This window comes from Caballeronia sp. NCF2, from assembly GCF_023631205.1.
GTDB classification, from domain to species: domain Bacteria; phylum Pseudomonadota; class Gammaproteobacteria; order Burkholderiales; family Burkholderiaceae; genus Caballeronia; species Caballeronia zhejiangensis.
In genome coordinates this window covers 1-55,881 of record NZ_JALQDN010000011.1, presented here as the reverse complement: position 1 = coordinate 55,881, position 55,881 = coordinate 1, and the positions used below count along the sequence as shown (strand labels likewise).

At 63.4% G+C, this 55,881-nt stretch carries 58 protein-coding genes and 1 tRNA gene; 33 read left to right on the top strand and 26 right to left on the bottom strand.

Annotated elements, in window-relative coordinates; genetic code table 11:
• The first annotated feature begins 9 nt into the window (after positions 1–9).
• Together NCS02_RS07085 and NCS02_RS07080 are read left to right on the top strand one after the other, a co-directional pair.
• Positions 10–1,227, top strand: a complete 1,218-nt coding sequence (locus NCS02_RS07085; protein ID WP_244808059.1) for a phospholipase A — start codon at positions 10–12, stop codon at positions 1,225–1,227.
• 72 nt (positions 1,228–1,299) lie between these two features.
• Positions 1,300–1,503 (top strand): DUF1289 domain-containing protein, encoded by a 204-nt coding sequence (locus NCS02_RS07080; protein ID WP_008349809.1) that lies wholly within the window; start codon positions 1,300–1,302, stop codon positions 1,501–1,503.
• 69 nt (positions 1,504–1,572) lie between these two features.
• Here NCS02_RS07080 and NCS02_RS07075 read toward each other — a convergent pair whose 3' ends face one another.
• From NCS02_RS07075 to NCS02_RS07060, 4 genes are all read right to left on the bottom strand, one after another.
• A complete protein-coding gene (locus NCS02_RS07075; RefSeq protein ID WP_008349811.1) occupies positions 1,573–3,165 on the bottom strand; it encodes an ABC-F family ATPase in 1,593 nt (530 codons plus the stop codon).
• Positions 3,166–3,344: 179 nt separating this feature from the next.
• The gene (gene thrC, locus NCS02_RS07070; protein WP_175980110.1) at positions 3,345–4,790 is read right to left on the bottom strand and encodes a threonine synthase; all 1,446 of its coding nucleotides are present in this window, start codon (positions 4,788–4,790) and stop codon (positions 3,345–3,347) included.
• A gap of 11 nt (positions 4,791–4,801) precedes the next feature.
• Complete coding sequence (locus NCS02_RS07065; protein ID WP_244808058.1) at positions 4,802–6,124, bottom strand: homoserine dehydrogenase; 1,323 nt, start codon at positions 6,122–6,124, stop codon at positions 4,802–4,804.
• A gap of 25 nt (positions 6,125–6,149) precedes the next feature.
• On the bottom strand, positions 6,150–7,388 hold the full coding sequence (locus tag NCS02_RS07060; protein WP_008349814.1) for a pyridoxal phosphate-dependent aminotransferase: 1,239 nt from the start codon (positions 7,386–7,388) through the stop codon (positions 6,150–6,152).
• Between the two features lie 419 nt (positions 7,389–7,807).
• Between NCS02_RS07060 and NCS02_RS07055 the strand changes: the two genes are divergently transcribed.
• The 12 genes from NCS02_RS07055 to NCS02_RS07000 all read left to right on the top strand — a co-directional run bounded on the left by NCS02_RS07055 (position 7,808) and on the right by NCS02_RS07000 (position 20,636).
• Positions 7,808–8,182, top strand: coding sequence for an Mth938-like domain-containing protein (locus NCS02_RS07055; RefSeq protein ID WP_008349815.1), 375 nt, complete (start codon positions 7,808–7,810; stop codon positions 8,180–8,182).
• Between the two features lie 312 nt (positions 8,183–8,494).
• On the top strand, positions 8,495–10,168 hold the full coding sequence (locus tag NCS02_RS07050; protein ID WP_244808118.1) for a glycosyltransferase family 39 protein: 1,674 nt from the start codon (positions 8,495–8,497) through the stop codon (positions 10,166–10,168).
• A gap of 97 nt (positions 10,169–10,265) precedes the next feature.
• Positions 10,266–10,637 (top strand): SMR family transporter, encoded by a 372-nt coding sequence (locus tag NCS02_RS07045; RefSeq protein ID WP_008349817.1) that lies wholly within the window; start codon positions 10,266–10,268, stop codon positions 10,635–10,637.
• A 52-nt stretch (positions 10,638–10,689) separates the two neighbouring features.
• A complete protein-coding gene (locus NCS02_RS07040; RefSeq protein WP_244808056.1) occupies positions 10,690–11,847 on the top strand; it encodes a DegT/DnrJ/EryC1/StrS family aminotransferase in 1,158 nt (385 codons plus the stop codon).
• A gap of 29 nt (positions 11,848–11,876) precedes the next feature.
• Positions 11,877–12,914, top strand: a complete 1,038-nt coding sequence (locus NCS02_RS07035; RefSeq protein ID WP_008349819.1) for a glycosyltransferase — start codon at positions 11,877–11,879, stop codon at positions 12,912–12,914.
• Complete coding sequence (locus tag NCS02_RS07030; RefSeq protein WP_008349821.1) at positions 12,911–13,897, top strand: formyltransferase; 987 nt, start codon at positions 12,911–12,913, stop codon at positions 13,895–13,897. The genes NCS02_RS07035 and NCS02_RS07030 overlap by 4 nt, the downstream gene beginning before the upstream one ends.
• On the top strand, positions 13,894–14,940 hold the full coding sequence (locus NCS02_RS07025) for a bifunctional UDP-4-keto-pentose/UDP-xylose synthase (protein ID WP_008349823.1): 1,047 nt from the start codon (positions 13,894–13,896) through the stop codon (positions 14,938–14,940). The genes NCS02_RS07030 and NCS02_RS07025 overlap by 4 nt, the downstream gene beginning before the upstream one ends.
• A 9-nt stretch (positions 14,941–14,949) precedes the next feature.
• Complete coding sequence (locus NCS02_RS07020; protein ID WP_244808055.1) at positions 14,950–15,846, top strand: polysaccharide deacetylase family protein; 897 nt, start codon at positions 14,950–14,952, stop codon at positions 15,844–15,846.
• A gap of 71 nt (positions 15,847–15,917) precedes the next feature.
• Positions 15,918–16,379 carry a peroxiredoxin gene (locus NCS02_RS07015; RefSeq protein ID WP_008349827.1) on the top strand — a complete coding sequence of 154 codons (462 nt, stop codon included), beginning with the start codon at positions 15,918–15,920 and terminating at the stop codon, positions 16,377–16,379.
• Between the two features lie 398 nt (positions 16,380–16,777).
• Positions 16,778–18,643: a PhoH family protein gene (locus NCS02_RS07010; RefSeq protein ID WP_244808054.1), complete on the top strand. Its 1,866-nt coding sequence runs from the start codon at positions 16,778–16,780 to the stop codon at positions 18,641–18,643.
• Positions 18,644–18,841: 198 nt separating this feature from the next.
• Positions 18,842–19,771 carry a C40 family peptidase gene (locus NCS02_RS07005; protein WP_033536115.1) on the top strand — a complete coding sequence of 310 codons (930 nt, stop codon included), beginning with the start codon at positions 18,842–18,844 and terminating at the stop codon, positions 19,769–19,771.
• Positions 19,772–19,829: 58 nt separating this feature from the next.
• Complete coding sequence (locus tag NCS02_RS07000) at positions 19,830–20,636, top strand: SDR family oxidoreductase (protein ID WP_175980104.1); 807 nt, start codon at positions 19,830–19,832, stop codon at positions 20,634–20,636.
• A gap of 39 nt (positions 20,637–20,675) precedes the next feature.
• On the opposite strand, the gene NCS02_RS06995 is transcribed toward NCS02_RS07000, so the two are convergent.
• The 8 genes from NCS02_RS06995 to NCS02_RS06960 all read right to left on the bottom strand — a co-directional run bounded on the left by NCS02_RS06995 (position 20,676) and on the right by NCS02_RS06960 (position 26,611).
• Complete coding sequence (locus tag NCS02_RS06995; protein ID WP_008349834.1) at positions 20,676–21,686, bottom strand: inorganic phosphate transporter; 1,011 nt, start codon at positions 21,684–21,686, stop codon at positions 20,676–20,678.
• A gap of 95 nt (positions 21,687–21,781) precedes the next feature.
• Positions 21,782–22,408, bottom strand: a complete 627-nt coding sequence (locus tag NCS02_RS06990) for a DUF47 domain-containing protein (protein ID WP_008349836.1) — start codon at positions 22,406–22,408, stop codon at positions 21,782–21,784.
• Positions 22,409–22,546: 138 nt separating this feature from the next.
• Complete coding sequence (locus NCS02_RS06985; protein WP_008349838.1) at positions 22,547–23,935, bottom strand: replicative DNA helicase; 1,389 nt, start codon at positions 23,933–23,935, stop codon at positions 22,547–22,549.
• Positions 23,936–24,058: 123 nt separating this feature from the next.
• Positions 24,059–24,514 carry a 50S ribosomal protein L9 gene (gene rplI / locus NCS02_RS06980; protein WP_008349840.1) on the bottom strand — a complete coding sequence of 152 codons (456 nt, stop codon included), beginning with the start codon at positions 24,512–24,514 and terminating at the stop codon, positions 24,059–24,061.
• 29 nt (positions 24,515–24,543) lie between these two features.
• Positions 24,544–24,819, bottom strand: coding sequence for a 30S ribosomal protein S18 (gene rpsR, locus NCS02_RS06975; RefSeq protein WP_007000150.1), 276 nt, complete (start codon positions 24,817–24,819; stop codon positions 24,544–24,546).
• A 2-nt stretch (positions 24,820–24,821) separates the two neighbouring features.
• The gene (gene priB / locus NCS02_RS06970; RefSeq protein ID WP_175980102.1) at positions 24,822–25,121 is read right to left on the bottom strand and encodes a primosomal replication protein N; all 300 of its coding nucleotides are present in this window, start codon (positions 25,119–25,121) and stop codon (positions 24,822–24,824) included.
• Between the two features lie 33 nt (positions 25,122–25,154).
• A complete protein-coding gene (rpsF, locus tag NCS02_RS06965) occupies positions 25,155–25,526 on the bottom strand; it encodes a 30S ribosomal protein S6 (RefSeq protein ID WP_008349848.1) in 372 nt (123 codons plus the stop codon).
• Between the two features lie 131 nt (positions 25,527–25,657).
• Positions 25,658–26,611: a LysR family transcriptional regulator gene (locus tag NCS02_RS06960; protein ID WP_008349850.1), complete on the bottom strand. Its 954-nt coding sequence runs from the start codon at positions 26,609–26,611 to the stop codon at positions 25,658–25,660.
• 168 nt (positions 26,612–26,779) lie between these two features.
• On the opposite strand from NCS02_RS06960, the gene gcl reads away from it, so the two are divergent.
• The 4 genes from gcl (at position 26,780) to lysM (ending at position 31,161) form a co-directional block, all read left to right on the top strand.
• Positions 26,780–28,555 (top strand): glyoxylate carboligase, encoded by a 1,776-nt coding sequence (gene gcl / locus NCS02_RS06955; RefSeq protein WP_175980101.1) that lies wholly within the window; start codon positions 26,780–26,782, stop codon positions 28,553–28,555.
• Positions 28,556–28,625: 70 nt separating this feature from the next.
• Entirely contained in the window at positions 28,626–29,426 is an 801-nt protein-coding gene (hyi, locus tag NCS02_RS06950) for a hydroxypyruvate isomerase (protein ID WP_034473676.1), read from the top strand.
• A 27-nt stretch (positions 29,427–29,453) separates the two neighbouring features.
• Entirely contained in the window at positions 29,454–30,362 is a 909-nt protein-coding gene (locus tag NCS02_RS06945; protein ID WP_244808053.1) for a 2-hydroxy-3-oxopropionate reductase, read from the top strand.
• Between the two features lie 304 nt (positions 30,363–30,666).
• Positions 30,667–31,161 (top strand): peptidoglycan-binding protein LysM, encoded by a 495-nt coding sequence (lysM, locus tag NCS02_RS06940; RefSeq protein WP_244808052.1) that lies wholly within the window; start codon positions 30,667–30,669, stop codon positions 31,159–31,161.
• Between the two features lie 767 nt (positions 31,162–31,928).
• On the opposite strand, the gene NCS02_RS06935 is transcribed toward lysM, so the two are convergent.
• The 6 genes from NCS02_RS06935 to NCS02_RS06910 form a co-directional block, all read right to left on the bottom strand.
• The gene (locus tag NCS02_RS06935) at positions 31,929–32,930 is read right to left on the bottom strand and encodes an asparaginase (protein ID WP_280519320.1); all 1,002 of its coding nucleotides are present in this window, start codon (positions 32,928–32,930) and stop codon (positions 31,929–31,931) included.
• A 21-nt stretch (positions 32,931–32,951) separates the two neighbouring features.
• Complete coding sequence (locus NCS02_RS06930) at positions 32,952–33,878, bottom strand: CysB family HTH-type transcriptional regulator (protein WP_008349894.1); 927 nt, start codon at positions 33,876–33,878, stop codon at positions 32,952–32,954.
• A gap of 25 nt (positions 33,879–33,903) precedes the next feature.
• On the bottom strand, positions 33,904–34,962 hold the full coding sequence (locus NCS02_RS06925) for a sulfate/molybdate ABC transporter ATP-binding protein (protein ID WP_250522957.1): 1,059 nt from the start codon (positions 34,960–34,962) through the stop codon (positions 33,904–33,906).
• Positions 34,963–34,978: 16 nt separating this feature from the next.
• The gene (cysW, locus tag NCS02_RS06920; protein WP_175980096.1) at positions 34,979–35,875 is read right to left on the bottom strand and encodes a sulfate ABC transporter permease subunit CysW; all 897 of its coding nucleotides are present in this window, start codon (positions 35,873–35,875) and stop codon (positions 34,979–34,981) included.
• Positions 35,872–36,756, bottom strand: coding sequence for a sulfate ABC transporter permease subunit CysT (cysT, locus tag NCS02_RS06915; RefSeq protein WP_008349900.1), 885 nt, complete (start codon positions 36,754–36,756; stop codon positions 35,872–35,874). Before cysT ends, cysW begins: the two co-directional genes overlap by 4 nt.
• 90 nt (positions 36,757–36,846) lie before the next feature.
• Positions 36,847–37,869 (bottom strand): sulfate ABC transporter substrate-binding protein, encoded by a 1,023-nt coding sequence (locus NCS02_RS06910; protein ID WP_280519315.1) that lies wholly within the window; start codon positions 37,867–37,869, stop codon positions 36,847–36,849.
• Between the two features lie 258 nt (positions 37,870–38,127).
• Here NCS02_RS06910 and lexA point away from each other — a divergent pair, with 258 nt between their 5' ends.
• The 3 genes from lexA to NCS02_RS06895 all read left to right on the top strand — a co-directional run bounded on the left by lexA (position 38,128) and on the right by NCS02_RS06895 (position 40,028).
• Positions 38,128–38,805: a transcriptional repressor LexA gene (gene lexA, locus NCS02_RS06905; RefSeq protein ID WP_008349903.1), complete on the top strand. Its 678-nt coding sequence runs from the start codon at positions 38,128–38,130 to the stop codon at positions 38,803–38,805.
• A gap of 197 nt (positions 38,806–39,002) precedes the next feature.
• Positions 39,003–39,329: a hypothetical protein gene (locus NCS02_RS06900; RefSeq protein ID WP_008349906.1), complete on the top strand. Its 327-nt coding sequence runs from the start codon at positions 39,003–39,005 to the stop codon at positions 39,327–39,329.
• Positions 39,330–39,428: 99 nt separating this feature from the next.
• Positions 39,429–40,028, top strand: a complete 600-nt coding sequence (locus NCS02_RS06895; protein ID WP_250519441.1) for a DUF2939 domain-containing protein — start codon at positions 39,429–39,431, stop codon at positions 40,026–40,028.
• Positions 40,029–40,063: 35 nt separating this feature from the next.
• Here the strand turns inward: NCS02_RS06895 and NCS02_RS06890 are convergent, their stop codons facing one another.
• The gene (locus tag NCS02_RS06890; RefSeq protein WP_033535751.1) at positions 40,064–40,573 is read right to left on the bottom strand and encodes a universal stress protein; all 510 of its coding nucleotides are present in this window, start codon (positions 40,571–40,573) and stop codon (positions 40,064–40,066) included.
• Between the two features lie 313 nt (positions 40,574–40,886).
• Here NCS02_RS06890 and nodI point away from each other — a divergent pair, with 313 nt between their 5' ends.
• Positions 40,887–41,849 (top strand): nodulation factor ABC transporter ATP-binding protein NodI, encoded by a 963-nt coding sequence (gene nodI, locus NCS02_RS06885; RefSeq protein ID WP_008349912.1) that lies wholly within the window; start codon positions 40,887–40,889, stop codon positions 41,847–41,849.
• 4 nt (positions 41,850–41,853) lie between these two features.
• On the top strand, positions 41,854–42,699 hold the full coding sequence (locus tag NCS02_RS06880; protein ID WP_175980093.1) for an ABC transporter permease: 846 nt from the start codon (positions 41,854–41,856) through the stop codon (positions 42,697–42,699).
• 61 nt (positions 42,700–42,760) lie between these two features.
• Here NCS02_RS06880 and gnd read toward each other — a convergent pair whose 3' ends face one another.
• The 3 genes from gnd to NCS02_RS06865 all read right to left on the bottom strand — a co-directional run bounded on the left by gnd (position 42,761) and on the right by NCS02_RS06865 (position 47,182).
• Positions 42,761–43,741 carry a phosphogluconate dehydrogenase (NAD(+)-dependent, decarboxylating) gene (gene gnd / locus NCS02_RS06875; RefSeq protein ID WP_244808049.1) on the bottom strand — a complete coding sequence of 327 codons (981 nt, stop codon included), beginning with the start codon at positions 43,739–43,741 and terminating at the stop codon, positions 42,761–42,763.
• A gap of 5 nt (positions 43,742–43,746) precedes the next feature.
• Positions 43,747–45,840, bottom strand: a complete 2,094-nt coding sequence (tkt, locus tag NCS02_RS06870) for a transketolase (RefSeq protein WP_008349918.1) — start codon at positions 45,838–45,840, stop codon at positions 43,747–43,749.
• A gap of 289 nt (positions 45,841–46,129) precedes the next feature.
• Positions 46,130–47,182, bottom strand: coding sequence for an NADP(H)-dependent aldo-keto reductase (locus NCS02_RS06865; protein WP_250519440.1), 1,053 nt, complete (start codon positions 47,180–47,182; stop codon positions 46,130–46,132).
• A gap of 177 nt (positions 47,183–47,359) precedes the next feature.
• Between NCS02_RS06865 and NCS02_RS06860 the strand changes: the two genes are divergently transcribed.
• The 5 genes from NCS02_RS06860 (at position 47,360) to NCS02_RS06840 (ending at position 50,425) form a co-directional block, all read left to right on the top strand.
• Positions 47,360–48,784, top strand: a complete 1,425-nt coding sequence (locus tag NCS02_RS06860; RefSeq protein ID WP_008349921.1) for an MFS transporter — start codon at positions 47,360–47,362, stop codon at positions 48,782–48,784.
• A gap of 54 nt (positions 48,785–48,838) precedes the next feature.
• On the top strand, positions 48,839–49,036 hold the full coding sequence (locus NCS02_RS06855) for a hypothetical protein (protein ID WP_008349923.1): 198 nt from the start codon (positions 48,839–48,841) through the stop codon (positions 49,034–49,036).
• Positions 49,037–49,212: 176 nt separating this feature from the next.
• On the top strand, positions 49,213–49,602 hold the full coding sequence (locus tag NCS02_RS06850) for a hypothetical protein (RefSeq protein WP_244808046.1): 390 nt from the start codon (positions 49,213–49,215) through the stop codon (positions 49,600–49,602).
• Between the two features lie 4 nt (positions 49,603–49,606).
• On the top strand, positions 49,607–49,945 hold the full coding sequence (locus NCS02_RS06845) for a hypothetical protein (protein WP_244808045.1): 339 nt from the start codon (positions 49,607–49,609) through the stop codon (positions 49,943–49,945).
• An 18-nt stretch (positions 49,946–49,963) separates the two neighbouring features.
• Positions 49,964–50,425, top strand: a complete 462-nt coding sequence (locus NCS02_RS06840) for a lytic transglycosylase domain-containing protein (protein WP_244808044.1) — start codon at positions 49,964–49,966, stop codon at positions 50,423–50,425.
• Positions 50,426–50,446: 21 nt separating this feature from the next.
• Here NCS02_RS06840 and NCS02_RS06835 read toward each other — a convergent pair whose 3' ends face one another.
• Positions 50,447–51,184 carry an SDR family oxidoreductase gene (locus tag NCS02_RS06835; RefSeq protein WP_244808043.1) on the bottom strand — a complete coding sequence of 246 codons (738 nt, stop codon included), beginning with the start codon at positions 51,182–51,184 and terminating at the stop codon, positions 50,447–50,449.
• A 199-nt stretch (positions 51,185–51,383) separates the two neighbouring features.
• Between NCS02_RS06835 and NCS02_RS06830 the strand changes: the two genes are divergently transcribed.
• Positions 51,384–52,409 (top strand): methyltransferase, encoded by a 1,026-nt coding sequence (locus NCS02_RS06830; RefSeq protein WP_008349933.1) that lies wholly within the window; start codon positions 51,384–51,386, stop codon positions 52,407–52,409.
• A gap of 25 nt (positions 52,410–52,434) precedes the next feature.
• Here NCS02_RS06830 and NCS02_RS06825 read toward each other — a convergent pair whose 3' ends face one another.
• The 3 genes from NCS02_RS06825 to NCS02_RS06815 all read right to left on the bottom strand — a co-directional run bounded on the left by NCS02_RS06825 (position 52,435) and on the right by NCS02_RS06815 (position 53,488).
• Positions 52,435–52,638 (bottom strand): hypothetical protein, encoded by a 204-nt coding sequence (locus tag NCS02_RS06825; protein WP_250519439.1) that lies wholly within the window; start codon positions 52,636–52,638, stop codon positions 52,435–52,437.
• Positions 52,639–52,749: 111 nt separating this feature from the next.
• On the bottom strand, positions 52,750–53,145 hold the full coding sequence (locus tag NCS02_RS06820) for a DUF5594 family protein (RefSeq protein WP_008349935.1): 396 nt from the start codon (positions 53,143–53,145) through the stop codon (positions 52,750–52,752).
• Positions 53,146–53,185: 40 nt separating this feature from the next.
• The gene (locus NCS02_RS06815; protein ID WP_008349936.1) at positions 53,186–53,488 is read right to left on the bottom strand and encodes a hypothetical protein; all 303 of its coding nucleotides are present in this window, start codon (positions 53,486–53,488) and stop codon (positions 53,186–53,188) included.
• 180 nt (positions 53,489–53,668) lie between these two features.
• Here NCS02_RS06815 and dusA point away from each other — a divergent pair, with 180 nt between their 5' ends.
• The 4 genes from dusA to NCS02_RS06795 all read left to right on the top strand — a co-directional run bounded on the left by dusA (position 53,669) and on the right by NCS02_RS06795 (position 55,770).
• Complete coding sequence (gene dusA, locus NCS02_RS06810) at positions 53,669–54,673, top strand: tRNA dihydrouridine(20/20a) synthase DusA (RefSeq protein ID WP_244808042.1); 1,005 nt, start codon at positions 53,669–53,671, stop codon at positions 54,671–54,673.
• Positions 54,674–54,791: 118 nt separating this feature from the next.
• Positions 54,792–54,867: transfer RNA gene (locus NCS02_RS06805), tRNA-His, on the top strand.
• 122 nt (positions 54,868–54,989) lie between these two features.
• Positions 54,990–55,235, top strand: coding sequence for a hypothetical protein (locus tag NCS02_RS06800; RefSeq protein ID WP_033535750.1), 246 nt, complete (start codon positions 54,990–54,992; stop codon positions 55,233–55,235).
• A gap of 109 nt (positions 55,236–55,344) precedes the next feature.
• Entirely contained in the window at positions 55,345–55,770 is a 426-nt protein-coding gene (locus tag NCS02_RS06795; RefSeq protein ID WP_008349938.1) for a hypothetical protein, read from the top strand.
• The last annotated feature ends 111 nt before the right edge of the window (positions 55,771–55,881 follow it).

The following is a 55,881-nucleotide window of genomic DNA, read 5'->3' as shown; positions in this document are numbered from 1 at the left end:
CGCGCACGCATGTTCGCGCTTCTTCTTGCCGGCCTTTGCACAAGCGGCGCTACGCGCGCGACCGTCGCCGTGCTGCAACCCGCGCGCGAAGCCGCCGCCTCGCAACCGCTCGAACTGACGCTCCTCTATACCGACGATGACGCGAAACCCCTGACCGTCGATGTCCCGAAGCAACTGACCATGAATCTGACCAATGGCGATTTGCCGCCGGCGCCGCTCACGCTCGAACGCGATCCGACAGTGCCGGACCGTCTGCGCCTTGCGCCCGGCCAGTATCGCCGCGTGCGTTTTTCGGCGCCGTGGCCCGATTCGGCGCGCGGGACGGTGAAGATCGATCCGGTCGGCTTCGATGCTTCGCCGATGCTCGTCACGCTCAATCGCAGCGATACGCAGACCGAGGTCGCCGCCGCGGAGAAGGCCGAGTCGCAAGCGACGACGCCCGGCCAACTCGCCGTCGCGACGGCCGCGGCGAATACCGCCGTCCAACCGGCGTCCAGCACGGACACGTTGCTCTCGGGCCGCTTCTCGACGTTCGAGCCGATCTATTTCGCGGATGGCAAAAACGGCGACAATCTCGCGAAATTCCAGTTCAGCTTCAAATATCGCCTGCATCTGCCTGACGATCCCCGCTCGCGCGGCTTCCTCGACAACCTCTATTTCGGCTACACGCAGACGGCCATTTGGAATCTCTCGGCCGAATCGGTGCCGTTTCGCGACATCAGCTTTCAGCCGCAACTGTTCTATTACGTGGAGGACACCGGCTGGAAAAGCGCGCTCTTCACGCGCATGGGCGTCGCGGCGGGCATCGGGCATGAATCGAACGGCAAGAGCGGCGACGAATCGCGCTCGATCAACATCGCGTTCGTGCGCCCGACATGGGATTTCGGCGATCTGAACGGCAATCACCTGACGCTCTCGCCGAAGTTCTATTACTACCTGTCGAAGGCGGGCAACGAGGACATCGCGGATTATCGCGGCTACGTCGATTTCCTCGTGAAATACGGCAGCCCGGACGGCTGGCAACTCGCGACGACATTACGCAAAGGCACGAAGCACTGGTACGGCAGCGTGGAATCGCAGTTGACCTATCCGCTCGCGAAGCTGATCGGCAGCGCGTGGGGCGGCTATCTGTTCGTGAGCTACTTCAACGGGTACGGCGAGGACATCCTCGATTACAACCAGCGGCATCACTGGATCGCGCGGATAGGCTACAGTATCGCGCGTTGAGTTTTTTTACGATTTTGAATGCCGCGTTGCCGCCCTTTTTGTTCGGCGCCGATGCGGTCACGAGCTAGCCCAATGTCTTCGAATCTTCACGATCTGCCTGATAGCCCCTGCATCGGCGTGTGCTCCACGCTCTTCGACGACGTCTGCAAAGGCTGCGGCCGCACGGCCGGCGAAGTGTCCAACTGGGTGTTTCTGAACGACGACGAAAAACGCGCGATCTGGGAGCGCATTACGCGCGAAGGAACGGCGATGCGGTTTCGCAACGACAGGCTTTGACCGGCATGTAAAAACGGCCCGCTCTTTCGAGGCGGGCCGCTTGTTTCAGCGCGAGCGCGAAGCCGGTGATTACTGAATCCCCTGGCTCGCCAGAAAATCTTCGTAATTCCCGCCGAAGTCGCGCAGCGTGCCATCCGTCTTCACTTCGATGATGCGATTCGCCAGCCCGCTCACGAACTCGCGGTCGTGCGACACGAAGATCAGCGTGCCTTCGAACTTCTCCAGCGCGATCTGCAGCGACTCGATCGACTCCATGTCCATGTGGTTGGTCGGCTCGTCCATCAGCAGAACGTTGTGGCGGCCGAGCATCAGCTTGCCCCAGATCATGCGGCCCTTTTCGCCGCCCGACAGCACCTTCACGTTCTTCTTGATATCGTCCGCGTTGAAGAGCAGACGGCCGAGCGTGCCGCGCATCATCTGCTCGTCGTCGCCCTCCTTGCGATACTGGTCGATCCACTCGGTCAGCGTCTCGTCCTTCGGAAACTCTTCGTACGTGTCCTGCGGCATATAGCCGACGTTGGCGTTTTCCGCCCACTTCACCGTGCCGTGATCGAGTTCGAGCGCGCCCTTGAGCGACTTGAGCAGCGTCGTCTTGCCCGCGCCGTTCTCGCCGATGATCGCGATACGCTCGCCCGGCTGCACCGAGAGCGAAAAGTTCTGGAAGATCGTGCGGTCGTACTTCTTCGTGATTTCTTCCGCGACCACCGCGATGTTGTGCAGCTTCTTCTCGTACTCGAAGCGGATGAACGGATTCTGACGCGACGACGGCTTGAATTCCTCGATCTTGATCTTGTCGATCATCTTCAGACGGCTGGTCGCCTGACGCGCCTTCGACTTGTTCGCCGAGAAGCGGCGCACGAAGTCCTGCAGGTCGGCCACGCGCTCCTTCGCCTTCTGGTTCGCGGCCTGCTGACGCTCGCGCGCCTGCGTCGACGCCAGCATGTAGTCGTCGTAATTGCCCGGCCAGACCTTCAGCGTGCCGTAGTCCATGTCCGCCATATGCGTGCAGACCTGGTTCAGAAAGTGACGATCGTGGGAGATGATGATCATCGTCGAGTTGTACTGGTTCAGCACGTCTTCCAGCCAACGGATCGAGTTGATGTCGAGGTTGTTGGTCGGCTCGTCGAGCAGCAGCACGTCGGGCTTCGAGAACAGCGCCTGCGCGAGCAGCACGCGCAGCTTCCAGCCCGGCGCGACGTTGCTCATCGGGCCATTGTGATCGTTGATGTTGATGCCGATGCCGAGCAGCAGTTCGCCCGCGCGCGCTTCGGCCGTGTAGCCGTCGTATTCGGCGAACTTGGCTTCGAGGTCGGCGGCGCGCATGTAGTCGTCGTCGGTGGCGTCGGGGTTGGCGTAGATCGCGTCGCGCTCGGTCATCGCGGCCCACATTTCGGTGTGACCCATCATGACGACGTCGAGTACGCGCATGTCTTCGTACGCGAACTGGTCCTGGCGCAATTTGCCGAGACGCACGTTCGGCTCCAGCATGACGTTGCCCGAGGACGGCTCGAGATCGCCGCCCAGGATCTTCATGAAGGTCGACTTGCCGCAGCCGTTGGCGCCGATCAAGCCATAGCGGTTGCCTTCGCCGAACTTGACCGAGATGTTCTCGAAGAGGGGCTTGGGCCCGAATTGCATGGTGATATTGGCGGTAGACAGCACGGCGCGTCCTTTTGAATGGGGTACGACGAAAAACCTGAGATTTTAACAGCTTTTGGCGGGCTTTTGCCCGCGAGCGGCGATTCTGCGAAGCTGGCTCGGGCGGCGGATTTCGTGCCGCATCATAAAAAAACGGGGCGCGGCCGTGCAGCCGCGCCCCGTTCATCCCGATGACGATCCTGTTACGTGCGCTCGGCGATGAACGCCTTCACGACGCCAGCATCGGCAGGAACGATATCGAACCTTTGTGGCAGTTTTTCAAGTCCGACGAACGCAGCCGGCCGCTCGGGCTCGCGATTGAGCGCCTCGCGGATCGTCTCGCCGAATTTGATCGGCTGCGCGGTTTCGAGGACGATCATCGGCACGCCGGGCTTCAGATTTTCGCGCGCGACCTTCACGCCGTCGGCGGTGTGCGTGTCGATCATCGTGTGATAGCGCTCGAATACGTCGCGGATCGTCTTCACGCGGTCGTCGTGGCCGCTCTTGCCCGACACAAATCCGAATTCCTTCACGCGCGCGAAATCGCCGCTCACCGCGAGGTCGAAGCCGCCCTTCTCTTCGACGTCGCGGAACAGTTGCAGCACGCGCGCCGGATCGCGTCCGAGCAGGTCGTACACGAAACGCTCGAAGTTCGACGCCTTCGAGATATCCATGCTCGGGCTCGTCGTGTGATACGTCTCCGCCGCGCCGCGCACGCGATACACGCCGGTCTTGAAGAACTCGTCGAGCACGTCGTTTTCGTTGGTCGCGACGACGAGTTGATCGATCGGCAGGCCCATCATGCGCGCGATGTGCCCCGCGCACACATTGCCGAAATTGCCCGAGGGCACCGTGAACGACACGCGTTCGTCGTTGCTCTTCGTCGCGGCGAAATAGCCTTTGAAGTAGTACACGACCTGCGCGACGACGCGCGCCCAGTTGATCGAATTGACCGTGCCGATCTTGTGCTTCGCCTTGTACGCGTGATCGTTCGACACGGCCTTGACGATGTCCTGGCAGTTATCGAAGTTGCCTTCGACCGCCAGATTGAAGATGTTCGGATCCTGCAGCGAGAACATCTGCGCGGTCTGGAACGCGCTCATCTTCTTGTGCGGCGAGAGCATGAACACGCGCACGCCGGTCTTGCCGCGCATCGCGTATTCGGCGGCGCTGCCGGTGTCGCCCGAGGTCGCACCGAGGATGTTCAATTCATCGCCGTGCTTGGCCAGTGCGTACTCGAACAGATTGCCGAGCAGTTGCATCGCCATGTCCTTGAAGGCGAGCGTCGGGCCGTTCGAGAGTTCCAGCAGCGACAGCGTCGTGCCGTTTTCCTCGCCGAGCGTCTTCAAAGGCGTGATCTGAACCGCGCTCTCTTCGTGGCGCACGTTGCTGTACACCTGCGCGGTGTACGTCTTGCGCGTAAGCGAGCGCAGGTCGTCGGCAGGAATGTCGTCGCTGAACTTCGACAGCACTTCGAATGCGAGATCCGCGTACGACAGCGTGCGCCAGCGCGCGAGTTCGTCGGCGCTGACTTTCGGATACTCCGCCGGCAGATACAGGCCGCCGTCTTTGGCGAGGCCGCCCAGCAGAATGTCGGAGAACGTGTGGCGCTCGTCGGTGCCGGCGCCGCGCGTCGAAATGTAGTTCATCGTGCTTGCCTTTAGTTGAGCGCTTCCATGCGCAGCTTCGTCACCTTGGAGACGACCGTGGACAGCGCCTCGATCTGCGCGATCGCCGCGTTCACGTTCATTTCGAGCGTCTCGTGCGTGATGAGGATGATGTCGGTCTCGCCCTTGTTCGCGCCGTCGACTTCTTCCGATTCCTTCTGCAGCAGCGCGTCGATGGAGATGCCCTTGTCCGCGAGAATGCGCGTGATGTTCGCGAGCACGCCCGTCACGTCCGCGACGCGCAGGCGCAAGTAGTAGCCGCTCGTCACTTCGTCGATCGGCAGGATTGGCGTGTTCGACAGGCTGTCCGGCTGGAACGCCAGATGCGGCACGCGATGCTCGGGATCGGCCGTATGCAGGCGCGTCACGTCGACGAGATCGGCGACCACGGCGGACGCCGTCGGCTCCGCGCCCGCGCCCTTGCCGTAGTAGAGCGTCGTGCCGACCGCGTCGCCGTGCACGACGACCGCGTTCATCGCGCCTTCCACATTGGCGAGCAGGCGCTTGGCCGGAACGAGCGTCGGATGCGTGCGCAGCTCGATGCCCTTCTCCGAGCGCCGCGCGATGCCGAGCAGCTTGATGCGATAGCCGAGATCTTCCGCGTAACGAATGTCGATCGCGGCCAGCTTGCTGATGCCTTCCACATACGCGCGATCGAACTGCACCGGCACGCCGAACGCGATTGCGCTCATGATCGTGACCTTGTGCGCGGCATCGACGCCTTCGATGTCGAAAGTCGGATCGGCTTCGGCGTAACCCAGTTCCTGCGCGGCCTTCAATGCGGTCGCGAAGTCGAGCCCGCGGTCACGCATTTCCGAAAGAATGTAGTTCGTCGTGCCGTTGATGATGCCCGCGATGTACTCGATGCGGTTCGCCGTCAGCCCTTCGCGCAGCGCCTTGATGATCGGAATGCCGCCCGCCACCGCGGCCTCGAACGCGACCATCACGCCCTTCGCGCGCGCGGCCTCGAAAATTTCCGTGCCGTGCACCGCGAGCAGCGCCTTGTTGGCCGTCACGACATGCTTGCCGTTCGCGATCGCGCGCAGCACCAGTTCGCGCGCGAAGCCCGTGCCGCCGATCATTTCGCACACGATGGCGATGGAAGGATCGTCGACGACCGCGTTGAAGTCGTCCGTCACCGCGATGCCTTCCTGCTTCGCCGCTTCGGCCTTCGCCGTCGTACGCACGGCGACACGCGAAATTTCGATGCCGCGTCCCGCGCGTCGTTTGATTTCTTCCTGGTTACGGCGCAGCACCGTGAAGGTGCCGCTGCCGACCGTGCCGAAGCCCAAGAGTCCTACTTTGATCGGTTCCATGCAGCGCGAGTCTTTAAAAGAGAGATTAAGCGGAATGTCGTTTGCGATAGCCGTCGAGGAAGCGCGCGATGCGGTTGATCGAATCCGCGAGATCGTCGACGTTCGGCAGGAAAACCACGCGGAAGTGATCCGGCGTCGGCCAGTTGAAGCCGGTGCCTTGCACGAGCAGCACGCGCTCCTCGAGCAGCAGATCCGTGATGAACTGCTGGTCGTCCTGGATCGGATACATCTTCGGATCGAGCTTCGGGAACATGTAGAGCGCGGCTTGCGGCTTCACGCACGTGACGCCCGGAATCGCCGTGAGCATGTCGTACGCGAGTTCGCGCTGCTTGAAGAGGCGCCCGCTCGGGACGATCAGGTCGTTGATGCTCTGATAGCCGCCGAGCGCCGTCTGGATCGCATACTGGCCGGGTACGTTCGGGCACAGGCGCATCGACGCGAGAATGCCGAGGCCTTCGAGATAATCCTTCGCGCGGCGGCGGTTCTCTTCGATCAGCCCGGAGATCGCCATCCAGCCCGCGCGATACCCGCACGAGCGGTAACTTTTCGAAAGGCTGTTGAACGTGACCGTGACGACGTCTTCGGAGAGCGCGGCCATCGACGTGTGCGTCTTGCCGTCGTAGACGATCTTGTCGTAGACCTCGTCCGCGAAAATGATGAGACCGTGCTCGCGCGCGATCGCGATCAGTTCACGCAGCAGTTCGTCGGAGTACAGCGCGCCTGTGGGGTTGTTCGGGTTGATGACGACGAGCGCCTTCGTGTTCGGCGTGATTTTCGCGCGGATGTCGTCGAGATCGGGCATCCAGCCGTTGCTCTCGTCGCACATGTAGTGGCGCGGCGTGCCCGACGACAGGCTCACCGCGGCCGTCCATAGCGGATAGTCCGGCGCCGGAAGGAGCACTTCGTCGCCGTCGTTGAGAAGCGCCTGCATCGCCATGACGATCAGTTCCGACGCGCCATTGCCGATGTAGATATCGTCCAGTTCGACGCCCGTCACACCCTTTTGCTGCGTGTAATGCATGATCGCCTTGCGCGCGGCGAACACGCCCTTCGAATCCGAATAGCCCGACGAACCCGGCAGATTGCGGATCATGTCCTGAATGATCTCGTCCGGCGCCTCGAAGCCGAACGGCGCCAGATTGCCGATATTCAGCTTGATGATGCGATGGCCTTCTTCTTCGAGGCGCTTCGCGTGTTCGAGCACGGGCCCGCGAATGTCGTAGCAGACGTTTTGCAGCTTGTTGGATTTGAGAATCGGTTTCACGGCTGGCGCTCTGGGTCTGATGTGAATGCGGACGGGTTCTGGTGATGTCGGTCGCGTGCGGCTCGGAATTCGGGGCAGCCAGCCTCGCGCGCGGCGGACGGGCGTTGCAATAAATACCGAGGTGAAAGCCGATGGCGGCTCGCCCGGACGGCCCGCTTTTCCCGAGCGCCGAACGATGCATTTTAGACGCCGCGCCAGGTAAGGCATGGGCGATGCGGACCGGATTGCGTGTCGAAGGCGGCTTGTGGCGGCACGCGAGCGCAACGGGTGGCGCACGAGCGAGCCCGGCAGCCAAAAAGTTATAATTTACTGATTATGGCCCAGTTCCGCAATGCACCAATCGAATGCGCCGGAACCGGCGCAAACGGCGCTGCGCGCGCCCGCCGGGCCTCTCTCCTTTTCCTTGCCGGATCATTGTTTTGAAACTGCACCAGGATTCCACCAGCGCGCTCAATACCATCACGAGCTACGGAGACGGTTTCGTGGCGATCAATCTCGAAAGGCACGAAGGCAGCGTGATCGTCATGCCGCAGACGCCCGTCGCGGCGTGGCCGGTGTCGTCGTTCGATGCGCTCAAGCCCGAGGATTTCGATGCGCTCGTCGAGGCCGCGCCGGAAGTCGTCATTTTCGGCAGCGGGTCGCGGCTGCGCTTTCCGCATCCGCGCCTCACCGCGCAACTGGCGAAACACCGCATCGGCGTCGAAACGATGGATTTCGGCGCGGCCTGCCGCACCTACAACATACTGATGTCCGAAGGCCGGCGCGTGGCCGCCGCACTGCTGATCGAAGCCTGAGGGGATCGCTAAGGCGGCGCTAAGGAAGCGTTGGCAGACTCCCGCCGCCCGTCCGATATCGGCAGCAGCCGTCGCTTGCCAGTCGTCAATTTTGACGGATGCCGGTCGGCCGTGCGCTACACTCCCGCCCGGCATCGTCGTTACGCCGGGCGTTTCGACGTCGGACAAGTGCGCAGCGCGCGCTCGAACGTGCGAACTCGCATCGACAATGCGTGCCTGAGCATGCACGAGTTGCATCCTCGCGCGGCGCGCATTCATCGCTCAATTCGTTTCATTAGCGCCGCGCATCGCGGCATCGGACAGGTCGACTTCATGAACGATACGCCTACCCGGCTACCGCTCACGCGTCTTTCGCTCATTCTTCTGGTACTCGCACTCGCGATCATCTGGTTCGCGCCGCTCGGGTATCGTCATCTCGTGCCCAGCGACGAAGGCCGTTACGCCGAAATGGCGCGCGAGATGTTCGTGACCGGCGACTGGATCACGCCGCGCTACAACGGCTACAAGTATTTCGAAAAGCCGCCCCTGCAAACGTGGGCGAATGCCCTTACCTTTGCGTGGTTCGGCATCGGCGAATGGCAGGCGCGCCTTTATACGGCGCTCACGGGCTTTCTGGGCGTGCTGCTCGTCGGCTATACCGGCACGCGCGTATTCAACGCGATGACGGGCTTCGCCGCCGCGGTCATCCTCGCGACGTGCCCGTACTGGAACCTGATGGGCCACTTCAACGCGCTCGACATGGGCCTGTCGTTCTGGATGGAGCTGACCCTCTGCGCGCTCCTGCTCGCCCAGCGCCCCGGACTGCCGACCCGCGAAGTGCGTCTCTGGATGTGGCTCTGCTGGGCCGGCATGGGCGCCGCGGTGCTGTCGAAGGGTCTCGTCGGCCTGATCCTGCCGGGCGCCGTGCTCGTTCTGTATTCACTCGTGTCGCGCGACTGGGCGCTCTGGAAGCGGCTCTATATCGGCAGTGGGCTGATCGTATTCCTGATCGTGACCGGCCCGTGGTTCGCGCTCGTGCAGATGAAGAACCCGGAGTTCTTCGACTTCTTCTTCATCGTCCAGCAGTTCAAGCGCTATCTGACGCCCGAGCAGAACCGCCCCGGCGCGTTCTATTACTTCGTGCCGGTTCTGATCGTGGGTTTTCTGCCGTGGCTGTCGATCGCCTTACAGAGCGTGCGCCACGGCTTGAAGACGCCACGCCAGCCCAACGGCTTCGCGCCGGTCACGATGCTGCTGATCTGGTCCGCGTTCATTTTCCTGTTCTTCAGCGCGTCGCATTCGAAGCTCATTTCGTACGTGCTGCCGATCGCGCCGGCGCTCGCGCTCGTCATCGGGCTGTATTTGCCCTCGCTGACGAAATCGCAGTACCGCATGCATCTGATCGGCTATGCGGTATTTCTGATCGCCGCGGCCTTCGGAGCGATTTTCCTCGGCCGCGCGGGCAGCGCCAACACGCCTAACGCGCTTTATCGCGAGTTCCAGATCTGGGTGTACGCGGGCCTCGCCGTCGCTTTCGTCGTGACGATATTCGCGCTCTGGCTGAACCGGCGCAGCGTGCTCGCGGGCGCGACGGGACTAGGCGCGGCCTGGCTGCTGCTGGGCACGATCGCGGGCTCCGGTCACGATGTCTTCGGCACGCAGAGTTCCGGCGTGCGGCTCGTGCCGGCCGTGAAGGCCGCGATGGCCAAGCTCCCGCCCGACACGCCGTTTTACTCGATCGCGAAGCTCGACCACACGATGCCCTTCTACCTCGGCCACACGATGATCATGGTCGGCGAAGCCGACGAGCTGACCTTCGGCGTACAGACCGAGCCGCAAAAATGGGTGCCGAGCGTCGACGAATGGGTCAGGCTGTGGGATTCGGAGCGCTACGCGTTCGCGCTGATGCCGCCCGCACGCTACGACGAGCTCATGGCACGCCACGTGCCCATGCAGGTGATCGCCCGCGACGAGCGCCGCGTGATCGTGGAGAAACCGCAGCCGTGAGCGCGCGTTTTCCTCCCGGTCGCGATGCTGCGCTGCACGATCGTTCGGCATTTCGCGATGAACCGAGTATCCTTGTTCCGCATTTGAAAAACGCGCGATGAACCCGATCTCCTTTATTTGCATCGTCATCGGCGTATCGTTGAACGCATGCGCCCAGCTCCTGCTCAAAGCCGGCGTGAACGCGGTGGGCCATTTCGACATGACGCCCGCCAACATTCTGCCGGTCGGCATCAAGATCGCGACGCAGTGGCCGATCATCGGCGGGCTTGCCTGTTATGTGCTGAGCGTCGTCGTGTGGATCGTCGGGCTGTCGCGCGTGGACGTGTCGATCGCCTATCCGATGCTCTCGCTCGGCTACGTCGTCAACGCGTTCGCCGCGTGGTACCTGTTCGGCGAAGTGCTGTCGATGCAGCGGCTCATCGGCATCGGCATCATTCTGGTCGGCGTCGTGGTGCTCGCGCGCGGCTAGTTGCCGGACCGAAGCGTCCGCCGGATCAATTCATTTTTTAAACGCATAGTCCATGACTCAAACAACGCGGCCGTTCCTGCCCTTCGTGAAGCCCGATATCGACGAAGAAACCATTCAGGGCGTCGTCGACGTGCTGCGCTCGGGCTGGATCACGACCGGCCCGCAGAATCAGCAGTTCGAGGCGGAGTTGTCGGCGTACGTAGGCGGCCGCCCGGTGCGCGCCTTCAACTCGGGCACCTGCACGATGGAAATCGGCTTGCGCATCGCGGGCGTCGGCCCCGGCGACGAAGTCATCACCACGCCGATGACCTGGGTGTCGACCGCGAACGTGATCCTCGAAGTCGGCGCGACGCCGGTGTTCGTCGATATCGATCCGGTCACGCGCAACATCGACCTGAATCTGCTCGAACGCGCAATCACGCCGCGCACCAAGGCGCTGATGCCCGTCTATCTGGCCGGCCTGCCCGTCGACATGGACAAGCTCTACGAGATCGCGCGCGCCCACAAGCTGCGCGTGATCGAAGACGCCGCGCAGGCGTTCGGTTCGACGTGGAAAGGCCAGCGCATCGGCGCGATCGGCGACATCGTGTCGTTCAGCTTCCACGCGAACAAGAATGTGACGTCGATCGAAGGCGGCGCGCTCGTAATGAATAACGAGGACGAAGCGGAACTCGCGCGCAAGTACCGTCTGCAAGGCATTACGCGCACGGGCTTCGACGGCATGGATTGCGACGTGCTCGGCGGCAAGTACAACCTGACGGACGTGGCGGCGCGCGTCGGCCTCGGCTCGTTGAGGCGCGTCGAGAGCCTCACGCAGCAGCGCCGCGAACTTGCGCGCCTCTATTTCGATGCCTTCAAAGGCGGCGCGGCGGTCGAGCTCGGCGTGGGTCTGCCGGTCGAGAACTTCACGGACCACAACTGGCACATGTTCCAGATCGCGCTGCCGCTCGAAAGGCTCAAGCTCACGCGCGCGGAATTCATGGCGCAACTGAAGGAGCGCAACGTCGGAAGCGGCGTGCATTACCCGGCGCTGCACTTGTTCACGCTGTATCGCGCGCGTGGCTACAAGGAAGGCATGTACCCGCATTCGGAGCATTACGGCGCGTCGAACGTGACGCTGCCGCTCTTCCCGGGCATGACCGCCGACGACGTGACGCATGTCGTCCGGTCCATCGACGAAATCTGCGAGCAGTTCGGACACAACGGGTAACACGGACCATCAAGGACAATCAGCGCAACATGAGTCATTTCGATTTTCCGGCGACGTCCCCCGAGCTTTCGGTGATCATCCCGGTGTACAACGAAGCGGACGGCCTCGCCGCGCTTTTCCAGCGCCTCTATCCGGCGCTCGATGCGCTCGGCACGTCGTACGAGGTGATCTTCATCAACGACGGCAGCCGCGACAAGTCGGCCGCGCTGCTCGCGCAGCAGTTCCACGTGCGGCCCGACACCACGCGCGTCATTCTGCTCAACGGCAATTACGGCCAGCACATGGCGATCCTCGCGGGCTTCGAACAGTCGCGCGGCGAGATCGTCGTCACGCTCGATGCCGACCTGCAGAATCCGCCCGAGGAAATCGGCAAGCTCGTCGCGAAGATGCGCGAGGGCTACGATTACGTCGGCACGATTCGCCAGCAGCGGCAGGACAGCCTGTGGCGCAAGAAGGCGTCGCGCGCGATGAACCGCCTGCGCGAGCGCATCACGAAGATCAAGATGACGGACCAGGGCTGCATGCTGCGCGCGTACAGCCGCCATATCATCGATACGATCAATCGCTGCGGCGAGATCAACACGTTCATTCCGGCGCTCGCGTACACCTTCGCGCAAAACCCGATCGAAGTCGATGTCGCACACGAGGAGCGGTTCGCGGGCGAGTCAAAGTATTCGCTCTATAGCCTCATCCGCCTGAACTTCGATCTCGTTACCGGCTTTTCGGTCGTGCCGCTGCAATGGCTGTCGTTCATCGGCGTGATTCTGTCGGTCGGCTCGGCGGGCCTGTTCCTGCTGCTGTTGATTCGCCGCTTCATGTTCGGCGCGGAAGTCCAGGGTGTGTTCACCCTCTTCGCCATCACGTTCTTCATGCTCGGCGTCATCATCTTCGCGCTCGGGCTGCTCGGCGAGTACATCGGGCGCATCTATCAGCAGGTGCGCGCGCGGCCGCGCTATCTCGTGCAGACGATTCTCGAACAGCGCGACGGCGTATCGGTCGCCGCCAAGCCGTTGCAGGACGCCGTGCAGCAAGTGGTCGCCGTCACGCGCGAGGAAGACGACCGATGAAGCCGCGCGCAGTCGTCTTCGCGTATCACAACGTCGGCGTGCGCTGTCTGCAGGTGCTGCTCGCGCGCGGCGTCGATGTTGCGCTCGTCGTCACGCACGAAGACAGCGCAAGCGAGAACATCTGGTTCGGCAGCGTCGCGCAGGTCGCGGCGGAACACGGCATCGACACGATCACGCCTGCCGATCCAAAGTCGCCCGAGCTTTTCGGCGCGGTGGAGAAAATCGCGCCGGACTTCGTCTTCTCGTTCTACTACCGGCACATGCTGCCCGTCTCGCTGCTTTCGCTCGCAAAGCGCGGCGCGTACAACATGCACGGCTCGCTTCTGCCCAAGTATCGCGGCCGCGTGCCGACGAACTGGGCCGTCATCAACGGCGAAACCGAGGCCGGCGCGACGCTGCATGAAATGCTCGCGAAACCCGATGCAGGCGCGATCCTCGCGCAAACGCCGGTGCCCATCCTGCCCGACGACACAGCAGCGCAAGTCTTCGACAAGACCGTCGTTGCCGCCGAACAGACGCTCTGGCGCGTGCTGCCCGCCTTGCTCGCCGGCGAAGCGCCGCATCTGCCGAACGATCTCGCGGCGGGCAGCTATTACGGCGGACGCAAGCCGGAAGACGGCCGCATCGACTGGTCGCAGCCGGCGCAGCGTGTCTACAACCTGATCCGCGCGGTCGCACCGCCGTATCCGGGCGCGTTCACGGATATCGGCGCCGATCGTTTCATCGTCGCGCGGGCGCGGCTCGTGCCCGAAACGGGCGCGCCGGGCGTTTCACCCGAAAGACTCCGTGAGCTGCGGGGTTTGCCCCCGGGCCTGACCGTGGCGGATAATGCGCTGTTTGGCGTCTGCGGCGATGGCCGCGTCATCGCCATCCACGAATTGCGTCACCGGCCCCTGAACGCCGACGCGCAACCGTCGGGCGAAGAACGCACCGTCGATCCTTCCGAATTCGGCCGAATCATTCAATCCTCTCGTCATTCATGAAAAAAGTTCTGATCCTGGGTGTCAATGGCTTCATCGGCCATCACCTGTCCAAGCGCATCCTCGAAACCACCGACTGGGAAGTCTTCGGGATGGACATGCAAACCGATCGCCTGGGCGACCTCGCGAATCACGAGCGGATGCATTTCTTCGAGGGCGACATCACGATCAACAAGGAGTGGGTCGAGTATCACGTGAAGAAGTGCGACGTGATCCTGCCGCTCGTCGCGATCGCCACGCCCGCCACGTACGTGAAGCAGCCGCTGCGCGTGTTCGAGCTCGACTTCGAGGCGAATCTGCCGATCGTGCGTTCGGCCGTGAAGTACGGCAAGCATCTGGTGTTTCCGTCGACGTCCGAGGTGTACGGCATGTGCACCGACGAGCAGTTCGATCCGGAAAACTCCGTGCTTTCCTACGGCCCGATCAACAAGCCGCGCTGGATCTACGCGTGCTCCAAGCAACTCATGGACCGCGTGATCTGGGGCTATGGCATGGAGGGTCTCAACTTCACCCTCTTCCGTCCGTTCAACTGGATCGGCCCGGGCCTCGACTCGATCTACACGCCGAAGGAAGGTTCGTCGCGCGTCGTGACGCAGTTCCTCGGGCATATCGTGCGCGGCGAAAACATCAGTCTCGTCGACGGCGGCGCGCAAAAACGCGCGTTCACCGACATCGACGACGGCATCGGCGCGCTGATGAAGATCATCGAAAACAAGGGCGGCGTGGCGTCGGGCAAGATCTACAACATCGGCAATCCGACGAACAACTTCTCGGTCCGCGAACTCGCGAACAAGATGCTCGCGCTCGCAAACGAATTCCCCGAGTACTCGGACAGCGCGAAGCAGGTGCAACTGGTCGAGACGTCGTCGGGCGCGTACTACGGCAACGGCTATCAGGACGTGCAGAACCGCGTGCCGAAGATCGACAACACGATGCAGGAACTCGGCTGGGCGCCGCAAGCGTCGATGGACGACGCGCTGCGCAAGATCTTCGAAGCGTACCGCGGCCACGTGGGCGAGGCCCGCAAGCTGGTGGAACAGGCGTAAGGCGCGCGCGTGGCTCGCATCGTTCTGAAAATCGACGTCGATACGCTGCGCGGCACGCGCGAAGGCGTGCCGAACCTCGGGCGGCTCCTCGACAAGTACAGCGCCCGCGCGACGTTCCTCTTCAGTCTCGGCCCGGATCACACCGGCTGGGCGCTGCGGCGGGTCTTGCGGCCCGGCTTTCTGAAGAAGGTGTCGCGCACGTCGGTGGTCGAGCATTACGGCGTGAAGACGCTCATGTACGGCGTGCTGCTGCCGGGGCCGGATATCGGCCGCGAAGCGGTGTCGGAAATGCGTGCGATCCACGAGGGCGGCTTCGAATGCGGCATCCATACGTGGGATCACGTCTACTGGCAGGACAACGTGCGCGGGCGTGATCGCGACTGGACCGTCGCGCAGATGCAGCAGAGCCACGCGCGCTTCATCGAGATTTTCGGCGGACCGCCCGTCACGCACGGCGCCGCCGGCTGGCAGATGAACGGCTACGCGTTCGAGCAGATCGACGCGTGGGGCATGCGCTACGCATCCGACGGGCGCGGCCACACGCCGTATATTCCCGTGCTCGACGGCCGCACGCTGAATCACATCCAGATGCCGACCACGCTGCCGACGCTCGACGAAGTGCTCGGCGTCGACGGCGTCGACGAAAGCAATGTCGCGGCGCACGTGCTGCGTAATACGGCGAACAATCCGCACGATCAGGTGTTCACGCTGCACGCCGAACTCGAAGGCCAGAAGCTCGCGCCGGTGTTCGAGCAACTGCTCGCCGGCTGGCGCGCGCAGGGTCACAGCTTTGCCACGATGGGCGATTACCATGCGGCGCTGGACCGCGCGTCGCTGCCCACGTACCCTGTGACGTGGGGCGAGATTCCGGGCCGCGCGGGCGAACTGATCGTCCAGCCGGGCTGAAGCGGCGCGTGGCCGCTTTCTCCCCGCCTCGCTTTTCTCACCGATAAACCAGAACGACCGGAGAAACCTACGTGTCAGTTGCAGTCGACCAGCCCGTTCCCGACTTCACCGCACCCGCGACGGGTGGCGAGTTCACCCTGTCCTCCTTGCGCGGCAGAAAGGTCGTGCTCTTCTTCTATCCGAAGGACAACACGCCCGGCTGCACCACCGAAAGCCTGCAATTTCGCGACCACTACGATCAGTTCAAGGCGGCCGGCGCGGAAGTGATCGGCATCTCGCGCGACAGCGTGAAATCGCACGACAACTTCAAGGCGAAGCTCGAGCTGCCTTACACGCTGGTTTCGGACGCTGACGAAGCGATCTGCACGCTCTTCGATGTCATCAAAATGAAGAAGATGTATGGCAAGGAAGTGCGCGGCGTGGAGCGCTCGACCTTCCTCGTCGACGCAAACGGCGTGCTGCGACGCGAGTTTCGCGGTGTCAAGGTGCCGGGCCACGTAGAGGCGATCGTCGAGGCTGTACAAGCGATTTGAGGCACGTTATATTGGTTCGCAATGAGCGCCTGCCTTCCCCATTTCCTTCGTTCCAGTGCAAGCCGCCGTGTGCCTGTGGGTACGGTGGGCATGGACCCGGGCTATGTGGATCCGGCAAGGGAAAGGCGCTCTGAAGCTGAAGTCAGCCGCTGGTTCCGGTAGTCGGAACGGCGGCTTTTTCATTTGGCGTCGCACGAAAGCCACGCTTCATCGGCTCGGGCGCGGCGTGTTGCACGCAACCTCCAAGGAGCAGATCGAAACTTAGGCGAACCGGCGATTTCGACAACGAAGCGCGCCTCCGGGCGCAAACTGCAGGATTCGTATCGCTTCGAGGGCGTACGAGCAGGATGCGACAGGCGGCGCACGATACACGACCCGATTCCTTTCGAGGGAACATCATGCCTTTGCCTACCGCCCCGGCCAAGCTCGGCCATCTCCTTCCGGCTGAAGAATACAAGGCCAAAGCCCGGCCTTCGAAGCAGTCGAAAAAACAAGCCGCGGCGAGCGATGACGACGCCTATGGCGCGGTCGAGACCGTCGCCGCCGAGCGTCCCGCCACGAATGCCGCGCACACGCTGCGCTCGATCGCGAACGAAGTGCTGACCCAGATTCCGGCCGAGCCGCACGTCGAAGCCGTCGTGCCGCCGCCCGCACCGGGCACCGTCCCTACGCGCGCCCGAAAATCGAAGCAGACCGCCGCGCTCCTGCAGCCGACGCCCGGCGCCCGCGCCACGCCGGATGCAGTCGAAGCGCGCACGGAGCGCGCCGAAACGCCCGTCGCGACCGAAGCACCTGTCTCGGCCACGACGCGCGATACGCGCGCGCAGAACAAACGTCGCAAGGGCACGGCTGCCGAAGCCGAATTGCGCAAGCTCTTCGTGCTCGACACCAACGTGCTGATGCACGACCCGAGTTCGCTCTTCCGCTTCGAGGAACACGACGTCTATCTGCCGATGATGACGTTGGAAGAACTCGACAACCACAAGAAGGGCATGTCGGAAGTGGCGCGCAACGCGCGTCAGGTGAGCCGGACGCTCGATGCGCTCGTCGCGCACGCGGGCAACGCCAGCAAGATGGCCGAAGGGCTTCCGCTCGCTGCGCAAGGCAATCGCGACGCGCTCGGCCGCCTCTACTTCCAGACGACGCTCACGGACATCGAGCCGGTCGAAGGCCTGCCCGTCGGCAAGGCGGACAACCAGATTCTCGGCGTCGTGCGCGCGCTGCAGAAGGAGCGGCCGGATCGCCAGGTCGTGCTGGTGTCGAAAGACATCAACATGCGCATCAAGGCGCACGCGCTCGGTCTGCCTGCCGAGGACTACTTCAACGATCAGGTTCTCGAAGACAAGGATCTGCTCTACTCCGGCGTGCGCGCACTGCCGCAGGACTTCTGGACCAAGCACGCGAAGGGCATGGAGAGCTGGCAGGACACCAAGACCGGCACCACGTATTACCGCGTGACCGGGCCGCTGTGCCCTTCGATGCTCGTCAACGAGTTCGTCTATCTCGAGCCGCAGAACGGCGAGCCGTCGTTCCATGCGGTCGTGCGCGAGCTCAACGGCAAGACCGCGCTCCTGCAGACGCTGCGCGACTACGGTCATCACAAGAACAACGTGTGGGGCATCACTGCGCGCAACCGCGAGCAGAACTTCGCGCTGAATCTGCTGATGAACCCGGAAGTCGATTTCGTCACGCTGCTGGGTCAGGCCGGCACCGGCAAGACGCTGATGGCGCTCGCCGCGGGCCTTGCGCAAGTGCTCGACGACAAGCGCTACAACGAGATCATCGTGACGCGTGCGACGGTTCCGGTCGGCGAGGACATCGGCTTTCTGCCCGGCACCGAGGAAGAGAAGATGCAGCCGTGGATGGGCGCATTCGACGACAACCTCGAAGTCCTCCAGAAGACCGATGACGCCGCCGGCGAATGGGGCCGCGCCGCGACGCAGGAGCTCATCCGTTCGCGTCTGAAGGTGAAGAGCATGAACTTCATGCGCGGACGCACGTTCGTCGACAAGTACGTGATCATCGACGAGGCGCAGAATCTCACGCCGAAGCAGATGAAAACGCTCGTCACGCGCGCGGGCCCCGGCACGAAGATCGTGTGCCTCGGCAACATCGCGCAGATCGACACGCCGTACCTGACCGAAGGCAGTTCGGGTCTCACGTATGTCGTCGATCGCTTCAAAGGCTGGACGCACAGCGGTCATGTGACCCTCGCGCGCGGCGAGCGTTCGCGCCTCGCCGATTACGCGTCCGACATTCTGTAAGCGCGCGGCTTTCAACGCGATGAAACGGCCCGGCGGAGCGATCCTGCCGGGCCGTTTCCTTTCGTCCTAACGTTCCGCACTTGCAACACTTACGGCACAGAGTTCATGTAAATCCTCAAGACATCTTGCCGCACGGCCGTGCGGCGGATTAGTATCGGCACACTGTCCTTCCTGGCGGGTTGCCGCTCGCGTTTTGCAATGCGTCGAATCTGCCTGCCGCTACTTGTTACCGTCATGCTCGCCGCGTGTGGATCCGCGCCGCAGCAGACGGCACGCAAGCCTGCGGCCAGCACGAGCGCCAACCGCACTTATAGCCCGCCGCCTGGTTTTCCGAAGTTCGTCGATCACAGTGTCGGGCGCGAGGAAATCTCCATTCAGGCGATGTCGCTCGTCGGCGTGCCGTATCGCTGGGGCGGCAACACGCCCGATGCGGGCTTCGATTGCAGCGGGCTCGTGCGGTATGTCGTCGACCGCGCGGCGTCCGTGAATCTGCCGCGTACGACCGCCGACATGAGTTCGCGCGGCGAATCGGTCGAACCGGACGAGATCGCGCCGGGCGATCTGATCTTCTTCAACACGACCGGACGGCCGCATTCGCACGTGGGCATCTATGTCGGCAAGCTGCGCTTCGTGAATGCGCCATCGACGGGCGGCACGGTGCGCCTCGACTATCTGACGAACCCGTACTGGGCGAAACGATTCGACGGCATTCGCCGCGTCGCGCCGCCGAAGACCGCGCCTACCCCGTTCGATGCGCCGACTTACATCGCGTCGCCTGCGCCCGTGCAAGCGCCTGCTCCGTCATCCGCCGACGCTTTCGAGCCACCGCCCTCGACGCTCAACGCGGCGCAACGCCAGGCTCGCGCCGCGAGCGCTACGACGCCTGGCGTCGCGACGATCAACGCTTCATCGGATCCGATTCAGGCCGCCGCCGACGCCTTCGAACCGCCGCCGCCGACATCGACCGCCGCGCGTCAGCAGGCGCGCTCCGCACAAGCCGCTGCCGATCCCTACGATTCCGCCGAGCCGCCCGTGCGCGTGATGCGCGCCTCCACCGGCTCGCTCGCCGCACCCCGCCCCGCACAGAACGACGATCCCATCGCCCGCTTCGCCACTGGCACGAACTGACGCGCGCTGCGCGTCTCTGCTATCGTGTTCCGATCATTCGTCGACGGAGCGCAACACCATGGACCTGGGACTCGCGGGCAAGGTTGTCCTGATTACGGGCGGCAGCAAGGGGATCGGATTTGCATGCGCCAGAGCGTTCGCGAGCGAAGGCGCGAAGGTCGCGATTGTTTCGCGCGACGCTGCGAATCTGGCCCGCGCCCGGGAGCAACTCGCGAGCGACGGGTATCACGTGCATCTCGCGCGCGCCGACCTGCACGAGGCCCACAGCGCCGAGGATGTCGTCGAAGAAGCGAGCACCGCGCTCGGGCCGATCGACATTCTTATCAACAGCGCCGGCGCCGCGCGCCGCTACGATCCGGACACGCTCGACGCCGCGGCCTACAGAGCGGCGATGGACGCCAAATACTTCTCCTATGTCTATCCGCAGCAGGTCGTTCTCAAGCGCATGGCGGAGCGCCTGCGTAACGATCCGAAAGCCGAGCCTGGCGCGATCGTCAACATCGTGGGAATGGGCGGCAAGATCGCGACGGACATCCACATCGCAGGCGGCGCGGCCAATGCGGCGCTGATGCTCAACACCGTCGGGCTCGCGCATCACTACGCGAAGCTCGGCATCCGCATCAACGCGATCAATCCGGGCGCGACGCTCACGGAACGCGTCGAGGAAGCGCTCGATCTGGAGGCGAAGCGGCAAGGCGTGACGCGCGATCAGGTGCTCGCCGACAGTCAGGCGAAAGTGCCGCTCGGACGCTATGCGAAGCCGGAGGAAATCGCCGACGTTGCGCTCTTTCTGGCGAGCCGGCGCGCGAGTTACGTGTCGGGCGCAATCATTCCGATGGACGGAGTGTCGTCGCCGATCATCTGACGCGCTGCGGGCCCGATGAGAGCCCGCAGGCGGAACGAATCAAAGGAAGCGGTGGCCGATCCACCAGCCGGCCGCCGCGAGCGCGGCGGACGCGGGAATGGTCAGAATCCACGCCCACACGATATTGCCCGCGACGCCCCAACGCACGGCGCTGAATTTCTGCGTCGCGCCGACGCCGACGATCGCGCCGGTGATCGTATGGGTCGTCGATACGGGAATGCCGAGGAACGACGCGACGAAGAGCGTGATCGCCCCGCCCGTCTCCGCGCAGAATCCGCCGACCGGCTTCAGCTTCGTGATCTTCTGACCCATGGTCCGCACGATGCGCCAGCCGCCGAAGAGCGTGCCGAGACCCATCGACAGGTAGCACAGGCCGATTACCCAGACGGGCGGCGCTTCGGCTGTTGCGGAGGCGTAGCCGGTCGCGATCAGCAACATCCAGATGATGCCGATGGTTTTTTGCGCATCGTTGCCACCATGGCCGAGCGAATACAGGCCAGCCGAGACGAGCTGCATGCGGCGGAAGCGCCGGTCGACCTTCGAAGGCGGCGTGCGGAAATACAGCCACGACACGAGCAGCATGAAGAACGAGCCGAGCACGAAGCCGAGCAGCGGCGAGATGAAGATGAATGCGACGGTCTTGAGCAGCCCGTCCCAGTTGAGCGACCCCCAGCCGGATTTGGCGAGCGCCGCGCCGACGAGGCCGCCGATCAGTGCGTGCGACGAACTCGATGGAATGCCGTAGATCCAGGTGACGATGTTCCAGCCTATCGCGCCGACGAGCGCGCCGAAAATGACGTAATGATCGACGATTTCGGGATCGATCGTGCCCTTTCCGACGGTTGCGGCGACCTTGAGGTGAAAGATGAAATACGCGATGACGTTGAACGCCGCGGCGAAGGCGACCGCCTGCTGCGGCTTCAATACGCCGGTCGAAACGACCGTGGCGATGGAGTTGGCGGCGTCGTGAAAGCCGTTCATGAAGTCGAACGCGAGTGCGACTATGACGAGCAAGGCGACTGCCCAGATGGCGAGTTGAATCGAATGCATCGGTTGGTGTTGTTTTTACCGGCGCTCGAAGACGGCGCGGGATTGTGTCGTCGTTGCCCGCATTGCGTGATGCGCCGCGGGCTCGGGCGGCATGATCAGGCGTTTTCCAGCACGATGCCTTCGATGATGTTCGCGACGTCTTCGCACTTGTCGGTAATCGTCTCGAGCAGTTCGTAGATCGCCTTCAGCTTGATGAGCGTCTTGACGTCGTCTTCCTCGCGGAAGAGCTTCGACATCGCCGAGCGCAACACGCGGTCCGCGTCCGACTCGAGCCGGTCGATTTCCTCGCAGATCTTCAGGATTTCGCTCGCGCGCTTCATGTCCGCCAGCAATTCGACGGCCTGCTGCACGCGCGTGACCGTGCTCGTGCAGATATGCGCGAGCTGGCTCGCCTCCGACGTCACGAAACGCACGTCGTACAGGGAAATAGCGGTGGCCACGTCCTCCATCAGGTCGAGGATGTCGTCCATCGTCGTGATGAGCTTGTGGATTTCGTCGCGGTCGAGCGGCGTGATGAACGTCTTGTGCAACAGGTCGATGGTTTCGTGCGTGAGCTTGTCGGCGCGCTTCTCGTTCGCCTGCACGTTCTGCTTGTGAACCTCGGCTTCGTCGAGGTTGTCGATCAGCAGTTCGAGCTCGCGGCTCGCATCGACCATGCACTTCGCATGCGCGTTGAAAATCTCGAAAAATTTGCCCTCGGTGGGCATGAAACGACCGAACATGAAAATCCCGATAAATGGGTCAATCTGAGTCAGACATCAAACTGACATATTGTACCTGTGTGCACTACCCGACGCACCGCGCGCATCTGACGCGCGGCCGCTATTGCCCCGGACTTGACAGCGGTTGCGGTAACTGGCCTATTCGCCGCCGTAGAAGTTTTGTGCGCCCGCGAAGTTGTCGAACTTCGTGTATTGGCCGTGGAAGGTCAGGCGAACCGGCCCGATCGGACCGTTACGCTGCTTGCCGATGATGATTTCCGCCGTGCCCTTGTCGGGGCTGTCGGGATTGTAGACTTCGTCGCGATAGATGAAGAGGATCACGTCCGCGTCCTGTTCGATAGCACCCGATTCGCGCAGGTCCGACATGATCGGCCGCTTATTCGGACGCTGCTCGAGACCGCGATTCAGCTGCGACAGCGCGATGACCGGCACGTCGAGTTCCTTCGCGAGGCTCTTCAGCGAACGCGATATCTCGGAGATTTCGGTCGCGCGGTTTTCGCCGCCGCCCGAGCCGGACATGAGCTGCAAGTAATCGACGATGATGAGGCCGAGCTTGCCGCACTGCCGCGACAGACGCCGCGCGCGCGAGCGCAGTTCCATCGGGTTCAGGCCGCCGGTTTCGTCGATGAAAAGTTGCGCCTCGCTCATTTTCTGGACGGCGTGCGTGAGCTTCGGCCAGTCTTCGTCGGTGAGACGCCCGGTGCGCATGCGATGCTGGTCCAGCCGGCCGACCGAGCCGAGCATACGCATGGTGAGCTGCGTGCCCGGCATTTCCATCGAGAACACGGCGACGGGCAAGCCGTATTCCACGGCCACGTATTCGCCGATATTCATCGAAAAGGCCGTCTTACCCATCGACGGGCGGCCCGCCACGATGATCAGCTCGCCGCCGTGCATGCCCGACGTCATGCGGTCGAGGTCGACGAAGCCTGTCGGCGTGCCGGTCACATCGCTTGGATTGGCTGTGTGATAGAGCGTGTCGATGCGCTCGACGACTTGCGTCAAGAGCGGTCCGATCTCCAGAAAACCCTGCGTGCCGCGCGCGCCCTCTTCGGCGATCGAGAACACGCGCGCTTCGGCTTCGTCGAGAATCTGGCGGACTTCCTTGCCTTGCGGATTGAACGCATCGGCGGAGATTTCATCGGCGACGGAAACCAGACGGCGCAGCACCGCACGATCGCGCACGATCTCCGCGTAGCGGCGGATATTCGCCGCGCTCGGCGTGTTCTGCGCGAGCGCGTTCAGATACGCGAGCCCGCCCACTTCCTCGGCCTTGCCGGCCATCGTGAGCGCTTCGTAGACGGTGATGACGTCGGCCGGACGCGTCGAAGCAATCAGCTTGCCGATATGCTCATAAATGATGCGATGGTCGTAGCGATAGAAATCGCCCTGATGCATCACATCGGCGATGCGGTCCCATGCGGCGTTGTCCAGCAGCAGGCCGCCGATCACGGATTGCTCGGCTTCGATCGAGTGCGGCGGGACCTTTAGCGCGTCGAGTTGCGGGTCTTTGGACGGTGCGTTCATGGGGTGGAATTATCGATGAATTCAGCGCGTAGGAACAACGCTCAGACAAATAAAAAAGGCAGGAACCTCGACGGTTCCTGCCTTTCTTTCGTGCGTTGCGAGACGCGAGGCCTCGCCTGAAACTTACGCGTGCTCGCCGAGCACCGACACGTTGACGTCGACGAGGACGTCCGTGTGCAGCGCCACTTGAACCGGATGGTCGCCGACCATCTTGATCGGGCCTTGCGGCAGACGCACTTGCGCCTTTTCCACTTCCGCGAAGCCTTGCTTCTTCAGCGCGTCAGCGATGTCCGCATTCGTGACCGAACCGAACAGACGGCCGTCGACGCCAGCCTTCTGGCCGATCTGAACCGTGAAGCCGTTCAGCTTTTCGCCCTGAGCTTGTGCGGCTGCCAGCTTTTCAGCGGCGACCTTTTCGAGGTCCGCGCGGCGAACTTCGAATTCGGCGATTGCGTCCTTGGTCGCGCGGCGTGCCTTCTTGCCGGGGATCAGGAAGTTACGTGCGTAGCCGTCCTTGACCTTGACGATATCGCCGAGGTTGCCCAGGTTGACGACCTTTTCCAAAAGAATGATTTGCATTTTTGGCTTTCCTTAGTGCGTCGTCTGATTTAGGCCTTGTGCAGGTCGGTGTACGGCAGGAGCGCGAGGAAACGCGCGCGCTTGATTGCCGTGTCGAGCTGGCGCTGATAGTGCGCCTTCGTGCCAGTCAGACGAGCCGGCGTGATCTTGCCGTTTTCGCCGATGAAGTCCTTCAGCGTTTCCGTGTCCTTGTAGTCGATGTACTCGACACCGGCTGCCGTGAAACGGCAGAACTTCTTGCGCTTGAAGAGCGGGTTTTGTTGCTGACGACGCTTGTCGAATTTCTTACCAGTCGGGCGGGGCATGATTAGTCCTTTCCAATGTCCTGCAATTCTGTGATGTGAAACACCAAGGTTCGCGCGTTACGGCTTCTCTTCGCCAGAAAGCCCGTGAAGCGTGTTTCGACGCCCATCGGACAGCTTTCCAGTTTGCCGCTCGCTTCGCCGGCCGCGACCGCCTGCAGAGTCAGTTCGACTTTCCGGGCGATGCCCGCCTCGACGACTTCTGCCGCGTGTTGCAACGTGCAGCTTGCGATCGGGATGCCGGCGGGCGTGTACCGCACCGGTTCGCGTTCCACGACGCTCGCTGTCAGTTGCAGCCGGTTCACTTAAACCTTGGTGGCTGTGGCGAAAGATTCGCCTTAAGCCTGCGCTTCGGACGGCTGGCTGGCCGCCTTCTTGGCTTCTTCGCGCTGCACTTCCTTCATCATCGGCGACGGGCTGGTTTCAGCCTTCTTCATCTTGACGATAAGGTGACGCAGAACGGCGTCGTTGAACTTGAATGCGTGCTCCAGCTCTTCGAGCGTAGCCTGATCGCATTCGATGTTCATGCAGACGTAGTGAGCCTTCGCGAGTTTCTCGATCATGTAGGCCAGTTGGCGACGGCCCCAGTCCTCGATGCGGTGGATCTGACCACCGTGCGACGTGATCGTGCTCTTGTAGCGCTCGATCATCGCGGGCACCTGCTCGCTTTGATCGGGGTGCACGATAAAGACGATTTCGTAATGACGCATATTCACTCCTTGTGCTGACTTTTGGATGAAAGCCACCCGGGCGTCGGACCGGTGCGGCAAGTGAGAAGCCAAAGATTATAGCTTTTCGTGCGCGCTCGCGCAAATGCAAATTCGAACGCCTTTTCAAGCAGTTAGCGGCCGCGCGCGTGCTCGCGCTGCGGTTCGCCGGGAAGCGTCAGCCGACGGCTCCAATATCCGGGTTGCGCGTAGATTTCCTTAAGATAATCAATAAAGTAGCGCACGCGCGCAGGCACGTAGCGCTGCTGCGGATAGACCGCGAGGATGTCGTAATCGGGAAGTTCGAAGTCGTCGAGCACGGTTTCGAGTTCGCCCGATTCCAGTTGCCGCTGGATTTCCCACGTCGAGCGCCAGCCGAGCCCGAGCCCTTCCGAAGCCCAGCGATGCAGCAATTCGCCGTCGTTGCAGTCGAGATTGCCGGTCACGCGCACGGTCACGACCTTGCCATTGCGGCGGAAATACCAGCCGCGGTTCTGCCCGCCCTGCAGATTGAACGCGAGGCAATTGTGATTCGGCAGGTCTTCCAGCGTTTTCGGCCGGCCGTGCTTCTTGAAGTACGCGGGCGTGCCGCAGACGACGCGCCGGTTGCTCGCCAGCTTGACCGCGACGAAATTCGGATCGACCGCGCCGCCGATGCGAATCGACAGGTCATAGCCCTCGCGCACCAGATCGACGACGCGATCGGTCAGATTGAACGACATCTGCAATTCCGGTTTGTCGCGCAGGAACGGCGGCGCGTGCGGCGCGACGTGCATGCGCCCGAAGGCCGCCGGCGCCGACACGATCAGATGCCCGCCCACCGCGCGCCGTCCCGCCGCCAGTTCGTTCTCAGCCTGATCCCAGTCCGCGAGCAGGTTCTTGCAGCGGTCGAGGAACGCCGCGCCCTCTTCGCTCACGACGAGCCGTCGCGTCGAACGATACATCAGCTTCACGCCGAGGCGCTTTTCGAGCGCGTCGATGCGCCGTCCCAGAATCACGGGCGACACGCCCTCTTCCAGCGCCGCCGCCGCGAGACTGCCCGCCTCGGCCACGCGCACGAACGTTTCTATCTGCTTGAAGCGGTCCATCTGCGTCTCCCGCCAATGCCTCATCACTCGGGCATTCGATACTTTTTGTTTGGAAAAAAGCGACTGACGCTGATCTTATCAAACCTTTTTCACAGACTTAAAGTGCAACGGAACCCTGCTTGAATGCAGACAGCGATTTCGGATAGAGACCCCAGGAAGGAGACAACCATGCCCAAAATGAGAGCCGTCGACGCAGCCGTCCTCGTGCTGGAAAAGGAAGGAATCGATACCGCGTTCGGTGTGCCGGGCGCGGCCATCAACCCGTTTTACTCCGCGATGAAAAAGTCGGGCGGCATCAGCCACGTGCTGGCGCGTCACGTCGAAGGCGCATCGCACATGGCCGAAGGTTATACCCGCGCGGCGCCGGGCAACATCGGCGTGTGCATCGGCACGTCGGGCCCGGCGGGCACGGACATGATCACCGGCCTCTACTCCGCCCAGGCCGATTCGATTCCGATTCTCGCGATCACCGGCCAGGCGCCGCGCGCGCGTTTGTACAAGGAAGATTTCCAGGCCGTCGATATCGAATCGATCGCCAAGCCCGTCACGAAGTGGGCTGTCACCGTGCGCGAGCCGGCGCTCGTGCCGCGCGTGTTCCAGCAGGCTTTCCATCTGATGCGCTCGGGCCGTCCGGGTCCGGTGCTCGTCGATTTGCCGATCGACGTGCAGCTCGCCGAAATCGAATTCGACATCGACACGTACGAGCCGCTGCCGGTCTACAAGCCGAAAGCGACGCGCGCGCAGATCGAAAAAGCGCTGACGATGCTCAACGACGCCGAAAAGCCGTTGATCGTCTCGGGCGGCGGCGTGCTGAACGCGGCGGCGGAAGATCTGCTCGTGCAGTTCGCGGAAACGCTCGGCGTGCCGGTCATTCCGACGCTCATGTCGTGGGGCGCGATTCCCGACGATCATCCGCTGATGGCCGGCATGGTCGGCTTGCAGACGTCGCACCGCTACGGCAACGCGACGATGCTCGCCTCCGATTTCGTGCTCGGCATCGGCAATCGCTGGGCGAACCGCCACACGGGCAGCGTCGAGGTTTACACCAAGGGCCGTAAGTTCGTGCACGTGGATATCGAGCCGACGCAGATCGGCCGCGTGTTCGGACCGGATCTCGGCATCGTCTCGGATGCGAAGGCGGCGCTCGAACTGTTCGTCGAAGTGGCGAAGGAATGGAAGGCCGCGGGCAAGCTGAAGGACCGCGGCGCGTGGGTCGCGGACTGCCAGCAGCGCAAGCGCACGATGCAGCGCAAGACGCACTTCGACAATGTGCCGATGAAGCCGCAGCGCGTCTACGAAGAGATGAACCTCGCGTTCGACCGCGACACCTGCTTCGTCACGACGATCGGTCTGTCGCAGATCGCCGGCGCGCAGTTCCTGCACGTGTTCAAGGCGCGCAACTGGATCAACTGCGGCCAGGCCGGCCCGCTCGGCTGGACGATCCCGGCCGCGCTCGGCGTGCGTGCCGCGGACCCGCAACGCAAGATCGTCGCGCTCTCGGGCGACTACGATTTCCAGTTCATGATCGAAGAGCTCGCCGTCGGCGCGCAATTCAAGCTGCCGTACGTGCACGTCGTCGTGAACAACTCGTATCTCGGCCTGATCCGTCAGGCGCAGCGCGGCTTCGACATGGACTACTGCGTGCAGCTCGCGTTCGACAACATCAACGCACCTGAGCTCGAAGGCTATGGGGTCGATCACGTCGCGGTCGCCGAGGGTCTCGGCTGCAAGGCGCTGCGCGTGTTCAAGCCGGAAGACATCGCGGGCGCGCTGAAGCAGGCGCAAGCGTTGGCGGTGGAGCATCAGGTGCCGGTCGTCGTCGAGATGATTCTCGAACGCGTGACCAACATCGCGATGGGCACCGAGATCGACGCGATCAACGAGTTCGAAGAGCTCGCCGAAACGAAGGCAGATGCACCGACCGCCGTTACGCCGCTCGACTAAAGCATCGCCGCCGCGCGTTCATGCAGGAACGCGCGGCGTGCATCCACTGACCGACCATCAGGAAAGAACAATGCCGAAATTTGCCGCGAATTTGACCATGCTGTTCAACGAAGTCCCGTTTCTCGACCGCTTCGCCGCGGCCGCGAACGCGGGTTTCAAGGCGGTCGAGTTCCTGTTCCCCTATGCCTTCTCGATCAGCGACATCCAGACGCGCCTGAAGGACAACGACCTGCAGATCGTGCTGCACAACCTGCCTGCCGGCAACTGGGAAGCGGGCGAGCGCGGCATTGCGTGTCTGCCGGATCGTGTCGCGGAATTCCGCGACGGCGTGCCGCGCGCGATCGAATACGCGAAGGCGCTGAACGTGCCGCAACTGAACTGTCTCGTCGGGATTCCGACGGCGGGCGTATCGGCGGATCAGGCGCGCGCGACCATCGTCGAAAACTTGCGCTTCGCAGCGGAAGCGCTGAAGAAGGAAGGCATCCGCTTGCTCGTCGAGCCGTGCAACGCGTACGACATTCCGGGCTTCGCGCTGAATCGCTCGAAGGAAGGACTGGACGTGATCCAGGCCGTCGGCTCGGACAATCTGTTCTTGCAGTACGACATTTATCACATGCAGCGGATGGAAGGCGAACTCGCCGCGACGATCAGGAAGAACCTGCCGAAGATCGCGCATATCCAGCTCGCCGATAACCCCGGCCGCAACGAACCCGGCACGGGCGAGATCAACTACCCGTTCCTGTTCGGGCTGCTCGACGAGATCGGCTATCAAGGCTGGATCGGCTGCGAGTACAAGCCGCTCAACGGCACGGAAGCGGGCCTCGGCTGGCTGCAGAACATCGGCGGCGTGAAGCAGCACGCGACCGCTTAAACCAGACACATAGGAGGAGCTAGAAGTATGGCAACGATCGGTTTCATCGGCCTCGGCATCATGGGCGCGCACATGGCGCGCAATCTCATCAAGGGCGGCCACACGCTGGTCGTGAACGGCAAGTTTCCGGTGCCGGACGATATCCGCGCGCAGACGCAGGTCGTCGCGGACTCGACCGAAGTCGCACAGGCGAGCGAAATCGTCATCACGATGGTGCCCGACACGCCCGATGTCGCCGCCGTGCTGTTCGCCGATGACGGCGTCGCGAAGGGTCTCACGAAGGGCAAGCTCGTGATCGACATGAGCTCGATCGCCCCGCTCGAGACGCAGGAGTTCGCGAAGAAGATCAACGCGCTCGGCTGCGACTATCTCGACGCGCCGGTGTCCGGCGGCGAAGTCGGCGCACGCGAAGCGACGCTCACGATCATGGTCGGCGGCCCGGAGAAGTCGTTCAATATCGCGAAGCCGCTGTTCGAACTGATGGGCAAGAACATTTCGCTCATTGGCGACAACGGCGCGGGTCAGACTTGCAAGGTCGCGAATCAGATCATCGTCGCGCTGAACATCGAGGCGGTCGGCGAGGCGCTGCTCTTCGCGGCACGCTCGGGCGCCGACCCGGAGCGCGTGCGTAAAGCGCTGATGGGCGGCTTCGCGTCGTCGCGCATTCTCGAAGTGCACGGCGAGCGCATGACGAAGCGCACGTTCAATCCGGGCTTCCGTATCGAACTGCATCAGAAGGACCTAAACCTTGCGCTCGACGGCGCGCGCAAGATGGGCCTCGCCCTGCCCCACACCGCGAGTGCGCAGCAGCTTTTCAGCGTATGCGCGGCGAACGGCGGCAAGGCGTGGGATCACTCGGCGCTTGTGCGTGCGCTCGAAATCATGTCGAACTTCCAGGTGGCCGACGAGCCGCAGCAGGCCAAAGCCGCTGCGTGATTCGCGTCACCTGAACCGTGGGGCGTCCCGCGTATGGGCACGCGGGACAAATGCCGCTCTGGGCTGAGGGCGGCAAAGTGGGGTCCGAGAAGCGGCACCCGGCGGTGCGCCGGGTAAGCCTTGGTCGGTCAGACGGTTTGTCGTCGGGTGTCCGCGTCGGATTGTTGCAAACTGCGTCCTAACGCCGATGCATAGGCGGTGCTACAAATCCTTTTGTTGAAACTCAGAACTATCCGGTGGTCATCGCGACTAATCTGCCTAGACTTCGCGGGCCGTAACACCACCGTCAACCAAGGAGTGAACAATGGGAATCCTCAGCTTTATCAAGGAAGCAGGCGAGAAACTCTTCGGCGCAGCCACGCCGAGCGCGCAGGCGGCGCCCGCTGCGGCACCCGTGGATGTCGCCGCGCTAAATCAGAAGGCAGGCGAAGCCATCGCGACGTACATTCGTTCGCAGGGTCTCAATGCGGACAATCTCGATGTGAAATACGACGGCGCTTCGCATACGGTGACCGTTTCGGGTCAGGCGCCGGATCAGGCCACGAAGGAAAAGATTCTCGTCGCCGCGGGCAATGTGCAGCATGTCGATAAGGTCGACGATAAGCTGACCGTGCCGAGTAGCGAGCCTGAATCGCAGTATTACACCGTCGTGTCGGGGGACAATCTTTGGAAGATCGCCGAGAAGTATTACGGCAATGGGTCCAAGAACGATGTGATCTTCGAAGCGAATAAGCCGATGTTGAAGAGTCCGGATAAGATCTATCCGGGGCAAGTGTTGCGGATTCCTGCTGTTAACTGATTGTTTCTGCTCTACTCGAGAACGCGGACTTCGGTTCGCGTTTTTGCTTTCTGCTGAGGTGGATCTTGGTTTGCCTGCGCTTCTCGGCAATCCTGTGATCGTGTCGGTCTATTAGCGTTGCCCCTGTGCGGGGCGGCACTCACTTTCTTTGCTGCTGCAAAGAAAGTAAGCAAAGAAAGCAGCTCCTGATACGCCCGCGGTCACACGCAATTTGGGTAGTCCTCTCGTCCATCGTGGGCTGCCTAAAGAGTGCCCTCAAACACCTAATCGGGCTTGGCTCGCGCACGGTCTGAACCATCGCACCACACAACAAACTGGTTCAGCACCAAATAGCTCCAGCCCGCTTCGCGGCCGACCGGTCAATCGGGAATGCGCGTGCTTCGCTACTAACGTCTTCATCTCGCCGCCTTTGCCGTACGTCGGTTTCCCTTGCATACCCGGCGGCAGCGCGTAGCGCTGTGCCGAAGCCATTTCGTGCTGAACCAGCGCCCTCGAACTTATTGGGCGGCAGACCGTGCGCGAGCCAAGCCCGATTAGGTGTTTGAGGGCACTCTTTAGGCGAGTGCCGCCTGGGACGAGAGAACTACCCAAATTGCGTGTGACCGCGGGCCTGAAAAGCTGCTTTCTTTGCTTACTTTCTTTGCAGCAGCAAAGAAAGTGAGTGCCGCCCCGCACAGGGGCAACGCTAATAGACCGACACGAATACAGGATTCCACGACCGACCGCCCGACCAACCGGCGGCCCGCCCGCCCAACACCCCAAACACCTCAATAAACATCAAAAACGCGCTGCACGTCCTGCACATTCGAAGCCACTGCAAGCATAAGCAGCACCCGCGCCTTATAAGGATTCAGCGTCCCCGCGCTGACCGTCCCGAGCGCATCATCGTTAGCGGCGCCGTTGCGCATCACATGTCCCGAACCCACGCGCGAAGCGCGCACCACGGCAACGCCCTGCTTCACCGCATCAGCGAGCGCCTGCGTGAGCACCGCATGCATCGAGCCATTGCCCGTGCCCGCGACGACGATACCCCTCACGCCCGCAGCAACAAGCGCATCGACCGTCACACGAGACACATCCGCGTAGCTCGCGACGATCTCGACCATCGGCCATCGATCGGCGACAGCGAACTCGCTCGCGACGGTATGCGCCCGCACGACCGTGCGCTGAAACTCGACGCGTCCGTCCTGCACGAACCCGAGCACACCGGTGTCAGGCGAGCGAAACGCATCGACGGCATAAGTGCTCGTCTTGGTGACATCGCGCGCGCTGTGAATCTGATTGTTGAAAGCGACGAGCACGCCCTTGCCCGCCGCATCGTTCGACGCCGCGACCGTCACCGCATTGAGCAAATTCAACGGACCATCGGCGGAAAGCGCGGTCGATGGGCGCATCGCCGCCGTCAGCACGACGGGCTTCGCGCTCTTCACCGTGAGATGCAGCAGATACGCGGTTTCTTCGAGCGTATCGGTGCCGTGCGTGACGACGACGCCATCGATATCGTCCTGCGCAAGCAGCTCATCGATACGCCGCGCGAGTTGCGTCCACAGCGCGGCGCTCATGTCCTTGCTGTCGATGCTCGCGATCTGTTCCGCGTGGATTCGCGCGATCGAGCCGAGCGCGGGCACGGCGTCGAGCAGCTTGTCGACGCCGACGACGCCCGCCTTGTAGCCCGCGGTCTTGGAGGAATCGCCGGCCTGACCGGCAATCGTGCCGCCCGTGGCAAGCACGGCGACACGAGGAAGCGAGGAAGTATTCATGCCGGCGATTGTAAAACAGCCGGCACGACTCTAAGCGGCTTCGCGAAGCTGCGCGGCGATCTGCGCTTCATCGAGTTGCGGCGCGAACATTTCGATCAGCCGATACGCATACGCGCGCAAGAACGCGCCCTTTCGCAAGCCGACACGCGTCGTGCTCGCCTCGAACAGATGCTGCGTATCGAGCGCGACGAGCTCGGTGTCGCGCTTCGCGTCATACGCCATCGCCGCGACGATGCCGATGCCCATGCCCAGTTCGACATACGTCTTGATGACGTCGGCATCGATTGCGGTCAGCACGATATCGGGCATCGCGCCCGCGCTCGCGAACGCCTGATCGACGTGCGAACGCCCGGTGAAATCGTTGTCGTACGTGACGATCGGATATTCGGCGATCTGCTCGAGCGTGATGTTCTCGCGCCCGACGAGCGGATGATCCTTCGGCACAACGACCGTGTGATGCCACGAATAGCACGCAAACGTGACGATGTCCGGATAACGGTCGAGCGCTTCGGTCGAGATGCCGATATCCGCTTCGCCGTTGATGATCATCTGCGCGATCTGCTGCGGGCTGCCCTGACGCAGCGCGAGATGCACCTTCGGAAACACCTCGGTGAACTGGCGGATGACCTTCGGCAACGCGTAACGCGCCTGCGTGTGCGTCGTCGCGACGACGAGATGGCCGTTGTCCTGATCCGCGAACTGGCGCGCGACGCGCCGCAGATTCTCGGCATCGAGCAGCATGCGCTCGATCAGCTGATGCACTTCCTTGCCCGGCTCGGTCAGTCCCGTCAGACGCTTGCCGCGGCGGATGAAGATATCGACGCCGAGTTCGTCCTCGAGATCCTTGATCTGCTTCGACACGCCCGACTGCGACGTGTAAAGGACGTTGGCGACCTCCGTCAGATTCATGTTCTGACGCACGGCCTCGCGCACGAAGCGCAACTGCTGGAAGTTCATGTCAGCCTCTTTGATTTTTATGATGTCACTGCGCGGGAAACACTCGCAACGCGCGTGGAACGGCGGTCACGTCATCGCCGATATCGAGCCTGAGCGCGCGCCACGCCTCGCGATCCAGTTCTGCCTCGATCACGCCGCCCGTGTTGCCTTCGAGCTCGACGCGCACCGAGCCGCCCAGCGTCACGACGCGCCGCACGCCCACCACGATGCCGTCGCGATGCGTGCCGTCGGCGGGATACAGCGCGAGATCATGCGGACGCACGTACGCGAGCGCCCGCCCGCTGAAATGCGCCTGAGCCGCGATCGGGCTCGCGGCGCCATCGGCGATGAAGCCGTTCGCGTTCACTTCGCCCTGCAGCCGGTTCGCGGCGCCGAGAAACTCGTAGACGAAGGACGTCTGCGGATGATCGTACACGTCTTGCGGACTGCCCACCTGCTCCACGCGGCCATGATTCATCACGACGATGCGATCCGCCACTTCGAGCGCCTCTTCCTGGTCGTGCGTGACGAAGAGCGTCGAGATATGCAGATCGTCGTGCAGCCGGCGCAGCCAGCTGCGCAGTTCCTTGCGCACTTTGGCGTCGAGCGCGCCGAACGGCTCGTCGAGCAGCAGCACTTTCGGCTCGACGGCAAGCGCCCGCGCCAGCGCAATACGCTGCCGCTGTCCGCCTGACAGTTCCGACGGAAAACGCTCCGCGAGCCAGTCGAGTTGCACGAGCTTCAGCAGCTCATGCACTTTCTCGCGAATTTTCGCTTCGCTCGGACGCTCGCGGCGCGGCTTCACGCGCAAGCCGAACGCGACGTTCTCGAACACGGTCATGTGCCGGAACAGCGCGTAATGCTGGAACACGAAGCCGACCTGACGCTCGCGCGCGCCGACCGCCGCGACGTCTTCGCCGTGCAGCACGACCTGTCCCGCATCGGCGAATTCGAGGCCCGCGATCACGCGCAAGAGCGTGGTCTTGCCACAGCCCGAAGGCCCGAGCAGCGCGACCAGTTCGCCCGCCGGAAAGTCGAGCGACACGTTGTCGAGCGCGGTGAAATCGCCGAAGCGTTTTTGCAGATTGCGAACGATGATGCTCATGATGTTTATCGGCCTCTCAATTCTGTGCGGTGGCTTTTGCGGCGGTCAATGCTTGCGTCATGCGGCGCTCCGCGAGGAGTTTCAGCGCGAGCGTCACGAGCGCGAGCAGCGCCAGCAGCGACGCCACCGCGAACGCAGCCGAGAAGTTGTATTCGTTGTAGAGAATTTCGACGTGCAGCGGCATCGTGTCCGTCTGCCCGCGGATGTGCCCGGACACCACCGACACCGCGCCGAACTCGCCCATCGCGCGCGCGTTGCAGAGAATCACGCCGTAGAGCAGGCCCCACTTCACGTTGGGCAGCGTCACGCGCCGGAAGATCTGCCATCCCGATGCGCCGAGCACGTGCGCCGCTTCCTCTTCGTCGTTGCCTTGCGCCTGCATCAGCGGAATGAGTTCGCGCGCGACGAACGGAAACGTGACGAAGATCGTCGCGAGCACGATGCCCGGCACCGCGAAGATGATCTGCACGTCGTGCGCGGCGAGCCACGGGCCGAACCATCCTTGCGCGCCGAACATCAGCACATAGACGAGACCCGAGATGACCGGCGACACCGAGAACGGCAAGTCGATGAGCGTCGTCAGGAGCGCCTTGCCGCGAAACTCGAACTTCGCGATCGCCCACGACGCCGCCAGTCCGAAGACGACATTCAGCGGCACGGCGATCGCGGCGGTGATCAGCGTGAGCTTGATCGCGGACCACGCGTCGGGATCCTTCAGCGACTCGAAGTAATAGTCGATGCCCTTGGCGAACGCCTGCACGAACACCGCGACGAGCGGCACGACGAGAAAGAACGCGAGAAACGCGAGTGCGATACCGGTCAGGAGCCATCGCACGGCGCGCGGCTCGGTGACGGGATTGAGGCCGTGCGCGTCGCGCTGTGTCGTCGTCTGCAATGGAAGCACCTCGCTCATGCCGTTTCTCCCGCTGCCAGGGAGACGTTGACCGGCGCCGCGCCCGTCTTGCTCGTGCGGCGCTGCAGCCACCATTGCAGCGTGTTGATCAACAGAAGCATCAGGAAGGACACGCACAGCATCACGACGGCGAGCGCGGTCGCGCCGGCATAGTCGTACTGTTCGAGCTTCGTGATGATGAGCAGCGACGTGATCTCCGACTTCATCGGCACGTTGCCCGCGATGAAAATCACCGAGCCGTATTCGCCCAACGCGCGCGCGAACGCGAGTGCGAAGCCCGTCAGCAGCGCCGGAAAGAGCGACGGCAGCACGACGCGCCGGAACGTGAGCCAGCGCGTCGCGCCGAGGCACGCGGCGGCTTCTTCCTGCTCGCGCTCGAAGTCTTCGAGCACGGGCTGCACGGTACGCACGACGAACGGCAGGCCGATGAACGTCAGCGCGACGAGCACGCCGAGCGGCGTGAACGCGACCTTGATGCCGAGCGGCGCGAGATATTGCCCGATCCAGCCATTGCCCGCGTAGACCGCGGCGAGCGAAATGCCGGCGACCGACGTCGGCAGCGCGAACGGCAGATCGACCATCGCATCGACGATGCGCTTGAACGGGAACGTGTAGCGCACGAGCACCCACGCGACGAGAAAACCGAACACCGCGTTGATGAGCGCGCCGCCGAGCGCCGCACCGAACGTCAGCCGATACGATGCGAGCACGCGCGGCGACGTCACCGCGCGCACGAACTGCGCCCAGTCGAGCGTCGCCGTCTTAGCGAAGGTGGCGGCAAGCGGAATCAGCACCACGAGGCTCAGATAAGCCACCGTGATGCCGAGTGTCAGGCCGAAACCGGGTAGCGCGCTCGGTTTCCTGAATGTGAGAGTCGTCATCCTTGAATCATCCTTTTTGCGCGCGGGGTGGGCGCGCGTTGCTGCTTCGGGCGCGCGGCGTCTTGAACGCGCCGCGTCGCCGGTTGACGCTTATTGCGGCTGATAGATCGAATCGAACACGCCGCCATCCGCGAAATGCGTCTTCTGCGCCTTGGTCCAGCCGCCGAAGGTGTCGTCGATGGTATAGAGCTTCAGCTTCGGAAACTGCTTCGTCAGATCGGCGGGCACCTTGTCCGAACGCGGCCGATAGAAATTGCGCGCGGCGATCTGCTGCCCTTCGTCGCTATACAGATACTTGAGATACGCTTCGGCGAGCTTGCGCGTGCCGTGTTTGTCGACGACCTTGTCGACCACCGCGACCGGCGGCTCCGCCAGAATGCTCACGGACGGCACCACGATCTCGAACTTGTCCGGACCGAATTCCTTCAGGGACAGGAACGCCTCGTTTTCCCACGCGATGAGCACGTCGCCCTGACCGCGCTGCACGAAGCTCGTCGTCGCGCCGCGCGCGCCGGAATCCAGCACGCCGGCGTTCTTGTAGAGCTTCGTCACGAACTCCTTGGCGGTCTGCTCGTTGCCGCCCGGCTTGTGCTGCGCGTACGCCCACGCCGCGAGGTAGTTCCAGCGCGCGCCGCCCGATGTCTTCGGATTCGGCGTGACGATCGACACGCCCGGCTTCGTCAGATCGTCCCAGTCCTTGATGTGCTTCGGATTGCCCTTGCGCACGAGAAACACGATCGTCGACGTGTACGGCGATGCGTTGTCCGGCAGGCGCTTCTGCCAGTCCGCGCCGACGAGTCCCTTGCCCGCGAGCGCGTCGATGTCATAAGCGAGTGCGAGCGTAACGACGTCCGCCTGCAGTCCGTCGATGACCGCGCGCGCCTGGCCGCCCGACCCGCCATGCGACTGCTTGAAGGTTACGGTCTCGCCCGTCTCCGCCTTCCACTTTTTCGCGAAAGCCTGATTGAAGTCCTGATACAGCTCGCGAGTCGGGTCGTAGGAAACGTTCAGAAACGACGTATCCGCCTGCGCCGGCGCCGTCATGATCAAACCCGCCGCGCCGAGCGTCGCCGCAGCAAGAAGCCGTCGCAATCCCGTGTTGATGCTTTGCATTCCCCGTTCTCCGTCTTATCGAATTGACGGAATCAGTCTAACGAGGCCTCTATATGATTGAAAATAATCGTTATTCACTTTTTTATACGTAAAACTGCTAAGAACGATATTCCTGGATGGAAGAAGCGCCGGCGGGCGCGATCCGACGGTGCGGAGGCTTCGTGGCCGCGAACTTAAAGTAAAGCTTGAAAAGCGCCAAATACTGTATAAAAATACAGTCACCTGTCCATTCATACAGTGCATCAGGGGCTCGAGCCAGTGACCAAAACATCAAAACTTACCGCGCGGCAGCAGCAGGTGTTCGAACTCATCCAGCGCGCGATCGACCGCACGGGCTTTCCGCCCACGCGCGCCGAGATCGCGGCGGAGCTCGGCTTCAGTTCGGCCAATTCCGCCGAGGAGCACCTCAGGGCGCTGGCCCGCAAGGGCGTCATCGAGCTGGCGGCGGGTTCGTCGCGCGGCATCCGGCTGCTCGGCGATGCATCTCGCATCGATCGGTCCGAGGAGCTGCCGCATCAGTTCACGCTGCCGCATCAGAGCATCATGCAATTGTCTCTGCCGCTCGTCGGCCGGGTCGCGGCGGGGAGTCCTATCCTCGCGCAAGAGCACATCTCGCAGCACTATGCGTGCGACCCCGCGCTCTTCTCCAGCAAGCCGGACTATCTGTTGAAGGTGCGCGGCCTCTCGATGCGCGACGCAGGCATTCTCGACGGCGATCTTCTCGCCGTGCAAAAGCGCAACGAAGCGAAAGACGGACAGATCGTCGTCGCGCGTCTTGGCGACGACGTCACGGTCAAGCGCTGGAAACGGCGCGCGGACGGCGTCGAACTCATCGCCGAAAACCCCGAGTATGAAAACATCTTCGTGCGCGCCGGCAGCGGCGATTTCGCGCTTGAAGGCATTGCCGTCGGGCTGATCCGCTCCGGCGAATTCTGATGTTGGCCCGCGAACGGGCAAGGCACGAAAGTCGAAGCACATTACTTTCGCACCGAGACACGAAATGTCTCATTGACATCGCAAGATAGCCTCACCAACCGCTTTCGACACCTGATTCAGGCGTCTCACAACACAACAAGCATGACGGCCACCGCGCGCGGTGCGCCGCGGTGCGTCCTATCGTCTGGAGAGTCATCATGGAACGTTTTGCCCGTCTGCTGCCCTTCCGTCAATTCGGCCGCCTGCGCCATCTGCGCACGCTGATCGCCTGCGGCATGCCGCGCGCCGAAGCCACGCCCGATCTCTTCAACGAAATGCCCGCGTTGCCGTCCCGTCAGCCGGCCTTCGCTCGCGTTTCCCTCAACAGCACGGTGCACGCCGAGGCCGAGCAGCGCGCGCCAGTGCGCGTGTATCGCGGGCAATCGCGCGTGATTCTGGTGGGCAAGATCGACGAGGTTTCGCGCATGATCGACCGCTGCATCGCCGAGGAAAATGCCGGGCTGGCCGGCGGAATCCTCGCCTGAATGGAACGCCATCGCACGCACGACGTGAATTCACGGGATTTAACCGGCGCCCGCGCGGTCAATCCGTAATTCACGTTTTGCAAGAGGCTTGGCCCAAGCATGTCCCGCACTACCCGTTCTATTGTCGTTACGCTCGTCGTCCTGGTTATCGTCGCGGCGCTCGGTTTCGTTTACGCATCGCCTTACATCGCACTCGATCGCGTGAAGCGCGCGGCCGATGCCCGCGATGCGCAAACCGTCAACGAATACGTCGATTTTCCGGCGCTGCGCGCGAGCCTCAAGGACCAGATCGCGGCGCTGCTCACGCGTCGCGTGGATATTCAAAAGAGCGGGAATCCGCTCGCGATCATCGGTGCGATGATCGGCGCGGCGCTCGTCGGTCCGCTGGTGGATTCGTATGCCACACCGGACGGCGTCGCGGCGATTCTGAACGGCATCCCGCCGCGCGGCGATCCGGGCGAGCGTCCGCCGCAAGCTGGCGACGGCGCACCAGCGAATGGGGGGAATGGGCCCGCGTCCGGCGTCACGACCGCACGGCAGCCGCCGAAAGAGCCACCGCAGACGACGGCGGGTTATCGAAGCCTGAACACGTTCGTCGTCACGTATCAACACGGCGCCGGCGATGCGCGATACTCCGCGATCTTCCACCGCAACGGGCTCGTGTCGTGGAAGCTCGTCGCGGTCGATCTCAACGGTTGACGCGTCAAGCGTCGCGGCTCACGCTTCGCACCGCATCACGCCCCGGCTTCGGCCTTGACGGGCTTCGCCGCGTACGCCGCTTCGTCTTCCGCTTCGGCCGATTCACCGGCCTGACAGACGGCAACCAGGATGCTGCACTTCACGCGATCCAGCAGCGGCGTGTTGCCCGCGCCCATCCACCAGCGCGCGAGGCCGCTGCGGCAGCGATGCCCGACGACGACGAGATCGACCTGAAGGCTGTCGGCGAGCGCCGCGATTTCGTCGATCGGATGGCCGAACGCGAAATGTCCCTGTGCCTGAAGGCCACGCTCGCGCAGCCATTCGACGCCCTCTTGCAGGATGTCGCGCGCGGCCTCTTCGAAGCGTCCGCAGGCCATGTCGGTTAGCAGTCCGGCGCTCTGCGCGATGCTCGAGCGCATATCCACCACCGCGAGCACATGCGTCTCCGCATTCAGGTCGAGCGCGAGATTGGCGCCCTGACGCAGTGCCTTGCGGCCTTCTCTGGAGCCGTCGTAGCACAGCAGGATTTTTCGGTAGCTCTCCATCTTGACCTCCCTGGCCAACGTGCCGTTGAGCGCGGCTTGCCCGCGGCGTTGATTCATCATCGTGCGTCGTCCCATGGGAGACAACGCTGGAAAACGCTTACCGGCGCGAACACGCTAGCTCGCACCGTGCCAGAACCACAAAAACGTCGACGGACAAGCCTCTGGCACTTTCGGCCGGAACCGGTTCGACGCGCCCCGCACGGGTTTGACACGCCCGCGCAGCATGCGGTTGCACGCCAAGCGCCGCCTTGGTGCAATGGATTACACTAGCCCGCTGGATTTCCCTCATCCGGCTTTCCCTGCGCACAGATGCATGACTGATCAATCTTTGCAACAAAGCGCTACACGCGACGCCGATGGAAACCGCGCACCCGCCATCGAATTCAGCGAAGTAAGGAAGCACTACGGCGAGCGCACGGTCGTCGACGGCCTGTCGTTCGATGTGCGGCCCGGCGAATGCTTCGGACTGCTCGGACCGAACGGCGCGGGCAAGACGACGACGCTCAAGATGCTGCTCGGCATCACTTCGCCCGATAGCGGCGCGATCCGTCTCGTCGGCGAGCCGGTGCCCGCGCGCGCCCGATTCGCCCGCGAGCGCGTGGGCGTCGTACCGCAGTTCGACAATCTCGATCCCGATTTCACTGTCCGCGAAAATCTGACGGTGTTCGGCCGCTACTTCGGCCTGACGGGCGCGCGCATGGATGCGCTCGTGCCGTCGCTCCTGGAGTTCGCGCGGCTGGAGAGCAAGGCCGATGCGCGCGTCGGCGAGTTGTCGGGCGGCATGAAGCGGCGTCTCACGCTCGCGCGCGCGCTCGTCAACGATCCCGATGTGCTCGTGATGGACGAACCGACCACCGGGCTCGATCCGCAAGCGCGGCATCTGATCTGGGAGCGTCTGCGCTCGCTGCTTGCGCGCGGCAAGACCATTCTGCTGACGACGCATTTCATGGAAGAAGCCGAGCGTCTCTGCGATCGCCTGTGCGTGATCGAGGAGGGCCGCAAGATCGCCGAAGGACGGCCGCGCGAGCTGATCGAATCGGTGATCGGCTCGGACGTGATCGAAATCTACGGACCCGATCCGCAAGCGCTCGCCGCCGAGCTTGCGCCGCTCGTCGCGCGCATGGAAGTGAGCGGCGAGACGCTCTTTTGCTACGTCGACGATCCGCAGCCCGTGCATGCGCGCGTGAAGGGCCGCGCGGACGTGCGCTATCTGCATCGTCCGGCGAATCTCGAAGATGTTTTCCTGCGTCTCACCGGACGTGAGATGGTGGACTGAGCCAATGGATACGCTCGAACGATCCCGCATCGACAAACAGCGCGAGCCGAAGCGCGCACAAAACCTCACGCCGCTTTCCAGCGCGTTGCCCGCGAACGCCACGCACTGGATGTCCGTGTGGCGGCGCAACTATCTCGTCTGGAAGAAACTCGCGATCGCCTCGATGATCGGCAATCTCGCCGATCCGATGATCTACCTCTTCGGCCTCGGCCTCGGTCTGGGCCTGATGGTCGGGCACGTCGACGGCGTGTCGTATATCGCGTTCCTCGCGGCGGGCACGGCGGCGTCGAGCGTGATGATGTCCGCGAGCTTCGAATCGATGTACTCGGGCTTCTCGCGCATGCACGTTCAGCGCACCTGGGAAGCGATCATGCACACGCCGCTCACGCTCGGCGATATCGTGCTTGGCGAGATCGTCTGGGCCGCGAGCAAGTCGGTGCTGTCGGGCGTGGCGATCATGATCGTCGCGGGCGCGCTCGGCTATGCGAGCTTTCCGTCGATGCTGATCGCGTTGCCGGTCATCGTGCTGACAGGACTCGCGTTCGCCAGCACGGCGATGGTCGTCACCGCGCTCGCGCCGAGCTACGACTTCTTCATGTTCTATCAGACGCTCGCGCTCACGCCGATGCTCCTGCTCTCCGGCGTCTTCTTTCCCATCGCGCAACTGCCCGCGATCGCGCAACACGTCACGCAGGTCTTGCCGCTGTATCACGCTGTGGAGCTGATCCGTCCGGCGATGCTCGGCCGCCCGTTCGACGGCTTCGCGCTGCATGCGCTCGTGCTCTGCGCGTATGCGGTCGTGCCGTTCTTCCTGTGCGCGTGGCTTTTCAGGCGGCGCATGATGAAATGAAAAACGGCGATGGACTTCGAAAGCCGATCGCCGTTTTGACATCGCCGAAAAGGAAAGCGCGCTACTTCACCGGAAACTCGTGATGCCCGCCGAAGCCGAAGCGCATCGCGGACAACATGCGTTCCGGGAACGATTCGGCATCGCGCGAACGGAACCGCGTGTACAGCGCCGCCGACAGCACTTGCGCCGGCACCGCTTCCTCGATTGCCGCTTCGATCGTCCATCGTCCTTCGCCGCTGTCCGCGACTTCGGTGGAATAGCGATCGAGCGAGCCGTCGCCCGCGAGCGCGCCCGCGGTCAAATCGAGCAGCCACGACGACACCACGCTGCCGCGACGCCACACTTCCGCGATATCGGCGAGATCGAGCGAGTAACGCTCGTTCTCCGGCAGTTCCGTCGAGTCCTTGCGCTCGAGCACGTGAAAGCCTTCGGCATAGGCCTGCATCAGTCCGTATTCGATGCCGTTGTGCACCATCTTGACGAAATGCCCCGACCCGACCGGCCCGCAGTGCATGTAGCCGTTCTCGACGCGTGCATCCCGCCCTTCGCGGCCCGGCGTCGCGGGAATGTCGCCGCGTCCCGGCGCGAGCGTCGCGAGAATCGGATCGATGCGGCGCACGACCGGCTCGTCGCCGCCGATCATCATGCAGTAGCCGCGCGTCAGGCCCCACACGCCGCCCGACGTGCCGACATCGACGTAATGGATGCCCTGCTCGCGCAACTGCGCGGCGCGGCGGATATCGTCCTTGTAGAAGCTGTTGCCGCCGTCGATGATCACGTCGTCCGCGCCGAGGATCTTGTGCAGATCGTTGAGCGTGTCTTCGGTGATTTTCCCCGCCGGCAGCATCAGCCAGACGACGCGCGGCGCGGTCAGTTTCGCGACGAGATCGCCGAGATCCTTCGCGCCCGTCGCGCCTTCGCTCGCGAGCGCTTCGGTGGCCTCCGGATTGTGGTCGTACACGACGCACGTATGTCCGCCGCGCATGAGCCGCCGCCCGATGTTGCCGCCCATGCGCCCCAGTCCCACGATGCCGATCTGCATGATGGTCACTCCTTCCCGTTGGATTTCACGCGTTCGATCTGCTTCTTCGCGGCGTCGTAGACCGCTTCGGGCGTGAAGCCGAACTTCGTCTTCAGCGCCTTCAATGGCGCGGATGCGCCGAACGTGTGCATGACGATCTGCGACCCGAGGCGGCCGACGTAGCGGTCCCAGCCGAGCGTCGCGGCCTGCTCGACGCACACGCGCGCATGCACGTCCGGCGGCAGCACCGATTCCTTGTACGCGAGATCCTGCTTCTCGAAGATGTCCCAAGACGGCATCGACACGACGCGCGCCGCGACGCCTTCGCTTGTCAGCTTCTCGTACGCCTCGACGCAAAGCGACACTTCGCTGCCCGTCGCGAGCAGCAGCACCTCGGGCTTCTTGCCGCCTTCGGTATCGGCGAGCACGTAGGCGCCGCGCTTCACGCCTTCGGCGGACGCGTATTTCTTGCGGTCGAACGTCGGCAGCGGCTGGCGCGTCAGCACGATGCACGACGGCTCCTTCGGATGCGTCAGCGCGACGCGCCACGCTTCTGCGACTTCGTTCGCGTCGGCGGGACGCAGCGTGCACAGGCCCGGCACGCCGCGCAGCGAGGCGAGCTGCTCGATCGGCTGATGCGTCGGACCGTCTTCGCCGACGCCGATCGAATCGTGCGTGAACACGTAGATCACCGGCACTTCCATGATCGCGGACAGGCGGATCGGCGGCTTCATGTAGTCGCTGAAAATCAGGAACGTCGATCCGTAGGGACGCAAGCCCGACAGCGCGAGGCCGTTGCAGACCGCGCCCATGCCGTGCTCGCGAATGCCGAAGTGCAGATTGCGTCCGCCGTAGCTGTCGTGCTCGAAGCTGCCCGCGCCTTCGAACTTCAGATTCGTCTTCGTCGATGGTGACAGGTCTGCCGCGCCGCCGATCAGCCAAGGCACGCGCGGCGCAATCGCATTCAGCACCTTGCCGGACGAATCGCGCGTCGCGAGGCCCTTGGCGTCCGCCTCGAAGGTCGGGATGTCCGCGTCCCAGTTGTCGGGAAGCTTGCCTTCGAGCATCTGCCACGCTTCTTTCGCGAGTTCCGGATTGGCCTTCTCGTAGGCGTCGAAGCGCTGCTTCCACTCGGCGTGCAGCTTCTTGCCGCGCGCGCCCATGCCGTCGGCGAAGTGCTGCATGACGCCGTCGGGCACGTAGAACTGCTTGTCCTCCGGCCAGCCGTAGAACTTCTTCGCGAGCTTGACCTCTTCCTCCCCGAGCGCCTCGCCGTGCGCGCTCGCGGTGTTCTGCTTGTTCGGCGCGCCCCAGCCGATGATGCTTTTCACGACGATCAGCGTCGGCTTGTCGGTGTGCGACTTCGCCTTGTTGATGGCGGCTTCGAGCGCGTCCGCGTCGTTGGCGTCGTCGACGTGCAGCGTGTGCCAGTTGTAGCCGTGAAAGCGCGCTTCCACGTCGTCGCTGTAGGCGAGCTCCGTATGGCCTTCGATGGTGATGGTGTTGCTGTCGTAGATCCAGATGAGATTCGACAGCCGCAGATGCCCCGCGAGCGACGCCGCTTCGTGCGACACGCCTTCCATCATGTCGCCGTCGCCGCACAGTGCGTAGACGCGGTAATCGAAGAGCTTGTCGTCGCCCTTGTTGAAGCGGCTCTCCTTCCAGCGCGCGGCCATCGCCATGCCCACGCTGTTGCCGAGGCCCTGGCCGAGCGGTCCGGTCGTCGTCTCGACGCCGGTCGTCATGCGGTATTCCGGATGGCCCGGCGTCTTGCTGTCGAGCTGGCGGAACTGCTTGATATCGTCGATCGACACGGCGGGCTTGCCGGTCGGCTTGCCGTCGCCGTCGAACTCCTTCACGCCGGCCAGATGCAACAGCGAGTACAGCAGCATCGACGCATGCCCGACCGACAGCACGAAGCGGTCGCGATTCGGCCATAGCGGCGCGTCGGGATCGTAACGAAGATGGTTCTGCCACAGATGGAATGCGACCGGCGCGAGCGCCATCGGCGTGCCGGGGTGGCCGGAATTGGCCTTCTGCACGGCGTCCATCGAGAGCGTGCGGATGGTGTCGATCGTGAGGCGATCGAGATCTTTGGCCTGAGGTGTTGCTTGAGACATGAGCGACGACTCCTTTGCGAAGAGCGCGCTGTGGCGAGGGGCGCCGCAGCGGGCAACCAGGACCATCGAGCAAGTGCAGTGCCTTACGAAAAGCACCGCACCGCGAATGACACGGGAGCGCGCCGCGAATCCTCGGGTGCGGGATTCGGGCGGCGTTACGGCAGAGTACGGGCCAAAAGTCAGGCCGGTATTACAGAGCGATAAACGACGGGCACGCGAACGTCAATGCTGACACATTCGCGGCAAAGGCATGCAATTCTTCGCCAAATGCTTGAGCCGGCGAAGAAAATCAGGGCGCCGGATTCGGCTGACGCTCGTGCAGCGCTTCGATTCCGGCCAGGATTTCGTCCGACAGTTCGATGTTCACGCTACCGATGTTCTCCTTCAACTGCGGCATCGACGTCGCGCCGATCAGCGTGCTCGTCGTGAACGGGCGCGTGTTGACGAACGCGAGCGCGAGTTGCGTCGGCGTGAGTCCGTGGCGTTTCGCCAGTTCGACGTACGACGTGATCGCGGCGATCGCCTGCGGCTTGCTGTAGCGCTGGAAACGCTCGAACAGCGTGATTCGTGCGCCCGCCGGACGCGCCCCGCCCTCGTACTTGCCCGACAGCCAGCCGAACGCGAGCGGCGAATACGCGAGCAGCCCGACGCCTTCCTTGTGCGTGAACTCCGACAGTCCGAGCTCGTAAGTGCGATTCACGAGGCTGTACGGATTCTGAATGCTGACGATTTTCGGCAGCCCCGCCTTTTCGGCCGCGCGCAGGAATTGCGCGACACCCCACGGCGTTTCGTTCGACACGCCCACGTGACGGATCTTGCCCGCCTTCACGAGATCGGCGAGCGCCGCGAGCGTTTCCTCGATCGGCACCGTGTATTCATCGTCGATATAGGGATAGCTGGATCGGCCGAACGTCATCGTGCTGCGATCGGGCCAATGCAGCTGATACAGATCGACGTAATCCGTTTGCAGGCGCTTCAGGCTGCCGTCGATGGCTTCGTTCAGATTCTTGCGATCGAACTGGTTGCCCGCGCCGCGGATATGCCGCGGATTGTGCGGCTGGCGCGCGGGCCCGGCGATTTTCGTCGCGAGGACGATATCGGCGCGCTTCGCCGGATGCTTCGCGAGCCACGTACCGATGTATTCCTCCGTGCGGCCCTGCGTCTCGGGGCGCGGCGGCACCGGATACATCTCGGCGGCGTCGATGAGATTCACGCCTTGGGCGAGCGCGTAATCGATCTGCTCGTGCGCTTCGCTTTCGGTGTTCTGCTCGCCCCAGGTCATGGTGCCGAGCCCGATCAGGCTGACGTCGATACCCGAATCGCCGAGTTTCCGAAACTTCATTGCTCATTCCTCTTGTTGACGAGTTGTTTGCGCGCTGTGGGGAGACCGTAGGCGCTTTGTCGGACAGGCTGCCTGGCTGATTTTCCGGCAATCGCAAAACCTACCATAGGCGCGAAAGCTCTGCTCTCGCGGCTAGAATGGCAAGCTTCCAACCCGTCAGGCAGGAGCACGCAACCGATGCCGTTAGCACGCGATCGCGAGACAAAAGGCTCGTCGCTCATCGTCATGCTCGTCGCGGCGACCTTCTTCATGGAGAACCTCGACGGCACGATCATCGCCACCGCCTTGCCGCAGATGGCGCGCTCGTTCAACGTGCATCCCGCCGACATGAGCCTCGGCATCACGGCGTATCTGCTGACGCTCGCCGTGTTCATCCCGATTTCCGGCTGGGCCGCCGACCGCTTCGGCCTGCGCACCGTGTTCGCGAGCGCGATCGCGGTGTTCACGGCCGCGTCCGTGCTGTGCGCGACGACCTCGACCTTGCCCGCGTTCGCCGCCGCGCGCGTGTTGCAGGGCATCGGCGGCGCGATGATGGTGCCCGTCGGGCGCCTGGCCGTCTTGCGCGCGACGCCCAAGGAGGGCCTGATGCGCGCCATCGCGATCATCACGTGGCCGGGTCTCGTCGCGCCGGTGATCGGCCCGCCGCTCGGCGGCTTCATCACGACGTATTCTTCGTGGCGCTGGATCTTCTATCTCAACGTGCCCCTCGGGCTGATCGGCTTGCTGCTGACGCTGCGCTACATCGGCAACGAACGCGAGGATGCGACGCGGCGCTTCGACTTGCCGGGCTTCGCGCTGTGCGGCATCGCGTGCACGACGCTGCTCTACGCGATGGAACTGATCGGACGCAGCGACGTGGACTGGCGCTTCGTCGGCGCGCTGGTGGCGGTAGGCGTCGTCGCGGGCATCGCGTCGTGGCGGCATCTGCGGCGCGCGGCGCATCCGGTCGTGGATCTGTCGGCGCTGAAGGTGAAGACCTTCGCCGTGGCGATGGGCGGCGGCTCGCTCTTTCGGATCGCGATCAGCGCCGCGCCGTTCCTGCTGCCGCTGATGTTCCAGGTCGGCTTCGGCATGAACGCGTTCGATTCGGGCCTGCTCACGCTCGCGGTGTTCGCGGGCAATCTGTCGATGAAGCTCGTCACGACGCCCGTGATGCGTCGGTTCGGCTTCCGGCCGGTGCTGATCGTAAACGGCGTGCTCGCCGCGCTCTCGCTTGCCGCGATGAGCCTGCTGACGCCCTCGACGCCCACGTTCGTGATCGTCGCCGTGCTGTTCGCGAGCGGCTTGTCGCGTTCGCTGCAGTTCACGGCGCTCAACACGCTTTCCTTCGCCGACGTGCCGAAAGCGCAGATGAGCGGCGCGTCGGCGCTATCGAGCACGCTCTTCCAGATGACGATGGGCATCGGCGTGGCGGCCGGCGCAATCGCGCTGCGCATCGGCGAATGGATCCACGGCCACGATGCCCATTCCATCGGACCGGAGGATTTCAGCGTCGCGTTTCTGATCGTCGGGTTCGTGGGGCTCGTCGGCGTCGTCGATCTGTTCGGGCTCGCGAAGGACGCCGGCGCGCTCGTTTCCGGGCATCGCAAGCCGAAGGCGTGAAGGTTTTATGACGGAAAGGCTCAAGCCTTCGCCGCGCCTGCCGTAATCCGCGGTATGAACTCGCACACGCTCGACGCCCTCTCCGCCCTGACCGAAACGGTTGCCGTCCTCCGCCACGCGCGCGGCCTGAAGAATCCGCACGATTTCCCCGACGGCACGCCCGAGCGGCAACTCACCGCCGACGCCTTCGCCGAAGATTTTCTCCGCGCCCTCGATGCCGAGCCGAGCATCGGCGCGTGGTGGCGCATCTGATCGAAGCGTCACCGCGGCAAGGTCGCGGCATCTATTACCGACGTCCGCGCGATCTGATTCCCCGAATCGGCAAATTCTGAGTCAAGTCTTCCTATTTGGCGAAACGTTTGCGCGCGGCTATCAAGTCGCGCCCGTGCGCGCCGACAACTCGCATATCGCCATGACCCAATCAGGAGATGCCAGTGAAGTGGGCAGCGTCACTTTTTGCCATCGCCGTCGCGCTCGTCGTGACCGGCTGCGCGCCGATGCCGGCCGCCAATACGGCTCAGATCGAAAAACCGGCGGCTTCCGCCGAGATCATCCGCTTCGAGATTCCCGCTGACGCGCTCGGCGCCCGCGACCCGCAACTCACGGCGATCCTCGCCAAAGCGGGCGCGCTCGCAGCCGCCCAAAAGCAGCCGACGACCATTCTCGTCACCGCGCTCGCGCAGGACTTTCCCTATCTCAATCAGGCGATCTGGAAAGGCATTCCCGCGCGACATGCAGTCAAGCTCAGTCTCGAAAACCTGACCGCCGGCGCGCGCCAGCCGTACAGCGTGTCCATCAAGCCGACGCAGGGAGGCTGACGCGATGCGCCCATTTCTCATCCTCGCGACTGCGCTGTTTTCGATGCACGCCGCCGCCGGTCCGCTCGACGTGAGCGCGCCCGCGTCCGTGCAAACGATCGCGGCGCTCGGACCTGCCGCGCAGAAGGTCTATCCGCCGCTGCCGACGCTCGCAATGCTTCCGCCTTCCAGCGGCGAAGAAGACGATGCGCCTGCCAAATCCGCGAGCAAGAAAGCGAAGAAAACGCGCCGCGTCGCCGATTGCAAATGCAACGGACCTGAGCCGCGTCTCGTGGTGTCGGACGAGTCGCGCACGTATATGAAAGACGTCGAGCGCCGCATCGACATCGCGCTCGCGCCGTAATCGAAGGAGCCACGTTCCATGTTCCGTCCGTTTTGCGCGGCGCTGGCCGCCTGCGCGCTGCTCGCCGCGCCGCTCGCGCCGCGCGCCGCTCACGCCGACGATTGCTTCGAACAGGCCGGCGCCTATCAGGGCGTCAATCCGCTTGTGCTGCGCGCGGTCGCCTGGCGCGAATCGAAAGGCGACGCCGCCGCGCTCAACCGCAACGCCAACGGCTCGATCGATATCGGCCAACTGCAGATCAATTCGATCCATTTTCCCGATCTCGCGCGTCAGGGCATTCCGCATCGCGCGCTCGCCGATCCGTGCGTCAACGTGTTCGTCGCCGCCTGGCTGCTCAAGCAGAAGATGGTGAAGCACGGCAACACATGGCGCGCGATCGGCGCGTATCACTCCGAATCGCCCAAACATCGCGACGCCTATGCGCGCAGCATCCAGCAGATTCTCGTCAACTGGGGCGAGTTGCAGCCCCAGATGCGTTGAGGGTGCAACTCGGCCATCGGCTCAAAGCTGGCTCATGCCGCCGTCGATGATGATCTCCGTGCCGACGATGAAACCCGATTCCGGCGACGCCAAATGCAGCACCGTCGCCGCCACTTCGCTCGACTTGCCGAAGCGGCCGAGCGGAATCTGGCTTTGAAGCTGCGCGGCGGCTTCATCGATGAGGCCGAGCTTGTCGTGGAGCGGCGTCGAGACCGGACCGGGACTCACGACGTTCACGCGCGCGCCGCGCGGCAGCAATTCCGCCGACAGCGTCTTTGCGAGCGACACGAGCGCCGCCTTGCTCGACGCATAGACCGATGACATCGGCATGCCGATATGCGCGTTGATCGAACCGTTCAGCACGATCGACGCGCCTTCGTTCAGCAAGGGCACGAGCGACTGGATCTGGAAGTACGGTCCTTTCACGTTGATCGCGAAGGTTTCGTCCCACGCTTTTTCGTCGATGCCCGTGAACGGCCCGAAGGTGGCGACGCCCGCGTTCGCGAAGATCGCATCGAGCCGGATGTTCGCATCGGTCAATGCTTGCGCCAGTTCGCGCGCAGCGCTTACCGTGCCCGCCACGTTGCGGATCGCGATGGCGTTCGCGCCGAGCGACTCGCGTGCCGTCGCGAGCGCGCTTTCATCGCGGCCGGTGATGACGACGCGCGCGCCTTCCGCAGCAAATGCCTGCGCTGCCGCGAGACCGATGCCGCTGTTGCCGCCAGTGATCAGAACTGTCTTGCCTTCGAAGCGTTTCATGACGTTCTCCTTGTGAACGTTGCAGGGTGTGAAGGCATTATGGTCGGACGTGCGCCCTTTTCCGTACGACGCGGCCGGCGCACTCGTTCGATATCGTCGAACGAGTTTTTGTCTGAGTGAGGCGCCCCACAGATGCGCCTTGAAGCGAACGCGATCGCCTCCTAGAGTTACGCAGTTCCTTCCCGACAGGAGGCGCATCATGCAAGACGCCCAACGCGGCGCACAGCCCAATCCCGAGCGGCTGCTGCAAATGGGGATGGCGTTCTGGGCGTCGAAGACGCTGCTTTCGGCGGTCGAACTCGGTGTGTTCACGCAACTGGCGACCGGCCCGCGAACGGCCGACGATCTCGTGCAGGCGCTGGCACTGCATCCGCGGGGCGCGCTGGATTTCCTCGATACGCTCGTCGCGCTCAACCTGCTCTCGCGCGAGGGCGGCTTCTACGCGAACGCCGACGACGCCGATTTCTTCCTGGATCGCAACAAGCCTTCATATGTCGGCGGATTGCTGGAAATGGCGAACGCGCGCCTCTATCCGTTCTGGGGTTCGCTCACGGAGGCGCTGCGCACCGGCCTGCCGCAGAACGAATCGAAGCACGGTGGCAACGTCTTCGAGACGCTCTATAGCGACCCGGCACGTCTGCGCGGCTTTCTCCAGGCGATGAGCGGCGTCAGCATGGGCGCGGCGCACGCGATCGCGCGACAGTTCCCGTGGAGCGAGTACCGCACGTTCATCGATATCGGCGCGGCGCAGGGCGCGTTGCCGGTGCAGGTGGCGCTTGCGCATCCGCATCTGACGGGCGGCGGCTTCGATCTGCCGGTGGTGGGTCCGGTCTTCGACGCGTACGTCGCCGCGCACGGACTCCAGGACCGGCTGCGCTTTTATCCCGGCGATTTCTTCAAGGAGCCGTGCCCGTCGGCGGATGTGCTCGTGATGGGGCACATCCTGCACGACTGGGATCTGCCGCAGAAGCTCGAACTGCTCGCGAAGTGTCATGCGGCGTTGCCGGCGGGCGGCGCGTTGATCGTGTACGACGCGATCATCGACGATGAGCGCCGTCAGAATGCCTTCGGGCTTCTGATGAGCCTCAACATGCTGATCGAAACGCCCGGCGGCTTCGACTACACCGGCGCGCAATGCTGCGCGTGGATGCGGCAAGCGGGATTCGCGACGGCGCGCGTCGAACCGCTCGTCGGCGCGGAGTCGATGGTGATCGCGACGAAGTGAGCGGGCCGCGCGCCTGAACGCTTCGTCAGCGGTCGTTCGACATGCCTTTCAGGCGATCGTTGCCGGCGTCGCGGGCGGCGTCGGCGGTGGAGAAATTCTCTTCGGAAACCAGCGCGCGCTTGACCTCGCGCGCCGCGAAATCGACGAGCGTGATGACCCAGACGAAACCGCCCGCCTGCTCCGCGGTCTGCACGAATGCGCGCAGATCGCGTTCATTCGACGATGCCATACCGACCTCCTCGTTCAAGTTGATGCGCCCTGCCGGCCGCGCGAGACGCGTATCGACCGGCGATGCGATGCGTCGGCTGAACGGGCGCTAACGGGCGGCAGCCGGCCGCCTTCAGGCTTCGAAATCGAGACCGCCGAAGAGCACCGACGGTTCCGCCTGCGAGCGCGTCGCGAGATCGACCTCGCGCGCGCCCTGCCACGCGTCGAGCTTCGCGCCGATGGCGTCGAGATAACGCAGGAATCGAGCCTCGCCGCCCGCGCCCATCAGCCGTTCGATCTCGTCGTCGTCCCAGGTCAGAAATACGTTCAGCGGATACGGATAAACGCGCCGATGTTCATCGCCCTGTCGCGGTGCACGTTCGGCGCTGACATGCAGACGCGTCGGCACGGCCGGGCTTTCGTAGCCGAGGATGTCGACGCGCACGCCGTGATCGACGACGCGCGTCACACGTTCCACGATGCGCGGCATGAATTCGGTTTCGAACCGGAGCGCCTGTTGCCGGTTCAACGGGCTTCTCCGCGAGCGCTCGACTGCATCAACGGCATCGTCAGACGGCGGGCAAGTCTTCGAGCGATTTCTCGATCTGACCGTCCTGCACGCGCGCTTCGATGCCGATGTGTCCGTTCGTGTAAGGCAGCGCGCTGACTTTCGGGCCGAGGAAGGCGCGGCCGCCGAGCTTGAAGAGCGTGCGGACTTCCTTGCCGCTCTTGATGGCGTCCACGACCTGCTGGACATCCACGATGGTGGTGGGCGCGGCCCAGTCGTTCGTGGCCGGATCGAAACTGCCCCAGCGCACGCTGGTCACGCGGTCGTTGACCCAGCGCACACCGTCGATCGCCAAAGTAGCCATGTCTGCCTCCGATGCCGTCGTTGGGGTGATCTCGAAATCCTAGCATTGTTGGACGAAGGCGGCTGACGTTTGCGCGGGCGAAACGCTCAGCCGGCGCGAACAAACTGCCGCGCTGCGGTAAAATCGCGGATTCCCCTTGAAATTCAAGCGGTTCGCATGAAGGTGCGGCCGCCGTCGCCCATGTCAGCCGTATCGAAGATCAGTCCCCGCCGCGTCTCCGTCGCTCCTATGATGGATTGGACCGACCGCCATTGCCGGTCCCTGCATCGGCTGGTATCGCGTCATACGTGGCTCTACACGGAGATGGTGACGACGGGCGCGCTGCTCTACGGCGATGTCGCGCGGCATCTCGCGTTCACACCCGCCGAAGCGCCCGTTGCGCTGCAGCTCGGCGGCAGCGAGCCGGCCGATCTCGCGAAAAGCGCGAAGCTCGGCGAGCAATGGGGCTACGACGAGATCAACCTGAATTGCGGCTGCCCTTCCGAGCGCGTGCAGCGCGGCGCGTTCGGCGCTTGTCTGATGAAGGAGCCGCAGCTCGTCGCGGATTGCGTGAAAGCGATGCGCGACGCGGTGTCGATTCCGGTAACGGTCAAGCATCGCATCGGCGTCGACACCGTCGAGGAATATGAGTTCGTGCGCGATTTCGTCGGCACGATCGCCGATGCCGGCTGCGAAGTGTTCATCGTGCACGCGCGCAACGCGATCCTCAAAGGCTTGAGCCCGAAGGAGAATCGCGAGATTCCGCCGCTCAAGTACGAATATGCGTATCGGTTGAAGCGCGACTTTCCGCAACTTGAGATTTCGATCAACGGCGGCATCAAGACGCTCGATGAAGTCGAGGAGCATCTCAAGCACGTCGACGGCGTGATGCTCGGGCGCGAGGCTTATCACAATCCGTACGTGCTCGCCGGCGTCGACACGCGCTTTTACGGTGCGAATACGCCGGTTCCGTCGCGCGAAGAAATCGAGGCGGGACTCATCGACTATGCACGCGGCGAACTGACGCGCGGCACGTATCTCGGCGCGGTGACGCGGCATGCGCTCGGGCTGTATCGCGGCGTGGCCGGCGCGCGCGGATGGCGTCGCGTACTGTCCGACAATCGCCGTCTCGCGAAGGGCGATCTGACGATTTTCGATGAAGCGCGGGCTCACCTACGCGAGGCGGTGGAAGCGCTCGATGCATGATGCGTGGCCGTCGGAAAAAGATGCTAAAAGGGACTAGGCAAGCGCAATCATTGTTCGTATAATCTCGCTTCTTGATTGCTGCAGCGGTTTTGAAGCAGTCGAGATCGCGGTAACAGTGGTGGCTGTAGCTCAGTTGGTAGAGTCCAGGATTGTGATTCCTGTCGTCGTGGGTTCGAGTCCCATCAGCCACCCCACCGAGAATTCATGCAAAAAGCCCAGTCGAATGACTGGGCTTTTTGCTTTGCGGCTTCTGATTCGGACGGCCCTCGGGCACGCGCCGTGCACATCGAAAGTCTCCCCTTGGCGGAGACTCATCATGTCCCGACATCACCTCGCAACAGCCGCCCTTCTCCTCGCCACGACCTTCGCGACCCAAGCCCAGACCGCGCGCCCCGACGAGAGTGCCTCAATGGTCAAGCCGCCGGGCGCACCCGGCGCGCCGTCCGCGAGCGCCACCCGCCCCGACAATCCCGACAACATGCCGGTGAAGCGCCCGAATCCGCCGCAGAACAGCGATCGCATGCTGCATCACAGCCCCGCGAGCGACGCGATCGCGAAATAACCCGCAACGGCCCCGAACCCGCGCTGGAAGCACGCGCGACGCCACTATAATGGCGCTCGTCACGATAATCGGAGCCTACCGCGTGCTCATGCTCCAAGCGGTCTAGCCAATGCAAAAAGTCATTCTGCCGTTCGTTTCCGGTTTTCTCGCCGCACTCTTTTTTCGCGAATCGACCCTGGCGCTGTTGCACGCAGCGGGTCTCGTCGATCCGGCCGGCTTTTCCACCGCACCGTTTGTTCCGCTCGGCATCCCGGAATTCATCGCGAATGCGCTGTGGAGTTCGATCTTCGGCGTGCTGATGGCGTGGCTGCTGCGCGTCGCGCCCGAGCGCAGCGCGCCCTGGATCGGCGCACTCGTGTTCGGCGGCATCGTGCTGACGGCCGTCGGCGTATTCGTCATCGATCCGGCCCGCGGCATCTGGCCGAGCGGCAACATGCTGCCGCGTCTCGCGCCGAACTTCATCGCCAATGCGATCTGGGGCTGGGGCGCGCTCGTCTTCATGCGCGCGTTCATGGCGGGTCACGAGCCGCACTGACCCGCCGCCGGAAACGAAAGCGGCCCGCGCGGGCTAATGCCGTTCAGTTAAGGTCTTTTCTTAGATAGCGAACGGTGTACCGTTTAGGGCGGGATTTGACGACCCGGTCGC

Coding starts and splice junctions, on each gene's coding strand:
- NCS02_RS07085 (WP_244808059.1), top strand. CDS start 10: ATGTTCGCGCTTCTTCTTGCCGGCCTTTGCACAAGCGGCGCTACGCGC.
- NCS02_RS07080 (WP_008349809.1), top strand. CDS start 1,300: ATGTCTTCGAATCTTCACGATCTGCCTGATAGCCCCTGCATCGGCGTG.
- thrC (WP_175980110.1), bottom strand. CDS start 4,790: ATGAACTACATTTCGACGCGCGGCGCCGGCACCGACGAGCGCCACACG.
- NCS02_RS07065 (WP_244808058.1), bottom strand. CDS start 6,124: ATGGAACCGATCAAAGTAGGACTCTTGGGCTTCGGCACGGTCGGCAGC.
- NCS02_RS07050 (WP_244808118.1), top strand. CDS start 8,495: ATGAACGATACGCCTACCCGGCTACCGCTCACGCGTCTTTCGCTCATT.
- NCS02_RS07045 (WP_008349817.1), top strand. CDS start 10,266: ATGAACCCGATCTCCTTTATTTGCATCGTCATCGGCGTATCGTTGAAC.
- NCS02_RS07040 (WP_244808056.1), top strand. CDS start 10,690: ATGACTCAAACAACGCGGCCGTTCCTGCCCTTCGTGAAGCCCGATATC.
- NCS02_RS07035 (WP_008349819.1), top strand. CDS start 11,877: ATGAGTCATTTCGATTTTCCGGCGACGTCCCCCGAGCTTTCGGTGATC.
- NCS02_RS07030 (WP_008349821.1), top strand. CDS start 12,911: ATGAAGCCGCGCGCAGTCGTCTTCGCGTATCACAACGTCGGCGTGCGC.
- NCS02_RS07025 (WP_008349823.1), top strand. CDS start 13,894: ATGAAAAAAGTTCTGATCCTGGGTGTCAATGGCTTCATCGGCCATCAC.
- NCS02_RS07010 (WP_244808054.1), top strand. CDS start 16,778: ATGCCTTTGCCTACCGCCCCGGCCAAGCTCGGCCATCTCCTTCCGGCT.
- NCS02_RS07005 (WP_033536115.1), top strand. CDS start 18,842: ATGCGTCGAATCTGCCTGCCGCTACTTGTTACCGTCATGCTCGCCGCG.
- NCS02_RS07000 (WP_175980104.1), top strand. CDS start 19,830: ATGGACCTGGGACTCGCGGGCAAGGTTGTCCTGATTACGGGCGGCAGC.
- NCS02_RS06995 (WP_008349834.1), bottom strand. CDS start 21,686: ATGCATTCGATTCAACTCGCCATCTGGGCAGTCGCCTTGCTCGTCATA.
- NCS02_RS06990 (WP_008349836.1), bottom strand. CDS start 22,408: ATGTTCGGTCGTTTCATGCCCACCGAGGGCAAATTTTTCGAGATTTTC.
- NCS02_RS06985 (WP_008349838.1), bottom strand. CDS start 23,935: ATGAACGCACCGTCCAAAGACCCGCAACTCGACGCGCTAAAGGTCCCG.
- rplI (WP_008349840.1), bottom strand. CDS start 24,514: ATGCAAATCATTCTTTTGGAAAAGGTCGTCAACCTGGGCAACCTCGGC.
- rpsR (WP_007000150.1), bottom strand. CDS start 24,819: ATGCCCCGCCCGACTGGTAAGAAATTCGACAAGCGTCGTCAGCAACAA.
- rpsF (WP_008349848.1), bottom strand. CDS start 25,526: ATGCGTCATTACGAAATCGTCTTTATCGTGCACCCCGATCAAAGCGAG.
- NCS02_RS06960 (WP_008349850.1), bottom strand. CDS start 26,611: ATGGACCGCTTCAAGCAGATAGAAACGTTCGTGCGCGTGGCCGAGGCG.
- gcl (WP_175980101.1), top strand. CDS start 26,780: ATGCCCAAAATGAGAGCCGTCGACGCAGCCGTCCTCGTGCTGGAAAAG.
- hyi (WP_034473676.1), top strand. CDS start 28,626: ATGCCGAAATTTGCCGCGAATTTGACCATGCTGTTCAACGAAGTCCCG.
- NCS02_RS06945 (WP_244808053.1), top strand. CDS start 29,454: ATGGCAACGATCGGTTTCATCGGCCTCGGCATCATGGGCGCGCACATG.
- lysM (WP_244808052.1), top strand. CDS start 30,667: ATGGGAATCCTCAGCTTTATCAAGGAAGCAGGCGAGAAACTCTTCGGC.
- NCS02_RS06930 (WP_008349894.1), bottom strand. CDS start 33,878: ATGAACTTCCAGCAGTTGCGCTTCGTGCGCGAGGCCGTGCGTCAGAAC.
- NCS02_RS06925 (WP_250522957.1), bottom strand. CDS start 34,962: ATGAGCATCATCGTTCGCAATCTGCAAAAACGCTTCGGCGATTTCACC.
- cysW (WP_175980096.1), bottom strand. CDS start 35,875: ATGAGCGAGGTGCTTCCATTGCAGACGACGACACAGCGCGACGCGCAC.
- cysT (WP_008349900.1), bottom strand. CDS start 36,756: ATGACGACTCTCACATTCAGGAAACCGAGCGCGCTACCCGGTTTCGGC.
- NCS02_RS06910 (WP_280519315.1), bottom strand. CDS start 37,869: ATGCAAAGCATCAACACGGGATTGCGACGGCTTCTTGCTGCGGCGACG.
- NCS02_RS06900 (WP_008349906.1), top strand. CDS start 39,003: ATGGAACGTTTTGCCCGTCTGCTGCCCTTCCGTCAATTCGGCCGCCTG.
- NCS02_RS06895 (WP_250519441.1), top strand. CDS start 39,429: ATGTCCCGCACTACCCGTTCTATTGTCGTTACGCTCGTCGTCCTGGTT.
- NCS02_RS06890 (WP_033535751.1), bottom strand. CDS start 40,573: ATGGAGAGCTACCGAAAAATCCTGCTGTGCTACGACGGCTCCAGAGAA.
- nodI (WP_008349912.1), top strand. CDS start 40,887: ATGACTGATCAATCTTTGCAACAAAGCGCTACACGCGACGCCGATGGA.
- NCS02_RS06880 (WP_175980093.1), top strand. CDS start 41,854: ATGGATACGCTCGAACGATCCCGCATCGACAAACAGCGCGAGCCGAAG.
- gnd (WP_244808049.1), bottom strand. CDS start 43,741: ATGCAGATCGGCATCGTGGGACTGGGGCGCATGGGCGGCAACATCGGG.
- tkt (WP_008349918.1), bottom strand. CDS start 45,840: ATGTCTCAAGCAACACCTCAGGCCAAAGATCTCGATCGCCTCACGATC.
- NCS02_RS06865 (WP_250519440.1), bottom strand. CDS start 47,182: ATGAAGTTTCGGAAACTCGGCGATTCGGGTATCGACGTCAGCCTGATC.
- NCS02_RS06860 (WP_008349921.1), top strand. CDS start 47,360: ATGCCGTTAGCACGCGATCGCGAGACAAAAGGCTCGTCGCTCATCGTC.
- NCS02_RS06855 (WP_008349923.1), top strand. CDS start 48,839: ATGAACTCGCACACGCTCGACGCCCTCTCCGCCCTGACCGAAACGGTT.
- NCS02_RS06850 (WP_244808046.1), top strand. CDS start 49,213: ATGCCAGTGAAGTGGGCAGCGTCACTTTTTGCCATCGCCGTCGCGCTC.
- NCS02_RS06845 (WP_244808045.1), top strand. CDS start 49,607: ATGCGCCCATTTCTCATCCTCGCGACTGCGCTGTTTTCGATGCACGCC.
- NCS02_RS06840 (WP_244808044.1), top strand. CDS start 49,964: ATGTTCCGTCCGTTTTGCGCGGCGCTGGCCGCCTGCGCGCTGCTCGCC.
- NCS02_RS06835 (WP_244808043.1), bottom strand. CDS start 51,184: ATGAAACGCTTCGAAGGCAAGACAGTTCTGATCACTGGCGGCAACAGC.
- NCS02_RS06830 (WP_008349933.1), top strand. CDS start 51,384: ATGCAAGACGCCCAACGCGGCGCACAGCCCAATCCCGAGCGGCTGCTG.
- NCS02_RS06825 (WP_250519439.1), bottom strand. CDS start 52,638: ATGGCATCGTCGAATGAACGCGATCTGCGCGCATTCGTGCAGACCGCG.
- NCS02_RS06815 (WP_008349936.1), bottom strand. CDS start 53,488: ATGGCTACTTTGGCGATCGACGGTGTGCGCTGGGTCAACGACCGCGTG.
- dusA (WP_244808042.1), top strand. CDS start 53,669: ATGTCAGCCGTATCGAAGATCAGTCCCCGCCGCGTCTCCGTCGCTCCT.
- NCS02_RS06800 (WP_033535750.1), top strand. CDS start 54,990: ATGTCCCGACATCACCTCGCAACAGCCGCCCTTCTCCTCGCCACGACC.
- NCS02_RS06795 (WP_008349938.1), top strand. CDS start 55,345: ATGCAAAAAGTCATTCTGCCGTTCGTTTCCGGTTTTCTCGCCGCACTC.